General features: G+C 42.7%; 46 protein-coding genes (1 of these 46 only partly in view). 21 read left to right on the forward strand and 25 right to left on the reverse strand.

From position 1 onward, the window contains the following. Positions 1-277 precede the first annotated feature (277 nt). Positions 278-988 (forward strand): hypothetical protein, encoded by a 711-nt coding sequence (locus ACX0G7_RS01955; RefSeq protein ID WP_458921725.1) that lies wholly within the window; start codon positions 278-280, stop codon positions 986-988. Positions 989-1,116: 128 nt separating this feature from the next. Here the strand turns inward: ACX0G7_RS01955 and ACX0G7_RS01960 are convergent, their stop codons facing one another. Continuing rightward, positions 1,117-1,839: a hypothetical protein gene (locus ACX0G7_RS01960; protein ID WP_458921726.1), complete on the reverse strand. Its 723-nt coding sequence runs from the start codon at positions 1,837-1,839 to the stop codon at positions 1,117-1,119. A gap of 676 nt (positions 1,840-2,515) precedes the next feature. Here ACX0G7_RS01960 and ACX0G7_RS01965 point away from each other — a divergent pair. The 4 genes from ACX0G7_RS01965 (at position 2,516) to ACX0G7_RS01980 (ending at position 7,623) form a co-directional block, all read left to right on the forward strand. Beyond that, positions 2,516-3,637: an alpha/beta hydrolase gene (locus ACX0G7_RS01965; protein ID WP_458921727.1), complete on the forward strand. Its 1,122-nt coding sequence runs from the start codon at positions 2,516-2,518 to the stop codon at positions 3,635-3,637. Positions 3,638-3,698: 61 nt separating this feature from the next. Beyond that, a complete protein-coding gene (locus tag ACX0G7_RS01970; protein ID WP_458921728.1) occupies positions 3,699-5,948 on the forward strand; it encodes an outer membrane protein assembly factor BamB family protein in 2,250 nt (749 codons plus the stop codon). Between the two features lie 51 nt (positions 5,949-5,999). Then, positions 6,000-7,217 (forward strand): cupin domain-containing protein, encoded by a 1,218-nt coding sequence (locus ACX0G7_RS01975; RefSeq protein WP_458921729.1) that lies wholly within the window; start codon positions 6,000-6,002, stop codon positions 7,215-7,217. Positions 7,218-7,284: 67 nt separating this feature from the next. Continuing rightward, the gene (locus ACX0G7_RS01980; protein WP_458921730.1) at positions 7,285-7,623 is read left to right on the forward strand and encodes a hypothetical protein; all 339 of its coding nucleotides are present in this window, start codon (positions 7,285-7,287) and stop codon (positions 7,621-7,623) included. A 7-nt stretch (positions 7,624-7,630) separates the two neighbouring features. Here ACX0G7_RS01980 and ACX0G7_RS01985 read toward each other — a convergent pair whose 3' ends face one another. From ACX0G7_RS01985 to ACX0G7_RS02000, 4 genes are read right to left on the reverse strand one after another with little or no spacing between them, the layout of a single operon-like run. Next, positions 7,631-8,623: an SMP-30/gluconolactonase/LRE family protein gene (locus ACX0G7_RS01985; RefSeq protein WP_458921731.1), complete on the reverse strand. Its 993-nt coding sequence runs from the start codon at positions 8,621-8,623 to the stop codon at positions 7,631-7,633. 59 nt (positions 8,624-8,682) lie between these two features. Next, on the reverse strand, positions 8,683-9,606 hold the full coding sequence (locus tag ACX0G7_RS01990) for an RraA family protein (protein WP_458921732.1): 924 nt from the start codon (positions 9,604-9,606) through the stop codon (positions 8,683-8,685). A gap of 38 nt (positions 9,607-9,644) precedes the next feature. Next, entirely contained in the window at positions 9,645-11,168 is a 1,524-nt protein-coding gene (locus tag ACX0G7_RS01995; protein ID WP_458921733.1) for a gluconokinase, read from the reverse strand. A 13-nt stretch (positions 11,169-11,181) separates the two neighbouring features. Beyond that, a complete protein-coding gene (locus ACX0G7_RS02000; RefSeq protein WP_458921734.1) occupies positions 11,182-12,063 on the reverse strand; it encodes a helix-turn-helix domain-containing protein in 882 nt (293 codons plus the stop codon). Positions 12,064-12,405: 342 nt separating this feature from the next. Between ACX0G7_RS02000 and ACX0G7_RS02005 the strand changes: the two genes are divergently transcribed. The 5 genes from ACX0G7_RS02005 to ACX0G7_RS02025 all read left to right on the forward strand — a co-directional run bounded on the left by ACX0G7_RS02005 (position 12,406) and on the right by ACX0G7_RS02025 (position 20,440). After that, positions 12,406-14,121: an IlvD/Edd family dehydratase gene (locus ACX0G7_RS02005; RefSeq protein WP_458921735.1), complete on the forward strand. Its 1,716-nt coding sequence runs from the start codon at positions 12,406-12,408 to the stop codon at positions 14,119-14,121. A gap of 75 nt (positions 14,122-14,196) precedes the next feature. Beyond that, a complete protein-coding gene (locus tag ACX0G7_RS02010) occupies positions 14,197-15,030 on the forward strand; it encodes a fumarylacetoacetate hydrolase family protein (protein ID WP_458921736.1) in 834 nt (277 codons plus the stop codon). Between the two features lie 100 nt (positions 15,031-15,130). After that, positions 15,131-16,441, forward strand: a complete 1,311-nt coding sequence (locus ACX0G7_RS02015) for a gluconate:H+ symporter (RefSeq protein ID WP_458921737.1) — start codon at positions 15,131-15,133, stop codon at positions 16,439-16,441. Positions 16,442-16,571: 130 nt separating this feature from the next. Next, the gene (locus tag ACX0G7_RS02020; RefSeq protein ID WP_458921738.1) at positions 16,572-19,187 is read left to right on the forward strand and encodes a glycoside hydrolase family 3 C-terminal domain-containing protein; all 2,616 of its coding nucleotides are present in this window, start codon (positions 16,572-16,574) and stop codon (positions 19,185-19,187) included. Positions 19,188-19,402: 215 nt separating this feature from the next. Further along, positions 19,403-20,440 (forward strand): LacI family DNA-binding transcriptional regulator, encoded by a 1,038-nt coding sequence (locus tag ACX0G7_RS02025; protein ID WP_458921739.1) that lies wholly within the window; start codon positions 19,403-19,405, stop codon positions 20,438-20,440. Between the two features lie 11 nt (positions 20,441-20,451). Here the strand turns inward: ACX0G7_RS02025 and ACX0G7_RS02030 are convergent, their stop codons facing one another. From ACX0G7_RS02030 to ACX0G7_RS02040, 3 genes are all read right to left on the reverse strand, one after another. Further along, on the reverse strand, positions 20,452-23,823 hold the full coding sequence (locus ACX0G7_RS02030) for an FG-GAP-like repeat-containing protein (protein ID WP_458921740.1): 3,372 nt from the start codon (positions 23,821-23,823) through the stop codon (positions 20,452-20,454). Positions 23,824-23,962: 139 nt separating this feature from the next. Beyond that, positions 23,963-25,492: a RagB/SusD family nutrient uptake outer membrane protein gene (locus ACX0G7_RS02035; protein WP_458921741.1), complete on the reverse strand. Its 1,530-nt coding sequence runs from the start codon at positions 25,490-25,492 to the stop codon at positions 23,963-23,965. 34 nt (positions 25,493-25,526) lie between these two features. After that, positions 25,527-28,655: a SusC/RagA family TonB-linked outer membrane protein gene (locus tag ACX0G7_RS02040; protein WP_458921742.1), complete on the reverse strand. Its 3,129-nt coding sequence runs from the start codon at positions 28,653-28,655 to the stop codon at positions 25,527-25,529. Positions 28,656-29,666: 1,011 nt separating this feature from the next. Here ACX0G7_RS02040 and ACX0G7_RS02045 point away from each other — a divergent pair. The 7 genes from ACX0G7_RS02045 (at position 29,667) to ACX0G7_RS02075 (ending at position 37,520) form a co-directional block, all read left to right on the forward strand. Beyond that, entirely contained in the window at positions 29,667-30,752 is a 1,086-nt protein-coding gene (locus ACX0G7_RS02045) for a thiamine-phosphate kinase (RefSeq protein ID WP_458921743.1), read from the forward strand. Next, the gene (locus ACX0G7_RS02050; protein WP_458921744.1) at positions 30,746-31,993 is read left to right on the forward strand and encodes an aminotransferase class I/II-fold pyridoxal phosphate-dependent enzyme; all 1,248 of its coding nucleotides are present in this window, start codon (positions 30,746-30,748) and stop codon (positions 31,991-31,993) included. Before ACX0G7_RS02045 ends, ACX0G7_RS02050 begins: the two co-directional genes overlap by 7 nt. Before the next feature lie 2 nt (positions 31,994-31,995). Next, positions 31,996-33,063, forward strand: a complete 1,068-nt coding sequence (locus ACX0G7_RS02055; RefSeq protein ID WP_458921745.1) for a DUF3419 family protein — start codon at positions 31,996-31,998, stop codon at positions 33,061-33,063. Continuing rightward, on the forward strand, positions 33,053-33,985 hold the full coding sequence (locus ACX0G7_RS02060; protein ID WP_458921746.1) for a GNAT family N-acetyltransferase: 933 nt from the start codon (positions 33,053-33,055) through the stop codon (positions 33,983-33,985). Before ACX0G7_RS02055 ends, ACX0G7_RS02060 begins: the two co-directional genes overlap by 11 nt. A gap of 246 nt (positions 33,986-34,231) precedes the next feature. Next, positions 34,232-35,302 carry a fatty acid desaturase family protein gene (locus ACX0G7_RS02065; RefSeq protein WP_458921747.1) on the forward strand — a complete coding sequence of 357 codons (1,071 nt, stop codon included), beginning with the start codon at positions 34,232-34,234 and terminating at the stop codon, positions 35,300-35,302. Positions 35,303-35,515: 213 nt separating this feature from the next. Continuing rightward, on the forward strand, positions 35,516-36,487 hold the full coding sequence (locus ACX0G7_RS02070; RefSeq protein ID WP_458921748.1) for a diacylglycerol/lipid kinase family protein: 972 nt from the start codon (positions 35,516-35,518) through the stop codon (positions 36,485-36,487). 64 nt (positions 36,488-36,551) lie between these two features. Next, positions 36,552-37,520: a UbiA family prenyltransferase gene (locus ACX0G7_RS02075; RefSeq protein WP_458921749.1), complete on the forward strand. Its 969-nt coding sequence runs from the start codon at positions 36,552-36,554 to the stop codon at positions 37,518-37,520. Positions 37,521-37,527: 7 nt separating this feature from the next. Here the strand turns inward: ACX0G7_RS02075 and tsaA are convergent, their stop codons facing one another. The 3 genes from tsaA to ACX0G7_RS02090 all read right to left on the reverse strand — a co-directional run bounded on the left by tsaA (position 37,528) and on the right by ACX0G7_RS02090 (position 38,706). Further along, positions 37,528-37,944, reverse strand: coding sequence for a tRNA (N6-threonylcarbamoyladenosine(37)-N6)-methyltransferase TrmO (gene tsaA / locus ACX0G7_RS02080; protein ID WP_458921750.1), 417 nt, complete (start codon positions 37,942-37,944; stop codon positions 37,528-37,530). Between the two features lie 43 nt (positions 37,945-37,987). Next, entirely contained in the window at positions 37,988-38,155 is a 168-nt protein-coding gene (locus tag ACX0G7_RS02085) for a hypothetical protein (protein WP_458921751.1), read from the reverse strand. A gap of 86 nt (positions 38,156-38,241) precedes the next feature. Then, positions 38,242-38,706 carry a DUF3995 domain-containing protein gene (locus tag ACX0G7_RS02090; protein ID WP_458921752.1) on the reverse strand — a complete coding sequence of 155 codons (465 nt, stop codon included), beginning with the start codon at positions 38,704-38,706 and terminating at the stop codon, positions 38,242-38,244. Between the two features lie 399 nt (positions 38,707-39,105). Here ACX0G7_RS02090 and ACX0G7_RS02095 point away from each other — a divergent pair, with 399 nt between their 5' ends. Continuing rightward, positions 39,106-41,100 (forward strand): SBBP repeat-containing protein, encoded by a 1,995-nt coding sequence (locus ACX0G7_RS02095; RefSeq protein ID WP_458921753.1) that lies wholly within the window; start codon positions 39,106-39,108, stop codon positions 41,098-41,100. Positions 41,101-41,102: 2 nt separating this feature from the next. On the opposite strand, the gene ACX0G7_RS02100 is transcribed toward ACX0G7_RS02095, so the two are convergent. The 5 genes from ACX0G7_RS02100 to hppD form a co-directional block, all read right to left on the reverse strand. After that, positions 41,103-41,660, reverse strand: coding sequence for a dihydrofolate reductase family protein (locus ACX0G7_RS02100; RefSeq protein WP_458921754.1), 558 nt, complete (start codon positions 41,658-41,660; stop codon positions 41,103-41,105). 10 nt (positions 41,661-41,670) lie between these two features. Next, entirely contained in the window at positions 41,671-42,291 is a 621-nt protein-coding gene (locus ACX0G7_RS02105) for a dihydrofolate reductase family protein (RefSeq protein ID WP_458921755.1), read from the reverse strand. Between the two features lie 206 nt (positions 42,292-42,497). Beyond that, positions 42,498-43,520, reverse strand: a complete 1,023-nt coding sequence (locus ACX0G7_RS02110) for a fumarylacetoacetate hydrolase family protein (RefSeq protein ID WP_458921756.1) — start codon at positions 43,518-43,520, stop codon at positions 42,498-42,500. A gap of 42 nt (positions 43,521-43,562) precedes the next feature. Beyond that, on the reverse strand, positions 43,563-44,720 hold the full coding sequence (locus tag ACX0G7_RS02115) for a homogentisate 1,2-dioxygenase (RefSeq protein ID WP_458921757.1): 1,158 nt from the start codon (positions 44,718-44,720) through the stop codon (positions 43,563-43,565). Between the two features lie 60 nt (positions 44,721-44,780). After that, entirely contained in the window at positions 44,781-45,908 is a 1,128-nt protein-coding gene (hppD, locus tag ACX0G7_RS02120; protein ID WP_458921758.1) for a 4-hydroxyphenylpyruvate dioxygenase, read from the reverse strand. A 528-nt stretch (positions 45,909-46,436) separates the two neighbouring features. Between hppD and ACX0G7_RS02125 the strand changes: the two genes are divergently transcribed. From ACX0G7_RS02125 to ACX0G7_RS02135, 3 genes are all read left to right on the forward strand, one after another. Continuing rightward, positions 46,437-46,811, forward strand: a complete 375-nt coding sequence (locus ACX0G7_RS02125) for an ATP-binding protein (protein ID WP_458921759.1) — start codon at positions 46,437-46,439, stop codon at positions 46,809-46,811. Between the two features lie 1,043 nt (positions 46,812-47,854). Beyond that, entirely contained in the window at positions 47,855-48,604 is a 750-nt protein-coding gene (locus ACX0G7_RS02130; protein WP_458921760.1) for a DUF2092 domain-containing protein, read from the forward strand. A 47-nt stretch (positions 48,605-48,651) separates the two neighbouring features. Further along, a complete protein-coding gene (locus ACX0G7_RS02135) occupies positions 48,652-49,533 on the forward strand; it encodes a DUF6515 family protein (RefSeq protein WP_458921761.1) in 882 nt (293 codons plus the stop codon). A 69-nt stretch (positions 49,534-49,602) separates the two neighbouring features. Here ACX0G7_RS02135 and ACX0G7_RS02140 read toward each other — a convergent pair whose 3' ends face one another. From ACX0G7_RS02140 to ACX0G7_RS02180, 9 genes are all read right to left on the reverse strand, one after another. Beyond that, a complete protein-coding gene (locus ACX0G7_RS02140) occupies positions 49,603-49,842 on the reverse strand; it encodes a hypothetical protein (protein ID WP_458921762.1) in 240 nt (79 codons plus the stop codon). A 119-nt stretch (positions 49,843-49,961) separates the two neighbouring features. Next, positions 49,962-51,389, reverse strand: coding sequence for a family 43 glycosylhydrolase (locus ACX0G7_RS02145; RefSeq protein WP_458921763.1), 1,428 nt, complete (start codon positions 51,387-51,389; stop codon positions 49,962-49,964). A 54-nt stretch (positions 51,390-51,443) separates the two neighbouring features. Further along, positions 51,444-52,202 carry a hypothetical protein gene (locus ACX0G7_RS02150; protein WP_458921764.1) on the reverse strand — a complete coding sequence of 253 codons (759 nt, stop codon included), beginning with the start codon at positions 52,200-52,202 and terminating at the stop codon, positions 51,444-51,446. Positions 52,203-52,576: 374 nt separating this feature from the next. Further along, positions 52,577-53,071 (reverse strand): ribose 5-phosphate isomerase B, encoded by a 495-nt coding sequence (rpiB, locus tag ACX0G7_RS02155; protein ID WP_458921765.1) that lies wholly within the window; start codon positions 53,069-53,071, stop codon positions 52,577-52,579. 38 nt (positions 53,072-53,109) lie between these two features. Then, entirely contained in the window at positions 53,110-53,958 is an 849-nt protein-coding gene (locus tag ACX0G7_RS02160) for a TIM barrel protein (protein ID WP_458921766.1), read from the reverse strand. Beyond that, positions 53,955-55,250, reverse strand: a complete 1,296-nt coding sequence (locus tag ACX0G7_RS02165; RefSeq protein ID WP_458921767.1) for an MFS transporter — start codon at positions 55,248-55,250, stop codon at positions 53,955-53,957. Before ACX0G7_RS02165 ends, ACX0G7_RS02160 begins: the two co-directional genes overlap by 4 nt. A gap of 17 nt (positions 55,251-55,267) precedes the next feature. After that, positions 55,268-56,047, reverse strand: coding sequence for an SDR family oxidoreductase (locus ACX0G7_RS02170; protein ID WP_458921768.1), 780 nt, complete (start codon positions 56,045-56,047; stop codon positions 55,268-55,270). A gap of 132 nt (positions 56,048-56,179) precedes the next feature. Beyond that, positions 56,180-57,070, reverse strand: coding sequence for an AraC family transcriptional regulator (locus ACX0G7_RS02175; protein ID WP_458921769.1), 891 nt, complete (start codon positions 57,068-57,070; stop codon positions 56,180-56,182). 13 nt (positions 57,071-57,083) lie between these two features. Next, a protein-coding gene (locus tag ACX0G7_RS02180; RefSeq protein WP_458921770.1) for an ADP-ribosylglycohydrolase family protein crosses the window boundary here: on the reverse strand, positions 57,084-57,671 show its final stretch. Its footprint extends 1,056 nt past the window's final position; the window shows 588 of its 1,644 coding nt (coding positions 1,057-1,644); the start codon falls outside the window, past its right edge; it ends in the stop codon at positions 57,084-57,086.

Here is a 57,671-nt window from a genome sequence, read left to right on the forward strand (position 1 = left end):
GCATCTAAAAAGGAGTGAACGGGCAAATTCGTGGAGTGAGCGGTTGGAGCGAATCGAATAACCCCGGTTAACCTCATCCCTCCTAAAGCAAATCAATTTCTGTTTAACCTTGCCCGAACATCTGGTATGGAAACTTAAACAAACATAACCGGGCCATGATTTTATTGCTTGGGACCAATCTGAGGTTATTAATAACATACTGTTGTGAAATTATGAGATTTTCACTTACTTTGTAGTCCAGAGTACTTTTATATAGATAGCACTCGACCGTTATGTTATGAGCCTGTCAAACAGAATTAAACATACATACCTTGAAGCAAAGGGGAATGAATGGTTTCACTATTTTGCCGTTTTCTGCCGGATCGCATTGGCCGCGGGATTTATTCCATCAGGATTTGTAAAGATTATGGGCGAAAGATTTGCCAGCGGATTATCAGCTAATCATCCTATGGGCCACTATTTGCAGGCACTTTACGAAACAGGCTACTACTACTCATTTATCGGAATTTCACAGTTAATAATTGCTTTTTTATTACTGATTCCAAGAACAGCACTTCTGGGTGCTCTGCTGTATTTTCCTATTATCCTGAATATTTGTATCCTGGCTTATGCGGTAAGATTCGAAGGCACCCGCATCACCACATTAATGGTGCTGGCCAATATATACTTATTGGTTTGGGATTATGACAGGATAAAACATATTTTACCATTTAAGCGATCCGAACAAGATAGTTACCCAGCCAGGAAAAAAGTGTCGGGTAAGAAATTTCCGCTCCGATTTTTCAGTTGTGCCCTTGCAACAATAGCTGGAGTAATAATTATAAACCATTTTCTGTATGACATCCGACCTGGTAATTCGCTGATTGAGTGCACAAATGGATGTGCTGACAAAAACGATCCAAAGTCCTGTTTAGATTTTTGCGATTGCATTCACAATCAGGGTAAACAGCTTCAAGACTGCCTGACCGAGTATAACAAGGCAAAATAAAAGGAATGGATCAGCAGGCTTCTTGCCGGTTTTCTAAATTCCTCTTTTCAAATAGTTTTTCAAATAATCACATAATTATTCCAATAGTCGCGTGTGTCAATCCGGGTGCAGCAACGTTGAAGTTATGATTAGCGGATGGTTTTGTCAGTGAATTGAATGTAGCTTTCATCAGCAAACTCTTTGAAGTAGAAAATTTCAAAAACGATTTTTAATAAAATAATTTGCAGTCTATTTAATATGTCCTCTTTATCGCCTGTAAGTGTCAAAACAAGCTTTGTTTCATTTTCACTTAAATTAAAACCTAAGTTTTTAAAAGACGTCATTTTGTCGTCATGAAGGATCCATCTTTTTGTATGCTGTTTAACATTTGGCAACGTAACTTTTAGTACATTGTTTGAATAACTAAACCCCAAAAAGAAATTATCGGTTTTTTTGAGAATCAGCTTTAGGTTTTTAATTTTCTTGTCTACTAACTTTTTAAGAATGTTGTCAAGGAAGCTTTCGTTTCCTGCAAGTCTGGTCCGGCCGGTAATTTGATTTAGATTTTCTAACTCTTCCTTTTCCCTTTGAAGCTTTCTTTCTAAGTATTCCTTCACATAGTCAGACCATTCAGCTTCTATTCGTTTTTGTATGCCTGCAATTCGTCTTTGTGTAAAATCTTTCTTATCATATAGTGTATCATAAATGTTATGCAGAGTATGGAGCCTACGATTTAATTGGTACAAGGCTTTTGAATGGTAGTGTGCCATTAAATATTCCGTCTCTGCTAAGCATTCGTCAATAAGTCTTTGAAGTCGATTTTTTTCTTCTTCACATAATGAAATTAAAAGTTCAAGTTGATTGTCTACCATAGTGATTCAAGCTAGATGCTGACGATGAAATTTTTGCTATTGCGTAATATCTTTCGTTTCAATATATAAAAATTCCTGCTTGTTTAAACCCATATTACTACCCGTAAACTAACATATGTTATGGCATACGCATTGCAACGATTTTCTGGCGAAATTTTTCAGATTCTTTATCGGATTTCGCAAAAAATCACGCCTTTTATAAATTTCAACACCGAAGGTTTATGCACAATTATGTGGCATTTTATAATTAATTTCATCCCGAAAAAAATACTAAAACGATAGTTTAACGTAATCCATTTTCGATTTATTTCCCCGTGCCATTTGAAATTAATAAACCGATTGCTTTTTGTTAAAGAGTATCACTTAGTACTGTTCATATTGTGTCTTTACTTGGAGGAAGGCACCATATCAACCGTCAGCTTCTCAGTAGTTTGAAGGCAATAATATAAACAGGCATCATTCAATTTACCGCGAATGAAAAGTACTGCTTCTTGTTTCTTATCAATATTCCATTCTTACTTCATTGATGAATTTGGACAGAAGTGTATTAATCTGGAGCACCGAAATTGTATATAACAACACGGCATTATCTGCTCTTATTCACTGATTATAACCAGAGATTACTAACCACCTTATATTAATTATTTAATAAACTATTAAATCATAAATCTTAAGAATGCATACTCACGCGCTAACAATTGCTTTATCGTTAACACTCGCAAGTTTCACCAGTTATTCTCAAACAACACAACCCACTATTATAGAAGATTTCAAACCTTCCGCATTAAATCAGCCAGGGCAGGAATATCCACAAGTAAATTCACAGGGATATGCGCGTTTCAGAATTCTGGCACCTTCCGCAGATAGCGTAAGAGTGAGCCTTGGCCTGGGTGGACGAGGGGGCACTAAACTCAAACAATTACCAGATACCTCCTGGATGGGTACTACCGAAGGACCATTGGATGAGGGTTTTCACTATTATAATGTAAGGATTGATGGTGGAAAATTTAATGATCCCGGCGCAATGAATTACTATGGTTCGGTACGGTGGGAAAGCGGTATCGAAATACCGGCACATGATCAGGATTTCTATGCGCTTAAAAATGTTCCTCATGGTAATGTTATTCAAGTGCTTTTCCCTTCACCAAGCACAAATACTTCCCGGCGTGCTTTTGTTTACACTCCTCCCGGTTATAATACGAGTTCAAAGAAAAATTATCCCGTATTATACCTCCAGCATGGATGGGGCGAGGACGAAACCGCCTGGAGTAACCAGGGACGAGCCAATTTAATTATGGACAACATGATTGCCGAAGGAAAAATTGAGCCCTTTATCATCGTGATGACATATGGAATGACCAACGAAGTGAAATTTGGTGGAATCAGAAATTTTAAAATAGAGCCCTTTCAAACCGTGTTGATCGATGAATTGATTCCCTACATAGATGCGAATTTCCGCACTATTGCCAAACAATCGCATCGTGCAATGGCCGGGCTATCAATGGGTGGCATGGAAACTCACACCATTACGCTTAATAAGCCCGATGTATTTTCCTACTTTGCCCTGCTCAGCGGCGGCACTTACAACCCGGCTGAAATAAAGGATAAGTCGAAAGTGAAACTTATTTTCCTGAGCTGCGGTAGCAAAGAAAGACCTGATGCAGTTAACAACGCTGCTGTCGCACTTAAAGAAGCTGGTATAAATGCTGTGTCGTATATATCTCCGAATACCGCTCACGAATTTCTTACCTGGCGCCGCAGCCTCCATGTATTAGCACCACTATTATTTAAAAAATAATGATTTATTCAAGAGAAAAAATTGCGGGATTTTGTACCGCCCTGAAATTTAGTCTTGCCACATGATTATTAAAGCAACGCCAATCAAAACGACCGGTGTCTTTGTTATATTCCTATGCCTGATTGCTTATTTAAGCTGTAATACAGGTACTTCCGGGCACAATTATACCACCTGGTCGCAGTATGGCGGCGGGCCGGACCAGTCAAGATATTTCGCCGCCGAAGAAATCACAAAGGTAAACGTTAACCAGTTGCAGGTTGCCTGGACCTACCCAACTGAGGATAATATTCCGTATATGTTTCAACCTATTGTTGTAGACACTATAATGTATGTATACGGGAAAAATTCATCGCTTATTGCCTTGAGTATTATAACCGGAAAGGAAATCTGGATTCATACAAACCTGCAAGGGCTTTCAAGAAGAGGGATCAATTATTGGGAAAGCAAGGACGGAAAAGACAAACGCCTGGTATTTACATTGAATAATTCTATCCAGGAAATCGACGCTATCACCGGGAAATCCATCAAGGCTTTTGGAGATAGCGGAGCCGTGGATATGAGGGTTGGGCTTGGTCGTGACCCGACTTCGATCCGGAGGATGCAGGCCATGATGCCGGGAGTAATATACCAGGATCTGATAATTATGGGTTCAGCCCCGGGGGAAGGCTACTTTTCGCCACCGGGTTATATCAGGGCATATAATGTTATCACCGGTAAACTTGAATGGACCTTTCATACCATACCTCAACCGGGTGAGTTCGGATATGACACCTGGCCAAAAGATGCGTATAAATATGTTGGCGGGGTAAATGTCTGGAGTGAGATGTCAGTTGATGTAGACAGAGGCATAGTCTTTCTGCCGCTTGGATCTCCAACTTATGATTATTATGGAGCTGATCGTTTAGGTAGCAACTTGTTTGGTAATTCGTTGGTAGCACTGAACGCCGTCACCGGCAAACGCATCTGGCATTTTCAGACCGTACACCACGACATATGGGACTATGACCTTTCCGCTGCTCCGCAGTTAATAACTGTGAACCGGGATGGAAAGAAGATTGATGCAGTGGCCGTTGCTACTAAACATGGTTTTGTGTTTGTGTTCAACCGTGAAACCGGGGAGCCGGTATTTCCTATTAACGAAACATCATTTCCGGCAAGTGATATGCCCGGTGAAAAAGCCTCGCCAACACAGCCGGTTTCATCTTTGCCATCTTTTACCCGGCATGAAGTAACAAAGGAAACATTAAATCCTTTTTTTCCAGATAGCGTAAGAAACAGATGGCTAAAACGATTAGATGCTGCTAAATCCGGACTGTACCAGCCCTTATCTGATAAACACGAAACAATCGCAATGCCCGGTGCATTGGGTGGAGCTAACTTTGGAAACACTGCCGCAGATCCAAAAAACGGAATGTTATATATCCTGACCCAGGAGCATGCCTCCATATACAAGCTTCAAAAAGTGGAACCTCCGAAAATTGAACTATCGGATAATGACCTGAAAAAAATCAAAACTTTTTACAACTCGAATTGTCAAAGTTGTCACGGCGATAAAATGCAGGGATTAGTGGGCCCGTCGCTGATCAACATTGGCCAGCGTATTTTTTATGATGAATTCAAAAATATTGTTCAGAATGGCCGCGGCAGGATGCCGGGGATTACCCACGTAGATGAACAAACGCTAAACGCCTTGTTTCGTTATATGGGCGGTATTCCTCGTAGTTTCAATTTTCCCGGAAGAAGGAGTGATTCAAAAACAGTAACCGGGCCTATAGTTGATTCAGGCGGGGCGCGTTTAAAACAGGATGCCAGCACCGGAACTCCCATGTCGGATTACCCAGAAGGGGTAGATCATCCAGTCGATCGCTATACAACAGACTATGGAACAGAGTGGATGGGCCTGGCCGCACCACCCTGGTCATCTATCCTTGCTTATGATTTAAACAAGGGGACCATTAAATGGAAAACTCCGGTTGGTGAAGACTCAGCTTATGTTAAGGGAGATAAATCGAAAGGGGCACCTGGCGGGGTGTTGAGAAAGGGCATGGTGGTTACCTCTGCCGGGATTGTTTTTGCAACCGCTAAAGGCGGCAAACTTTATGCGTTTGACGCTGATGATGGCAAAGTATTGTGGGAAACTACATTAAGCAACGAAGTGCTGGGGCAGCCGACCATGTACAGCTACAATGGAAAAGAATACCTGGTGGTTAATGCGAGCGGAAACTTTAGTCCTGATAGTTATAACCATTCAGTAAAACCCGGCGCAAATAAAAAAGGTTATATAGTATACGCACTTCCCCGTAAAAAATAACAAACACAAAATATATAATAATTTTTCAAATTTCTAACTTATCACATCATTATGAAACAATTGACTGCAATAATACTCATGGTACTTTCAGCAGGTGCTTCTACGGCGCAAATTGTTAATGAACGTATTATCCACAATGATCCATCTAAGTATAAAACGTTAACTGCTGTGCATGCAGGCGCAGGGCAAATGGCATTTACCCAATTAATTGGCCGAAGTGAACTGGCCACTAATTTTCTTTACCTGCATTCGGGTATTATTAATGCAAAATCAGGAATTGGTCATCACTTCCATCATACGATCGAAGAAATGTATGTTCTGCTAAATGGTGAAGCTGAGTTTACCATAAACGGAAGAACTTCAACAATAAAGGCACCGGCAGTTGTTCCCTGCAAAATGGGTGATGCCCATGCAATTTATAATTCCTCTAAGGAACCAGTCCGGTGGTTGAACTTTGCCGTGAGTGAAACAAAAAGCAAGTCAGATAATTTTGACCTACTGGATACGCGGGCTGGTGCAGCTTTAGACCGGGTTCCGGTGTTTGTATCGGGCAGGCTGGAAGTTGATAAATTAAAACCAGCCAAACCAACCACCGATGGAAATGTTCTGGCTTATCGCCGTGTTTTTGGCCCTGATATTTTTAGTACAGATTGGCATCATGTGGATCATCTGTCTATAGCACCTGATAGCACAAGCGGGCTGCGTACTCTTGATGGTATTGAGGAAGTCTATTATGTAGTTAAAGGTACCGGCACCGTCTCAATAAATAATCAAAAGTTCAGCCTTAAAGCAAATGATGCTTTTTATGGAAAGCTTGGCGAGAAAATATTTTTGGTTGGCAACAGTAAAGAAACACTCGAATTGCTGGTCATAGGTATTGCTGTATCGAAAGATAAGATCCACAATATATCAAAGCCATTGTCTAAACCCAAAGCAATGGCCTTACAAATGGATTTCGTCGTTCCGAAAGAAAATGCAGCAGCCTTTGAAAAGATGTATTATTCTGTCTACGTCCCTGCTATGACAGTACAGCAAGGCTATCTCGGTTCAAAATTATTACGTCTTTTTTCTGAAGAGCTTGCAAAAACGATACAAGCCGAGTCAACAACCTACAACTATCAGATCCAGATCTCATTTGATACAGAAGAAAACCGTAGAAAATGGGTTGCCAGCGAACAACATAAAATCGCTTGGCCGGCAGCCTCCGGCCTTGCAAAAGAATTTAAGTGGCGTGGTTACGATGTAATGGGTGATGATGATCAGCAATAAAGGCTGTAAGCAAAAATTTTACTTTGAATTGTTTTCATATATTCGTTATCAACCAAATCACTTTAGCATGAAATATCTTTTTAGCCTTATACTGGTTTTCGCGTGTTTAATTACGTTTGCTCAAAACACTATTGATGGCAAGTGGAAAGGCTCGCGCGAAACACCAAATGGAACTATAGAAATCAATTACACTTTTAAAGTTGAAGGAAAGGAACTGAAAGGAACCTGGAAAAGTCAATTTGGTGAAACTACGATAGACAGTGGAAAGGTTGATGGAAAGAAATTTTCATATAGCATTACGCTGAATGATATGACCATTAAAAGTGCCGGAGAAGTTGTTAATGAAAATGAACTATTGATTAAAAACGAAAGAGGTGAAATGAAACTTACGAGGGTAAAAGAGTAAGGCGCGCTCATCGCATTTTAACCCTGAGCAGATAATTAGAAGCAGTGATATAGATGGTTTTACCATCCTGCGTCAGCACACAATTAGCGGCGACCACTCCATTCACCTTAATTTTTCCAATCAATTTACCAGCTTTGGTAAATATCCATATACCACCGGGTCCTGTGGCAAACACGTTGCCTGCTTTGTCAAATTTAAAGCCATCACATCCACCCATTCCCTTGTCATTACCGGGATCGTAAAACACTCTTGCATTAGTCAGGGATCCGTCTGATGCAATATCGAATGCATACCATTTGTTTTTCCCGGCATCAGAATCAGATACCATCAATGTTTTTCCATCCGGAAAAACACCGATGCCGTTTGGTTGGGAAATTGAGTCAATTAACAGGACTATTTGCCCTGTTTTGTTCATCCTGTAAACTCCCTGGAACGGTATTTCCTTTTTTGGATCCCCGGGTCTCTCAAAACCATATGACGGGTCAGTGAAATAGAGATCTCCACCTGCGGTTAGAAAAAGATCATTTGGACTATTTAGTTTTTTGCCATCGTATGCGCTGGCCACGGTAATATAATTAGGTTTGGGCGAATGCAGCGGGGCATCCATTCGGGCGATTCGCCTGTCACCGTGTTGACAAATCAATAATTCTCCATCATTTGAAAGCAAAAGCCCGTTAGGACCCAGGAATCCACCCCTTGCTACAGCACCTGTATAACCACCGGGTTTTAAATAGATTTCTTTCCCCTTTGATTCGGTCCATTTATAAATGGTATTGGCAGGGACATCGGAAAACAGTAGCATTTTTTCTTTCTCAAACCATAACGGCCCTTCAGTAAACTGAAACCCCTCTGCTATTATTTCAACTTTTGCGTTCTTGTTGATTATCCCTGAGAGTTCTTCTTCTATAAACTCAACAGTTCCGGTTCCTGGCCTGGTTTCCTGCGCAGATGCCGCAAGTAGTATTGCGGACAAAAACAATGAAATGGTAATCTTCTTCATAACCGTTTTTTATAATAATCTTTAGAAAAAAATAGCTCTTCTTACTGTTGGCCGATCGGCTACCAGGTTCTTTTACTCATCATCTTATCAACTTCAGCTCTGGTCATTTTACCTAATTCAGGGTGTTTCTCGAGCCATCGCAGAAATTCGGATTTTATTTCTTCGGTCCACTGACTGTCTATGTCACCAGTACTGTACTTTCCGGCACGCACCATCTCAAAACCAAACTGATCCTTGCGAATCACAAATTCACCGGTATTTACCACCTGCTCGGCTAAATGTGCGGGTACAAAAAGTACTCCTTCCTTTTGTGCAATGACCAGGTCGCCGGGAAGCACCATAACATTACCAATCCGGATTGCAGTATTGAGTCCCATCAACACCATTTCTTCAGTAAAAGAAGGATGGAAATCACGGACAAAGGCATTAAAACCTTTGATGTTTTTTATTTCCTGGAGATCCCTGGCGGCGCCATTAAAAACAACACCATTGCCGGATTTGCTATAGATAGAATTGGCTAAGGTAGCACCCATGATAGAACCACCGCTGATTTTTCCAAATGCATCAGCAATATAAAAATCACCTTTGGTCAGGATATCTATCGGCCAGGAATTGGTATTGCCCTTTCTGCCTTCCGCGGCCCCTCTTTCTTTGATCTTCTTTTCCACATCAGGACGGCTGGGCATATACATAGCGGTAAGCGCACGACCAGTCATCGGCGAGTCATTCAGCGTTTTCCAATTGCCTTCGAATTGATTTAAATACCCTTCGTTTTTTAGCACGGTCCAGGCATCGTCTATCATTATATATTTAGCCCTCATTAACAGGTTGTCGGGAATCTTTGGCCTTCCGTCTGGAAACCGATCTCCTTTCCATTCCGAGGTAAGAAAAATTAATTCCTCTTTAGAAATTGTTTGCGCGGGCAAATAAATGGTAAACAAAGTATTTAAAAGGACACAAAAAATACTACTAATTGCTTTCATGTATATATCAATTTAAATAGCGACTATTTAAATAGCGACTATTGGAGTTTTACGACATTTTCGAAATCATCCTTCAGTTTTATGACAAGCTTTTGAAAAATCTCAAAATGCTTCATATAAATACCATGGAGATTCTTATTGGGCGAATATTGTTCAGGTAAAACAATACTTTTTGCTGCCTCATCAAGGTTTTTGTAGATACCCATCTCGGTTGCACTGAGCAGGTATGCACCAATACCAACACTATAATTATGCTGGCTGATACTGACAGGCATATTAAAAATATCAGCAATAATCTGTGCACAAAGGGGGATCGATGCGAAGCTTCCGTTAATAGACAGACTGCTGAAAGCGCAATGTTCTTCTAACGTTTTTCCAATGCTGTATACCTCGAACAAAATCCCTTCCAATACCGCCCGGATAAAGTGTTGCCTTTCATGTTTTATATTAATTCCAAAGTAGACTCCCCTTGCATTAGCATCCCAGATTGGTGCCCTTTCGCCAAGCAGATAAGGCAGGAAAATAAGACCATCAGCACCTGCGGACACCTTTGACGCAATTGCGATCAGTTCATTCATCGAGTGTTCGAGGCCAAAGGGGTCCTTAAAATCACCAAACTGTTTTGCAAACCACTCTAGAACAATTCCACCATTATTCGTTGGCCCACCGGTCACATAGCAGTCTTCGGTAAGAAGGTAATTAAAAAGCCGTTGTTGCTTATCGTTTACTACTTTTTTTCCGATTACTCGTACTGCCCCACTGTCCTCGATCGTGATTGTAGCCTTCCGCCCGTCCCAAACACCGGCGCCCAGAGTAGCAAGACAGCCATCGCTTGAACCTACGATGATCTTTGTGTCCCCGTTGATACCCAACGAATTTTGATATGCTTTTTTTAATTTTCCTGCAGAAGAAAAAATTGGTACCAGGTCCGCCAGCTTATCGGTATTAATACCAGCATAATTCAATGCCTCAGGTTCCCATTTTACTGTATGTATGTTTAACAATCCGGTCGCTGATGCTAAACTGTAGTCAACCAGGTATTCACCGGTAAGCTGGTGAATGATATATGTTTTTAATGGAATGAATTTACTGGCCTGTTTAAATCTTTCTTTATCGTTATTTCTGAACCATGCGATTTTAAATAAAGGCGACATCGGATGTAAAGGAGTTCCCGTGGCAGTGTAAATAATTTTGCTGGCAGGAGTGTTCTTCATTTTCTGCACTTCTTTTATAGCGCGGTTATCAGCCCAGGTTATTGCATTACCCAGGGGAATTCCGTTCTTATCGATAGCCAATACACTATGCATTGAAGCGCTGAAACAAATTCCCGTCACTTTAATTTTCTCCGGATGAATATGCTCATTAAGGAGGTTTTTCAATACATATAACATCGTGATAAAAATCTGTTCCGGATCCTGTTCACTATAATCAGGTTGAGAATGAAATGTCGGATAAGATCCTTTCATTGAAGCCAGGGTATTTCCTTCAAGATCAAATGCAACTACTCTAACAGCATTTGTTCCGATCTCAATAGTAATTATGCAAGTTTTTTTTGATGACATAAAAATCATGAATTTAGATATTATTCTTCCTGAACTCACTTGGAGTATATCCGGTCAGTTTTTTAAATGTGGTGGCAAAATGCTGTGATGAATAAAAGCCTGTGTCAAGAGCAATAGATGTCACCCGCGCCCGCGGTTTCTTTAAAAGTCTGATGGCCTCCGAAATCCTGATATTAATGAGGTAGGTCATTGGTGAGAATCCAGTAAAACTTTTCACTTTATCACTGAATGCAGTGGTACCCAAACCCACCAATGCGGCCATTTCTTCCACGGTCCAGGGATGCGAAAGGTCTTTACGCAAAGATTCCTCCAATTTTAAAAAGGTTTGTGGAAAGTCCCGCTGAGAGTTGATTTGCTGTGTAAGCTTCCTGGTAGTCAGTATGAGTAATTCATCAATCAATTGATTTACCCTGGTTACATAACCGATTTCCTGGCTGAATAATTCATTACGTATGCGGGAAAAAATTGATCCTGCATCCGGCAATCGTGAAAGAACCGGTGCATGGTTGCAAAACAATATCTTTTTGATGGAAACAAATTCGGAAGCGGATATGTTACTCCATTTACCCAGGGAATTTTTACTTCCGGCACTCTGAATATTTATTCGAAGATTTAACCAGTAAAGTGTGCCGATATCGAGATAACCTTTGTCGGCAAACAGGTCTTGCCCTGGGAGTATCATCGCAAGATCGGTGGGATATAAGGTGTAGTTATCCCTGTTAACGACCCAATCAAATTTCCCATCAACAATATAATAAAAGCGCAGATACTCTGAGCATGGAGCATTAAAGGAGTTTAAACTTATCGAACTATTCTTTTTTAATGCAAATTCATTGATATGCACAAATTTTTGTAATTCATGAGAATCTTCATGTCGCAATACAAATTGACTCATCAAGCAATCGTTAGCAGATAAATATGTAAATAATGTTAATGGTAAATATCAGTGAAATCGTTTGGTATTCTGTACAAAATCCAACATTGGGATTTTGTGGAAGTTTCTTTCTGCAACAAATACGAATCTTGTACATGTAGTTCTCGCTTCTGTCATTTAATTTACAAAAACAACCTGGTCATAGGAAAAAAAGATTGCAAGCGGCATTTTTGCGTGGCTGTTTCCACAGGAGCTGAAGTCACTTATTCAACTTAACATTTCCAGATCAATGCTACCGGTGCGGATGCCTGGCGAGACATAAGTCATTAAATAACTGAAAAACCACGTTATATATAATTTCAGATGAGCAGAAAATTCAGAAGTCATGATTGGTTTGGCAAAGATGATAAGATGGGGTTCGTCCATCGTTCGTGGATGAGAAACCAGGGTTATCCCGACGATTACTTCCGTGGCCGGCCGGTAATTGGCATTTGTAACACCTGGAGTGAGTTTACCCCTTGTAATGGGCACCTTCGCGATTTCGCAGAAATTGTAAAACGCGGAGTGTTGGACGCGGGTGGCTTTCCACTGGAGTTTCCGGTTATGTCGTTAGGCGAAACAATAATGAAACCCACCACGATGCTGTTCAGAAACCTTGCAAGCATGGATACGGAGGAAAGTATCCGCGCAAATCCCATGGACGGAGTGGTATTACTGACTGGTTGTGACAAAACAACTCCCAGTACGTTAATGGGTGCATGCAGTGTTGACTTACCAACCATAGTTGTTCCCGGCGGACCTATGCTCAATGGAAGGTTCAAAGGAGAATGCCTGGGTTCAGGGTCATTCAACTGGATGATAAAAGAGAAAAAGTTAAACGAAAGTTATTCGGCTGAAGATGTACTGGAGGCAGAAATTGGAACGGCCCGGAGCCAGGGCCATTGCATGACGATGGGGACTGCTTCCACCATGGCCTGTATGGTAGAAGCGTTGGGGGTAACGTTACCCGGAGCCGCTACTATACCAGCAGTAGATTCCAGGAAAAAAGTAATGGCGCAATTGAGTGGCAGAAGGATTGTAGAAATGGTAAAAGAAGATCTGAAGCTTTCTAAAATCCTTACCCGGAAAGCCTTCGAAAATGCAATTGTAGTTAATGCCGCAATAGGTGGATCCACCAATTTCGTGCTGCACCTACAGGCGATTGCCGGGAGATTAGGCGTAGAACTAAATCTTGAAGACTTTGACAAAATAGGCAGCAGAATTCCTCTACTGGTCAACCTGAAACCTTCCGGCAAGTACTTAATGGAAGATTTTTTTTATGCCGGTGGTTTACCCGTTGTAATAAAGGCCCTGGAAAAATACCTGCATACTGAGATGATATCGGTAAATGGAAAGTCTATCAAAGAAAATTATAATAACCAGGTCTGTTATAACAAAGAAGTAATTGCTTCAGTTGAAGAACCCCTTCAGCACAACGCCGGAATCGCCGTTCTTAAAGGGAATCTATGTGTAGATGGCGCAATCATCAAGCCCTCTGCTGCATCACAACAGCTTATGAAACACCGGGGCCGTGCCGTAGTTTTTGAAACCATGGAAGATTATCACGCGCGGATTGACGAACCAGACCTGGATATCGATGAAACCTGTGTAATTGTTCTAAAAACAGTTGGACCGGTGGGTTACCCGGGAATGCCGGAGGTAGGAAATGTCGACCTTCCTGAAAAACTCTTAGCCAGGGGAGTAAAAGATATGATACGGATATCCGATGGTAGAATGAGCGGAACAGCCGCTGGTACCGTAATTCTTCATGTATCACCTGAGTCTGCTGTCGGGGGTACGCTGGCCCTGGTAAAAAATGGCGATATGATCGAGCTCGATGTAGAAAATCGGAGACTACATCTCGATGTCAGTGATGAGGAATTGAAAATAAGGAGAGCTGCCTGGGTGGCCCCGCCCGCCATGGCTACCAGGGGCTATGTTAAATTTTATCTTAATCATGTACAACAGGCACATCTTGGTGCTGACCTTGACCTTTTACAAGGTGGTTCAGGAGATATTGTGACAAGGGATTTGCATTAAGTAAATCATCTGACAGACCCTATAATTTTAACCTGGCCTGCGGATTTTTAAAAATCAAGAAGTAAAAGCTTAAAAATGAAGTTGTACAAAACCCAAAACGGAATCATTATAGAGAGCAAAGATGATTTTTATATCACTGAAAATGTGAGCTGGGATGACTTTATCAATGATGATAACCTACTGGAAAAAATAAACGCCCTTTTAATTTCAGGAAAAGCCAAAAAAACTGATTCAATAAACGATTCACAAATAATGGCTCCCGTGGGCAGGCAGGAATTGTGGGCCTGTGGTGTTACTTATCTGCGAAGCAAAATCGGGCGCCAGGAAGAATCAAAAGAAGCAGGCGGCGGGGACTTTTATGCAAAAGTTTATGAAGCGGAAAGACCAGAAGTTTTTTTTAAAGCCACGCCCAATCGTATTGTCGGAAACAATGATAAGGTCAGGATCCGTAAGGATTCCACCTGGGATGTACCTGAACCGGAATTGACTTTAGTAGTTACTTCGTCTGGAAAAATTGTTGGTTATACAATTGGTAATGACATGAGTAGCCGGAGTATTGAGGGAGAAAACCCATTGTATCTTCCACAGGCGAAAACATATGATGGGTGTGCTGCGCTTGGACCATGTATATATGTTACTGACAAGCCGCTAAACAGCAACACCACAATCCAGCTTTCGATCAGCCGAAACAATGTCAATGTTTTTGAGGATAAAATCGAGATTAATCAAATGAAACGCACTCTACAGGAACTCGTTTCTTTTGTTTTCAGGGAATGTAGTTTTCCTTACGGATGTTTAATTATGACGGGCACCGGCATTGTACCAGGAAATGATGTTACCTTAAAGAGCGGCGATCAGATTGTTATTACTATTGACAATATTGGCAAACTGATCAACACGGTAGCCTAAGAAAAGGTAAGGAATAAAAGCATCAACAAAGCAGGCATCCAACTCTATGCTGCAAATTCCAGACAGAATTTTGTAATATAGTAGCAGCATAAACAGTCATATGGAATTATTTATTATTCTTTTTGCCATTTGTTTACAAATATTTTTAACACTAAAAAAAGTAAGTCCTTTTCTATCATTACTTGTTGTGGCAATACTTTCCGGCCTTTTTCTAGGTATGGAGCCAATGCAAATCGCCAGGTCAGTTGAGAAAGGTGTTGGAAATACATTGGGTGGGCTGGCATTGATTATTTGCCTTGGGGCAATCCTTGGGAAAGTGCTCGAAACGGGCGGCGGAGCAGAAAAAATATCTGTTACACTTATCAATGGGTTTGGGCAAAAAAATATTCAGTGGGCGGTATTGATTACAGGTTTTTTAATTGGCCTCCCTTTATATTATAATGCAGGCTTTGTAATCCTGGTGCCATTGGTTTTCTCGATTGCCAGTAAAGCAAAACTACCTTTATTATATGTTGCCATCCCAATGGCTGCATCATTATCTACAACGCACTGTTTTTTACCCCCTCACCCAAGCCCTGTTTTTCTTGTTAATTCTTTTAAAGCTGACATGGGAAAGACTTTGATCTATGGATTAATTATTACTATTCCCGCTGTAATCATCGCAGGTCCTATATTAGGCCGGTTTTTAAAACGGGTCGAGGTTAATATAAAATCCTTTTTTTTATCCACGGAAGAAAATACGCATAAACAACTACCGGCTGCATTCCCGAGTTTTCTTATAGGCCTGTTACCCGTTATCTTAATAACATTAGCTGTAATAGCCAGCACATTTATGGCTGATACTGCTTTAAAAACATTGTTGATATTTATTGGAGAACCAACAATTGCAATTTTATTATCTGTTATTCTTGCTATCTGGTATTTTGGCTTAAGAGCAGGTAACTCAATGGAAGTATGTATGAAATGGCTGAACGATGCAATTTCAGGGATCGCCGTCATTCTGTTGATCATTACTGCAGGAGGTATTTTCAAACAGGTACTGCAGGATAGCGGGACAGACAAGTACATCGCGTCGTTCAGTGAAAAATGGCAGATGCCCCCCTTGGTATTTGCCTGGATCATAACTGCCCTGTTAAGAGTTGCGATTGGCTCTGCGACTGTAGCCGGCATCACTGCAGCCGGGGTCGTTACACCATTGGTCACATCAGGCGTTGTGACGCCGGAGTTGATGGTCCTCGCAGTAGGTGCGGGCAGTGTGTTTGGTTCACATATAAATGATTCCGGTTTCTGGATGTTTAAGGAATTTTTCAACCTGTCTCTTAAACAAACATTTTTGTCATGGACGGTTATGGAAACAACCATATCTGTTGTCGGGTTTCTCGGGGTATTGCTTTTGAACGCAATACTTTAGAGGCCCTATGGTATGCCCTGAATATGCAGCTTCATAACGCAGCTGCTCATGATACGGCTCTTCCTTATGCAGCAGCTCATGATGCAGCTGTAATTATCTGAGCTACCAAACCAATAAATAATATTTCGGAATGAAACGAATTCTTCTGATTATTCTCACAACTGTTTCTATAAAGTTGTTTGCGCAGGATTATAAAAGTTTCCCTATGTGGAATACTTCTTTGCCAATGGAGTTACGCGTTAACGATGTGGTAAGCCGCCTGACTTTAGATGAAAAAGTCAGGCAAATGGTTAATGCAACACCAGCGATTCCACGATTGGGCATCCTGGCATTTGACTGGTGGAATGAAACATTGCATGGAGTTGCAAGAACGCCTTTCAGAGTTACTTCTTACCCGCAGGCAATTGCAATGGCAGCCACATGGGACACCCTCTCCCTCTACCGGATGGCTGATTACAGTGCGATGGAAGGAAGGGCCATCCAGAATATTGCCATTGAGCAGGGAAAAACAAAGGAGAGATATCTTGGCCTGACTTACTGGACACCGAATATTAATATTTTTCGCGACCCGCGTTGGGGTCGGGGCCAGGAAACATACGGCGAGGATCCTTTTTTAACAGCAATGCTTGGCCGCGCCTTCGTAAGAGGGCTGCAGGGTGAGGATTCGAAATATTTAAAAGCTGCAGCCTGTGCCAAACATTATGCCGTACACAGTGGCCCCGAACCATCCAGGCACTTAGACAATTTCGATCCCTCCCCTTACGATTTATGGGACACTTATCTACCAGCTTTCAAAGAGCTGGTTACGAAAGCAAACGTAGAAGGTGTGATGTGTGCTTATAATGCAGTATACAAACAACCATGTTGTGCTAATGACCTCCTGATGAATGATATTTTACGAAAACAATGGAAATTTACCGGATATGTCACCAGTGACTGCTGGGCAATAGAAGACTTCTTCAAATATCATAAAACACATAAAGATTCTGTTTCTTCTGCAGTGGATGGTGTACTGCACGGTACAGATATCGAATGCGGAACCTCCGTTTATTATACGTTATCAGATGCAGTAAAACGAGGCATGATCAGTGAAGAACAAATAAATGTTTCACTGCGCAGGTTATTTACCACCCGCTATAAACTTGGAATGTTCGACCCGCCCACTATGGTAAAGTACGCTAATGCACCCGTTTCTACATTGGAGGCGCCAGAACACCAGGCACTCGCGTTGAAAATGGCGCAACAATCTATCGTGTTGCTCAAAAATGACAATAACACATTACCCCTAAAAAGAACGATAAAAAAAATTGCCGTGATCGGGCCCAATGCAGATAACCGGGTAGCTGTTCTGGGAAATTATAACGGCATACCTTCCAGGATCTCAACAGTACTGGACGGGATTAAACAAAAGCTGGGAGAAGGTGTTGAGGTTGTCTTCGAAAAAGGAACCACATTTGTTCACGACACGTTACTCGTTTATGCTGATATCAATAAACAGTTTACATGGAACGGCCGCCAGGGTTTCAAAGCAGAGTACTTCAATAACCGTGAACTAACAGGAGATGCCACAGCAACGGTAACAGAGAATGAAATCGACCATTCCTGGCAGGAAGGACAAACAGTTATCGGGAATATCATGGCAACCAATTTTTCAGCCAGGTACACGAGCAATTATACCGCAAATGTGAACGGCAGCATTACATTTGAAGTTGATGGGGATGATGGATATAAACTATTCGTCAACGGAACCGAAGTTCTTAACACCTGGTTGCGCAACAGGATGGGTGCCAGAACATACAAACTGGACATTCAAAAAGATTCAGTATATAAGATTGTGCTGGAATATTTTCAGGGCGCCGGCAAAGCCAACATCGCTTTAAGAGCCGGTCATTTTGTTCGCACGGACTATAATGCTTTGATCAATCGCGTAAAAGATGCAGATGTGATTATCTATGTTGGTGGCATTTCACCTCAACTGGAAGGTGAAGAAATGCCGGTAAACGCTCCCGGGTTTAATGGTGGAGACCGAACAACTATCCAGCTGCCAACCGTGCAAACATCCATGATGAAGTCTTTACATGAAACCGGTAAACCGGTGGTGTTTATTATGATGACCGGAAGCGCCATTGCCACACCCTGGGAAAGCGATCATCTTCCGGCCATCGTAAATGCATGGTATGGGGGACAAAGCGCAGGTACAGCTGTAGCCGATGTATTGTTTGGCGACTACAACCCTGCGGGAAGATTACCCGTGACCTTTTACAGGACAGAAAAAGACCTCCCTGATTTCAGTAACTATTCAATGGAAGGCAGAACTTATCGCTACTTTAAAGGGGAAGTATTATATCCTTTTGGTTTTGGGTTGAGTTATTCCACATTTTTGTATAGCACATTAAAACTGCCTTCTGCGAGCTCAAAGAACACAAGTATCACTGTAAATGCGGTGGTTAATAATACAGGCAAAATAGCAGGTGATGAGGTGGTTCAGTTGTATGTTTCCCATCATGATATAAAAGGAAAAGTGCCTTTGAAAGCTTTGAAGGGTTTTAAAAGAATTCATTTAAACCCCGGTGAAAGTAAACCTATACAATTTACGCTTACACCTGAACAACTAAGCCTGGTGAGTGAAGATGGCAAAACATACCAGCCAACCGGCAAAATAACGATTAGTGTGGGTGGTGGCCAGCCAGGAGTAAATCATGCAATGACCAGCAATGTAATCAGCAAACTCATAACCATTTACTAGGATCTGCACCTTCAATGATCATCCCACTGAAAGAAGAAACAAGCCACTACCCTGTCGTCCTTTCTTATCATTCATCTTCACCCAGACCCGGACCTCCACTTCAGCGTTGATTCATCCCGGAACGCTATGTAATTATTACAATTAAGATGTTTTTGAACTTCGGTTGACTGTAATCTGTTATATAATTCCGTAGTTTTAATTAATCTTATAATTTGATGACCAGTCGCAAAGAAGTAACAATCTACGATATTGCAGATAAGCTTAAACTTTCAGCCGCAACGGTTAGTCGCGCACTTCAGAATCACCCGGCAGTTAACAAAAAAACAAAGAAACGAATCCTGGATCTGGCAGTCGACCTTGGTTACAGAACTAACCATTTTGCCAGGAACCTCCGGAGCCAGCGATCTAAAACCATCGGGGTGCTGGTTCATGAGCTGAGAAGTAACTTCATAACTTCTGTTCTTGCAGGAATTGAAAAAGTTGCTACGGCAGAAGGATATGATCTCATTATTACCCACTCGTCTGAAAGCTTGTCGCAGGAAATTGCCAATGTCAGAAACCTGTTTGATAAACGGGTTGATGGGCTGATAGCGTCATTATCTTTTGAGACAGTAAACCTTGATCACTTTAATGCTTTTTACGAAAAAGGTGTGCCAGTGGTTTTTTTTGATCGGGTGGAACAGGATGGTAGCCGGACAGTGGTTGTGATTGATAATGAAAACTGTGGGTTTATTGCAACGCGGCACCTGATGGAACAGGGCTGTAAGAGGATTGCACATGTAACTTCAACATTAAGGAGGAACGTTTATTCACAACGTTTTAATGGCTATAAGCGCGCACTCGCTTCTGGTAAGTTGCCTTTTAAAAAGGAGCTTTTGATCCTCGAAGATCTGACCCAACATGCCGGGATTGATGCAGCGCAGCAAATTCTTAAATTAAAACCATTACCTGACGGAATTTTTGTCACAAATGATTTCCTTGCGGCAGTGGTAATAAAAACGCTTAAGGCCAGTGGAGTCTCAGTTCCAGGCGATATTGCTGTTGTGGGCTTTAATAATGATGCAATAGGAGAACTGATAGACCCAACTTTGACAACCATTAATTATCCAGGCCAAACTATGGGCGAAATTACGGCAAGGAACCTTATTGATCATCTTAAGGGTAATAGCACACTTGCCCAGACCAGCACTATCACTGTATATTCAAACCTTGTAATCAGGGAATCGTCGCTGAAAATACCTCCTAAAAAATAACCGGATAATGTTCACGGAATATTCACCTTGAACACACGCATCGAATCATTATTTATCGCGGCGATAACTATGCGGCTCCCGTCTGCATGCCGAACGACGGCCAGGTCCTTCACATCACCGGTCAATATAAAGCCGGTCCTTTGAGGCGGCAAAGGCCTGAAAACTTTATTATTACTGCCCTGGAGAAAGCAGCCATATGAAGCATCGTATGGACCCGTCATCACTTCCGCCTGGTATTCATTTCCCGCAAGCAAGAGATCGCGATTTCCGTCACCGTCAAAGTCTTCGCAATTGATGGCATTCACAGGTGAATACTGTGCCGCCAATGGTAAGATGTGTTTCCTGAACTTTCCCTCACCTACGTTTTCTAACCAGCATGTCCTGGTTTCGTCGCAATGGAATTTATGAATTGCTCCCTCAGGTATATCCTTAAAAATTTCATCATAACCTGCATTTGCGAAATTTTTATGTAAAAGAAATTTTTTTTTCAGGCCCGGAACCTGCTCCGACAGTCTTCCCCGGGTATAGCCTGGTACCGGCTCCGCCCTGCCCTTACTGTTCCTGATGTAATAAAAGAAGAAGGGGTCTATACTCCCATTATTATCAAGGTCTGTAGCAAATAACTGCATTGGTCTATCGGGACTAACGCCATATTCACAATTCAAACCCAGGTTTCCTGCGACCAGATCGGTGTCGCCATCATTATCTACATCTGCTGCCAGGAGACTTCTCCACATTCCGTTCATCTGCTGAAGCTCAGTGCTGTCCGTAGCCTCCGCCAGATGACCTGGGAAGTTTTTAAAGAACCGGATGGGCATCCATTCCCCTGCCACAACAAGATCAATCCGACCATCAGCGTTAAAATCTGTCCATAAGGCGGCAGTCAACATTCCGGGAGTCTGTAAAGCAGGGCAAACGATCTTCGTGACATCTTTAAAAATGCCATTATTATTTTGTAATAAAAAACTTCGTGGGGAGAGAGGATAATTCAGGGATATCCGGCCGCCGATAAATAAATCCAAATCCCCGTCATTGTCGTAGTCTCCAACAGTGGCACAACCAGCCATCGTCCTGACATCGGTTGGGATGGCCGAATCACTCAAAGAAAACTTTCCTTTTCCATTGTTCAGATAAAGCTTTGGCTGATAATAGGGAGATTCACTCTCGTATTGCATTCCCCCGCTGGTCACAAGCAGATCATTATCACCGTCACGATCAACATCAAAAAACAAGCAGTCATGATCCTCTGCATATTTGATACTATCGACCAGGTTTAAGCCGTCAAACTCCCGTTGATTATTTTGGGTAAAAAGTTTTCCCGAAAAATTGAAAGCTCCGCCGATGAAGAAATCGGCTATCTTATCTCCATTTATATCACTGACATCAATGAAAGGGCCCAATTGGGAATATTTTTGCGGCAGTAAGCGCTGGGCCACATAATCATTGAAAGAACTTTCCTGGTGCAGGTAAGACAATCCACCTGAACCGGTAATATCAGTAAAAATAGTATGGTGCGGCGTTTCACCTTGTTGGACTACAGGCAATGAGCTACTCCATACCACAGTTACCACTGTGTCGCTTTTTATGTTGGTTAGTAACTGCTGTCTCCCGTCGGGCCAGACAACGCGAACGGAATCTACTTTTCCTGACACACCAAGTCCAAAAAACAGGTCCTGATCTACCGATGAAAAATATCCACGCACCGGGTTTTGCTCGAGTTGCTGGATATTCCCGGGTTGATAAAGAGTTAATTTTGATCCAAATCCCTGCCTGTTGGACGATTCCCCTTTAAGTTTGATTTTAAGAAAATGTGAGCTGGCAGCCTTTGCGGGGCGGTTTGTGTTATTTATAAAAAGAAAGGCTGCCTTATTGATATTGTTTGTAACCAGGTCAAGATCGCCATCGTTATCAAGATCGGCAAAGGCGGCTCCATTAGACATGGATAATTCGTCAATGCCACCTTCATGAGAGAAATCTGTGAACTGGAGATTTTTGTTATTCAGAAACAAATAATTTGATAGATTAACATTGTCCAAAGATGCCAGCTCCTTTTGGATGGCTTTCTGTTTATCTTCCTTATTCAGGCTGTTGGTATATAGGTTATTACTGAATTCAAGAAAATCTGCATTGATAAAATCCCTTCCTATGCCATTGGTGATATGCATATCTTTCCACCCATCATTGTTAAGATCTGCCAGAAGTACGCTCCAGCTCCAGTCCGTTGCATGAATATTTGCAAGTCGGCCAATCTCACTGAAGAATGGTGTACCTGTATTGCCGGCTGTACTATTTCCATTATTCAGTTGCAGCATATTACGCATAAATTCAGGCTCATAGCCCATACGTCTTTCAGCCTCGTATCGCTCATAATTCATGAGCGAATAGGTGGTTTTTTTTCGCTCATTGGTTTCCGGAAGCATGTCAAGTGTTACGAGGTCGGTAAGCATATCATTATTGAGATCCGCTGCATCGGTTCCCATGCTTGAGTATGACTGGTGACGCATTGAACCGGCAATCACATTTGTGAATGTACCATCTTTGTTATTCTGCCATAAAAGGTCATTTGAAATGAAATCATTTCCAACATATACATCTGGCCAGCCATCGTTATTGAAGTCACTGACTGATATTCCAAGACCATAACCGTCTTCTTTTATATTTGCCTGAAGCGTTTGGTCAGAAAAAATGGGATGGCCACTCCCTGCACTATCACCATCATTCCGGTAGAGCCGGTCATTTGCCGGCGAATATCCCGAACGGTCCCTGGGAAATACAGTATTGGAGTTAGAGGGACTTAACAAGTAATTGGTCAGATACATATCAAGGTCGCCATCGCGGTCGTAATCAAAGAAAGCAGCCTGGGTTGAAAAGCTTGTGTCTGCCAGGCCGTAGTCATCAGCAGATTCACGAAAACCCAGATTATGGTCGTTAATATAAAGAAGGTTTTTAGACCGGCGTTTCAGATCTTTTCCAAATACACAGATATATATGTCATCGAATCCGTCCTGGTTCAGGTCCACTATACTCACACCGGTGCACCACGCCCTGGTAATCAATCCCGCGTTTTCAGTGATATCCTTGAAACGATTCTCTCCCTGGTTTATGTATAATCTGCAGGTTACCTGGTTGCCTGTAAAAAATATATCCTTCAACCCGTCATTGTTAAAATCGCCGATACCTACACCCCCACCCATGTAGCCAAATTCATTTATGAAAGAATACGATGAATCATCATCATGCAACTCATTGCTGAAGTCAATACCGGACTGGTGACTTTCTATTTTAGTAAATAAATGTTTAGCCTCATCGCTCTTGCAGGAAGACAAACACAGCGCGATGAAAAAAAATGTGACGGGCTGTATTAACGGAGCGATAATTTTCAAGCAGACATTTTTGTCGGGTTTATGAATCGGACCCAGGATTTAAATTAATAAAAAGGGACCACAAATGCCGGGTCCGCTTTTCTTTTGATACAATAATCACTTCCTGGCTTAATCCTCCATATGGTTCGGTTAAGTAATGTTATTTCAGTTTAGGGTTTGCCGAGATCTCACTGGCGGGGACTGGTAACATGTCCACCTGGCCAGGCATTGGATCTGTCATTATTGATGGGAAATATCCTTTCTTTCTCCATCGCAGAATATCAATATTAATAATTTCTTCCGCTGCCAGCTCTACCCAACGCTCATGCATAACCGCTTTAAGTGCCTCCTGTTTTGAGCCCAGCGTCACGGGTGGCATATTTACGCTTGGCCTTGCTCTCACTTCATTTATATAAGAGGCAGCCGGTGCCGGGGAACCCGTTTCTGCTTCGCATTCAGCCAGCATCAGCAGGACATCGGCATACCGGAGCAGGCGCTGGTTAAGGCCACCATAGTGATTTCCTGAATTCACCCAGTCATAAATATTGTATTTTCTAAAAAACCGTTTTTTTGTCACTCCGTTTTTAGTCGATGTGGTAGTATTTATATCAGCCGCTAGGAGTACTTTCGGCGCCTGGGTGGCAGATTGTGTAAGAATCATATCCCCCTCTTCCCAAATTGTAAATTTGAAACGTGGATCATTCGCTTCGTATTCATTCAACAATCGATCTGATGGTATCACATTGCCCCATGTCTTACCCCAGTCCTGCGTCCTGGCGTTAGCCAATGGGCTGGTTGACCCTTCCCCGGTATAACCCCAGTTAAAACTTCCGTCTCCCCTGTCAACAAAGACTACCTCGAATATAGATTCACTATTAAATTCATGACCGGCAAATGCAGCGGTTCCGTCATCATTTCTGACATCCCCGTCAAAATTCCACTGATAGTTACTTACCAGGCTGTATTTTCCGACGAGGGTCAACAATGAAGCTTTCGCACCTGCGTAATCGCCCTTTTGTAACAAAACACGACCCAGCAGTGCAGCAGCAGCGCCTGAAGTAGCGCGTCCATTGTCTGCCGGTCCGTAAGTAGCGGGTAAACCTTTCACGGCATCGGTGAGGTCCTTGACTATCAGGTTGTATACTTCTGCAGCCGCCGTCTTACCCTGGAAGTCGGTTACACCAGTGACTGGTTCCGTATAAACAGGAACATCGCCCCATTGAGAGACCAGTTCGAAATATGCCCAGGCACGGAGAAATTTTGCTTCGTTTACTGTCCGGTCACGTAATGGCGCATTATCCGTAACGTCGGGGGCCTTAGCCAATACCTGGTTCGCGCGATTGATCATATGGTAACTACCTATCCAGATACTTGTCATTACAGAATTAGTTGCTGCAGGAGTAGGTTGCCTGAGCAACTCCGCCCTTGGGGCCTCGAGTTGTGGACCACCCGCAGCATATTCACCTCCGCGCATATCATGCAAAGTGTACCATTCCCGCGCAAGCATGTTCCCCGACCTCAGAATGGAATACACTGCATTTACGCCATTTTGCAATTCTGCGGCAGTTTTAAAATAGCTCTCGCTGGTCGGGTTATTCTGATCGAGCACATCCAATCGCTGGGTACAGGCAATAACAAGCGCCATAGCCAGCAGAAACAAGAGGTGCGTTTTTTTTATAGTTGATCTCATATTTTTATCATTTAAAGATTATTGGTTTTGATCATCAAAATCCCACCTGCAGACCAAATAATACTGATTTTGGTTGTGGATAAACGGCAAAGTCGATTCCGTTTGTCAACGATGAGTTTGGAGTGCGGTTGCCTACTTCAGGATCATATCCCGAGTAGTTTGTAAATGTCAGCAGATTCTGGGCTGAAATATAAAGTCGCAGGTTCTTGACTGTTCCATGTGTAAGAGAGTTTAAAGCTGGCGCGGGAATGCTGTAGCTCAGCATAACATTTTTTAAACGCAGGTAAGAACCGTCTTCCAGGAAACGGGTGGATGGACGGGAATTCTGATTGGGGTCGGCAGAAATGGCACGCGGTATATCCGTGTTAGTGTTTGTGGGTGTCCACGCGTTCAGCACCTGAGTGCCGGCGTTAAAGAAACGTACCATTCCCTCTGTAACCACGCGCGTAGCATTATAGATCTTATTTCCCTGTACGCCCTGGAGAAACAGCGTTAAATCAAAATGATGATAGCTGGCGCCGAGGTTAAGGCCATAACTGACTTTAGGAATAAAACTTCCCATAAAGACCCGGTCTTTTAAATCAATAATTCCGTTTTTATCCTGGTCTTTAAATTTCAGGTCACCGGGTGCAGTACCTGCTGTTTGCACGGCATGCCCCGACACTTCACCGGCATTCTGGAAAATACCCTCAACCTCCCATCCATAAAAAGACTGGATTGCCTGGCCAACACTGGTATTGGTGATCGCCGACGCACCGAAATCATTATCTGCTCCTGCTTCAATGTTTGTTACACCCTCTGCGAGCCTGGTCACTTCATTTGTTACAAAACTCAGGTTGGCAGATGCATTCCAGGTAAAATCTCCCTGGCGCTTATTGTATCCTACAAGAAACTCGAAACCGGAGTTGTTCATCGCCCCAACATTCTGATTTACCGTAGTAGTAAGAAACCCAAATGAAGGGGGCAGCGGGACACTAAGTATAAGATTATCCGTTTTGCGGTTGTAATATTCAGCAGAGAAAGTAAGTGCATTATTAAACAAACCAAGGTCTAGCCCGATATTAAGTTGTTCCGTTTTCTCCCATTCAAGTTCCTTGTTCCCCAGACCCTGTATGGAGGAGTTTGCACCAGCCGTTTGCACATTATTGAATGGATAATAGGCACTGTTCGCGGCTACACTCACAAGCCAGGGTGTATTTCCAAGAATCGTTCCGTTCAAACCCGTCAGTCCGTATCCGGCACGCAATTTCAGTTCTGAAATAATATTCTGGTTCTTCATAAATTCCTCCTGATCCATTCTCCAACCGATAGACCCTGATGGAAAGGTGGCCCATTTTTTTCCTGGAGCCCATACCGAAAGGCCATCGCGCCGCACTGCCACGCTTACAATATATTTATTCTTAAAATCGTAGTTTACCCGGCCAAGGTATGAGATCAGCGAATTTTCACCCACCAGTGTTTGCACAAATGGATTGGTGGCATTATTAAGTGTTTTTAAGTCGTTGGACGCCTGGCGACCGTTTGCATTTTCAGTCTTCGTGTCCTGGTTTTGTTGCTCGTAAACGGCTATTGCATTTATATGATGGTCACCAAACGTTTTATCGAAAGTAAGCTGTTCTGTAAAAAGCATTACTGTCGAAATATTCCGGTTATTCGTTATTGTTGCGAGCGTTGCACTTGAACCTGCAACAGTCCCATTATCACTGAATATTGGTGAAAATCGATAATCCAGGGTATTGGCGTAATCAACACCAAACGTTGAACGGAATTTCAGCCATTTTGTAAAATTGATATCGAGGTAAGCCGTACCAAATACTTTTACTCTTTTGCGGTTACCGGGGTTTTTTAGTTCTGCATCTTCAACAGGATTGGTTGGATCACCGCCATCCCGTGGGGCATCAACCCCGCGATAGCCGCCGTTTGATGTAGGATCATAAACAGGGATATGCGGCATCATCTTAATCACATTTACAATATTCGTCCGTGACTGGGTTTCGTTATTGTCGTATGCCTGATCACTATGTGCGACATACAGATTTTCGCCGAATGTGAATACTTTGCTTATGACATGGTCTGAATTAATGCGAAAATTATAACGACGATATCCTACTGCAGGTCCGGTACCTTCCTGGTCGGTAAATCCGGCCGAAGTGTAAAACCTCGAAGCTTCATTGCCGCCGCCGAGGCTGAGGTTGTGTTGTGTCATAAAGCCAGTTCTGAAATAGGCATCCTGCCAGTCTGTATCAGTCTGACCATAGGTTTGTTTGGCGCCCGGGTAAACCGGCTCATTAATCTGGGGATCCGATAATCTCGGGATCTGACTTCCCCGGTATGCAAGCGCATACTGCATAAACTGTTTGGTGTTGAGAAGGTCAAGCCTTGAGGTCACTTCCTGGAAACCTACAAAGGATTCCAGGTTAATGGCCAGTTTGCCGTCACGTCTTCCCTTCTTGGTAGTTACCATAACAACACCGCTCGATGCACGCGAACCGTAAATTGCAGCTGCGGATGCATCTTTTAATATATCTACAGATTCGATATCCCTGGTGTCAATAGAAGCAAGATCACCCGTGGGGAAGCCGTCCACAACATACAAAGGATCTGAAGCAAAACTGATCGAACTGATCCCGCGGATCCTGACGATTGGCTCTGTTCCCGGGCTACCATTATTGGTTACCGTTACGCCAGGTGCACGACCCTGTAGTGCCTGCGAGATTGAAATCGCTGGCAACTCATTTAAAATTCTGCCGTTGACACTGGAAACCGCGCCGGTTACCAACGCGCGACGCTGAGTTCCGTAACCAACAACGATCACATCTTCAAGGGAGCTATCTGATGCCTCCATCGTTACAGATATTGAGCTTTTACCTGCGATATCTACATCCTGGCTAACCATCCCTACAAAGGAAAATCTCAGGGTTGTGGCATTATCATCAACCACGATGGAAAAAAAGCCTTTTGAGTCGGTGGTGGTGGCAGTCTGGGCACCCGGCACCTGCACGGAAACTCCGGAAAGTGGTTCCCCTTTTGAAGAAATAACTGTACCGGTAATTGTTCGGACAATCGTTCCGTTAAAATCCTTTCCCGGGCTCGCCTGCGAAACGGTGATAAATGCAAAGAGTATAATGAATACAAAGCTGGTTACCGTAAGCAGCTTAGTCATTAATGGCTTGAGCGCGGCGCATATGCAAGTTTGGTTTGGTGTCATACCTGAATTTTGGTGTAGTTAATAAAAGACTATTAGAGAGGATGGTCTAATAAAAGAGTAGTAGAGAGGGTGGTCAGCACAGAAGGGTAAATGGCACGCACAGTTTCACTCGATTGCAATAAGATTGCTGATCCGGTAAAATTAACTGGCGGGTAAGCGAAACAGATTCATCTGGCCCGAACTAAAATGGGGCATAGTAATCAAAGATACCTTTGTGACGGATTTATATGAGCGAATAGAAGGAAAGGGCCGCAACGCCATGCCTGGAAGCCAATACCAGCAGCCACTTTTACTTATGGGATGATATAAATGACATATCATCTGCAGACAGGTATGATTTTTTTCCATATCGCAATTTTTCAGAATCGTATACAACTTGACCGCAATCGCAATACAACTTACGACTTTTTGCAATCGATTGCATAAATTCTCAAAAAAATATTTGGTGATGACTTGCTCGCTGACATTTTTGTTTCCGGAAGTCTTTTTGCAGTAGTTGAGACATCAGGGTTAGTGGGAACAACGGAGCGCCACCTGTGAAGTTTACCAATTGAATTATTGTTCAAAATGAATATATTTAGGATAGACTTATTACTCAGATGATTCATCCCGATCACTCTTTTCCTTTAAACAGATAACCTCCAACACATATCCTATCAAAAAAGCCAGCTGATTAAAAAGTAATGCCTGCTAAGGGAAGACAGGTGTATTCAATTTCAGTTGCGTCCACCTGGTATGGTCCCTGCTCCCACCAGGCATTTGCAAATGGAGGGAATATTGATAAAAAGGCAGGAGCACTATGAAAGTAACACCAGATAAAAAAAACCTGTATTAGTAAACCCTGCATCAGAAGTTACCCGATATGAAAACCGTGGTAAAAGACAATCAGGATATGTAAACTCCCTGGATAAGATAAACTCTGCATAAGATAAACCCTGAATTAGTTAACGCTGGATAATTTAACCCTTGGCTACAGAAACCGTAGATAAAGAAATTGCGCGGATAAAGAAGATTGCGGGAACATTTCTCCGCCATCCGCGGCAGCTCAACAAAATGTTTGAGTCGGATAGCGAGGTTATCTCCATCGAGGGCTTACACGAGCCTTACCTGGTTGCCAAGACCGATGGCATTTATGAAGAGATCTCCACAGGCCTCTACAAAGACCCCTACCTGATTGGCTGGATGGCCATTACCGTAACTGTTAGTGACCTTGCAGCCACGGGGGCAAACCTCACGGGAATCCTGCTCTCGCTCCAGGTGCCAGGTTCACATGAGGAAAGCTGGATGAAGGCATTTCAACAGGGCATTAATGAAGCCTGCGCAGTATATGACACCTACATACTGGGAGGTGATACCAATTTCACTCAACATGTTTCTGTTAATACTACCGGTCTTGGTTTCGTCTCGAAACCAATGTCCCGCACCGGAGTACATCCTGGTGACCTGCTTTATGCAACTTCGACGCTGGGATCAGGGAACATGTTTGCCTACTCAGTGTTTTTTGATAACTCCGTTCAACACTTTTACAAGCCAACAGCACGTCTGCAGGAAAGCAAGCTGATACGATCGTTTGCCACAGCCTGTATTGACACAAGTGACGGCCTATTCCCCGCCCTTTCTGTGCTCGCTGAAATAAACAGTACTGGTGTGCAATTTTATGAACCGCTGCAGGCCTTTTTGTCATCCGAAACCGGGGTTACCTGTGAGAAAGCCGGCATACCGTCCTGGTTATTCCTGGCCGGTCCTCATGGCGAATATGAACTGTTGTTTACAATTTCTCCCGCGCAACAGTCAGCATTTGAGAAAGCCTGTATCGCAGCCAACTGGCTGCCCCTGCTACTAGGTGAAGCAACTCAGGATAAAGAACTAACATTTGTCTCTGAACAACTTGAGATAACCTGCCATCCATCGGAAATAGCCAATCTCTATCACGAATCCGGGGGAGACATTAACACCTATTTCGATATGCTGATGCGAAAGCACCGTCATTGGTGTGATTGTAAAGAGAATGCTAACAAGAATGCTGACCCGAAAACCTACTCATCATGTTAACAAAAAATGCCGACCTGAAATCCGTTCAAAAACTTTCTCAACATCAGAAACTCTCCAGGAGGATCGAACTTTTCAAAAAGATGATCCCTACCAGGGAAACAACCTATCTGCGGACTGTAGTTTCTGCTGCTGACAGAGAGGTTGTAGTGGAGGACCCGTCTTCAGGCGAACTTCAGAAGATGACGATGTTTGCATCAAACAATTACCTTGGCCTTGCCAATCATCCGATTGTCAAACAGCGCGTAATCGAAGCCGTTAATAAATACGGTTCCGGCATTGGCGGGCCGCCGCTTCTGAATGGCTATAACAAACTCATAGCCCAAACAGAAGAACGCCTTGCTGCACTGAAAGGGCAAGAGGCAACAATTCTTTTTTCATCTGGCTTTATGGCCAACCTGGGTATTATAAGCACATTGGCAGGAGTAAATGATGTGATACTTTATGATGAGCTCAGCCATGCTTCATTTTGTGATGGCATGAAACTGACGCATGCAAAAGCCTTTTCGTTTCCCCATAATAATCTCCAAAAGTTGAAAGATCTGTTAGCAGCATTTGGCGATACTGCAGGAACGGTCTTTGTTTGTGTAGAAGGCGTTTACTCCATGGATGGCGATCTCGCGCCGTTGCCCCTGATCAGTGATCTATGCAAAAGCTACGGTGCAGTGCTGATAGTAGATGATGCACATGGAACCGGTGTGATGGGCGAAGGTGGCAGCGGAACTGCTACACACCTGGGCTGCGCGGAGAACATCGACTTAACTCTGGGTACGTTCAGCAAAGTATTTGCAGTATGCGGGGGTTTTTTATCCGGCAGCGCAGACCTCATCAACTACCTCCGCTTTAATACCAGGTCGTATATTTTTTCAGCATCGATTCCCCCCCCGGTGACAGCCGCGGTTCTAGGTGGACTGGAAGTAATCGAAAGAGAACCGTGGTTAAGAACACAGTTGATGGATAACGCTTCTTATGCCATACAAAGACTGGAACGATTTAACTTCTGCGCTAAACCGGAAGCGGCAATCATAGCGTTGAAGATCCCGGAAGGAATGAATATCCGTGCAGCCTCCTTCCTGTTTCACTACAAAGGCATATTTATCAACGCCATTGAGTATCCGGCCGTGCCTGTAGACGGACAACGTTTTCGAATCAGCCTGATGGCGCAGCATACAAAAAATGACATAGATCGTCTAGCCGAAGCTGTTGAAGAGGTATGGAACGATCCACAAGCATATTTTGAATAAAGATGATCTACTATTCACATGTCAACGAAGACAATCGCGTGGAAAGTAGCCTGCTCAGGTCCGGCAGCTTTTCAAGTGTTGTTGCGATTTGCGGCAGCGGTGAACGCGTACTGTCACTAATGGACAACAATGACTGCAAAAAACTTGCTGTTGTTGATAGTAATGAGGAAGCCATTTTTCTTCAACAATTAAAAATCGCGGCACTCACAAAACTTTCCGTAGATGAGTATCTGCTTTTTATTGGACATGTTGACAGCTCAGGTGATGAAAGACTTTTGCTTTTTGAATTGTTTGTTAACGAGCTGTCATTGAAAGCGCAGACATTCTGGCGAACCAATCTCTCGTTAGTAAAGAGAGGCATCCTTCACATCGGGCACTATGAACGATTTCTGCAACGGGCACGACCTGTCACAAACTTCTGGCTTGGAAAGAGCTTTAAGAACATCTTTAAACCATCGGGACAGCACCTGAATTTTTCTGCCGAAAGATGGAAACTTCTTCAACAACTCTTCTCGTTTAAAATCGTTTACCTGGTCTTTGGGAACAGGGATGTAGCCTTTACCGGCAGCAGCTCAGAACTGCGACGCATTCCGGCTGCGATGGACAAGATCATCCAAAACGGGAAAGCTTCTTCCTGTTTCATGACGCATCTTGTATTTAAAGGACATCTTTTGGACATGTGCCAGGAAGAACTCCCACCCTCCCTGCAAAAAAATGTCCTCGCGGATATCAGGGAACGTTTGCTGAACCGGGAGATAACCATCACATACCATGTAGAAGATCTGCTTGAATTTTTAAGAAGAAAAGAACACGAAACAGAGGGTCCCGTTTTCTATTCAATTTCAGACATCCTCAGTTTTGCTGACTTTGATTACCTCCATGAAATTGTTAAGACCACAGCCGCGAATGAAAACCTCGTAGTTGGCCGAAGTTTCTTAAGACACCGTTTGAGCCAGGATCAGCTGGACATGTTAGATCAGTACGGCACTGTTTCGATGCATGATGAAGAAGAGTCAACAGGGATGTACCAGGTTTTTTCACTAAGACACAAAAGACTGCATGCGGATTGAGTTAACACCATATCAACCCTCTTATGACGGGGCCATTGCCAGCCTGGAAGATTCGAGTGTGCAGGGCAAAGGAATCCAGCTAAAGATCATAAAGAATCATTTCCTGGATCGTTCCGCTGTGTTTCAACATAGTTTTCCCTGTATTGCTTTAACTGATGATGATAAAGTGATCGCCACTGCAGTGGGCGCTCAGACAACATTGGTTATCAATAAAGAACCCATTAAAGCAGGTTTTGTGTTTGATGCGAAAGTGCATTTGTCCTATCGCAGAAACGGCGTTGGGATGCGATTGGCCAGGCATCAAAAAGACTGGTTTAGCAAACAAGGCTTTGAAAAGAACTTTACCACCCTCAAATTATCTAATGCCCCGGTCATAAAGGTATCGGCAAAAGCTATAGGCAATATCTGGCTTACGCCATTTGTGTATCTCACGATCCCTACCCGCGCGAGGGTTTCTTCCACATTGCATCCGGCGACTGCAAGCGATTTCTCCGTCAGGCTTTTTGATGAAGAGCTGATGCCGGCGGGTTTTCATACGAACTTTGGATCTGGCCTGGGTGTACTGCATACCTGGAAACTTTACCGGCTCAAAATTGAAAGGATATCCTGGTTATACAAACAAGGATTGAAATGCTTAAAAAAGATTTACCCGACGCAATACCATCTTCTCCCAAAAGAAAAAGAAGTAATGGAGTTTGGTACGCTTTTCAACCATTCAGAACAAAATATTGACAAGATTAATGAAGTGCTTCAACACCTGGACAAAAATGACAAGAGATTTCTTATTGTGTGTTGCCGCAAAGGTGACAGCATCTACAACTATCTCAAACCTTATTCAATCAATACCTACCATTATTACATGCTGACTGATTTTGCCTTATCAATCAAAGATCATCTTGAAATTGACGTGCGATGCTTATAGTCATCGTATCACAAGTTCGCGGGGACATTCATAAAGCACCAGGGCTGGAATCAACAAAGGCCAATCGCGATAATAAACAAATACCCTTGGTGAAAACTAACAAGTACTTAACCTGGAAACAAATAAATACTTCTGCTGATCGCAAACGAATACTTCTGCCGATAACAAACCAATACCTATGCTGATAACAACCAATACCTATGCTTATAACAATCAAATACCAGTCCTGACAATAAACAAATAGTTATGGTAATAGTGACCCCATCTTCCGGCTTTGTTGATACCTTATACCGCCGTGCTGACGTCTATTTTAAAACGCAGCGCAATCATCGTTTTGCCAGCCCTCTCAGCCATGTCAAGAGCAGTTTGCTAATCTTATTGTACGTATTTGCATACTCGTGTTTTCTATTCAGGAGCGACCAGTTTTTGACGTTGCTCGGATGGGCGGCTTTACTTGGAATTTGTCACGTACTCATACCCGTGAACATAGCGCACGACGCTATTCATGAAACGCTTTCAGCCCGCCAATGGGTCAACAGGCTTGGGCTTCTTGGGTTTGAAATCACCGGGGCCAACGCTTTTATGTATCGTAGTAAACACCTCGAAGCGCATGCCAATAAAGAGAAAGGAAACAAAATTAATACCATCGAGGGCCAGGGCCTTTTGCTACAAAAAGGAAAAAATGGTAACACAGTAAACCTACCCTATTTCTTATACCTGTTTTATGCCATATACATGATCTTCGTCAGGGACTTCCAGCTTTTTTATAGCGAGACCGCCTATGTCCCAAAATCGGAATTGCTAAAACTCTATGTCGCAAAGCTGTTGTACGCCATTGCCTTCCTGGTTTTACCATTTGCTTTGATCGAACTCCCACCCTGGCAGATTTTGTGTGCGCTGCTGCTACTCTATGTTATCATCAGCATCTTGTTAGTGATCATCCTGCTAATGCCTACTGAAAAGATGGAGCACAGTAAGTTTTCCGATAACAATAACTACAACGATAAATGGGCGATGGAAATACTGGCACATAACGTTGATTTCTCACCGGGCAACCGGTTTCTAAACAACCTGGCAGGCGGTTCCAATCTAAACGTAGTGCATTACCTTTTTCCGGCCACGCATCATGTGCACTATAACAGGCTCGCTAAGATCGTTGAAGAAACCACGAAAGCCTTTGGGTTGCTGTATAGAAAGCAAAAAGTCAGCAGTGTTTTGGGTATACACTTCAAATACATCAAAGATATCCAGCAACAGGAACAACCGATCCCTCCGGCCGGGGATGTTAATCTTAAACAATTCAAAAATGAATTCTAATCACCCCAAACAATTTTAGGTACTCAAGAAATCAATGTAAACATGTCAACATAGCTTTTAAGCACTCAAACGCGAAATTGGAAAAAATTCAATCATCGGATTAGGCGCAACCACAGAGGGTTTCACCAATGAAAAAGCAATGATAACCATTGCGAAAACAATTATAGCCACCCAAAAATTAATTACAACTGTTTTGAAAATCAACCGGAGCCATTGAGAAAAGCTGTTATCATTATTAATGCATCATGTCACCAGGGAAAAGGCTGGAAGCGTTGGCTATCCATACGGCAAGAAGTACTGCGACGCCTGCCGACAGATTGCAAAGAAGTGATACTTGAGCATGGTGCTACGTTATCAGATCTGCTGTCACCCCATTTACAACAGGACGAACGGGGACCAGACCCCCGCCCGCCGGGCAAAGGGGTTCTTATTGTCTCAGCCGGCGGAGATGGAACTGTTCATTACCTGGTAAATCACTTGTTGGCAGAAGGAAAAGAATATGCCGGGCACGTAATCCTCGGCGCCATCGGACTCGGTTCCAGTAATGATTTCCTGAAGCCTTTCCATGAAAAAATAAAAGGTGTTCCGGTTCGTATTAATTACACTAACGGTACAATGCAGCACGACATTGGAATGGCCACCTACCTGGATGATGCAAATGTTGAACACAGGAGGTTTTTTATTGTCAACGCCAGTGTAGGTGTCACTGCACAAGCGAACTGGAACTTTAATAACCCTGATTTTTTGTTACGATTGCTGAAAAAGCATGCTACCGGTGGAGCTATTTTGTATACGGCTGTATCAACCATCCTGGGCCATCGAAATCAAAATCTGTCTCTTAGATTCAATGAACGGATGATAAATACATCGGTTTCCAATATTAATATTTTGAAAGTACCTTTTGTTTCGGGAAGTTTTTTTTACAGGCAGCCTGTGTTGCGCGACGATGGAAAGCTCGCCTTGAATATTTGCATAAATATGTCGAAACGCGAATTGCTATCGGTTTTAAGTCACCTTCAGAAAGGAAATTTCGAACCCGGTAAACACAAAATCACTCAGTTTACCACAGGCGTTGATATTACTGCTGATAACGCATTCGTATTTGAATGTGATGGAGAAACAGCAAAAACCAGGTCGCTGCACATAACGCTTCTGCCCAATGCTATTACAATCCTGAAAAATTAATTATACCGACCCCGAAAATTGACGTGTTGATTTCGCTACAACAATCCTGACTAAATAATTTTCCATGCTTATTGCACACAAAAAATATCCGATGTACTCGCCCCTGTTCTGGAGTGCATATATAGTCCAGATGCGCCCTTACCTGCTTTTTGTGTCCGGGATTGCCGGGGTTGCGGGCATGGCCATGAGTAAGACCGAAACTACAGAGACCTGGAAGCTGATTCTTGGTTTTTTTCCTTTTTTCCTGGGGTATGGATTTGGCCAGGCATTTACTGACTGTTTCCAAACCGATACTGACAAGCTATCTGCACCTTACCGTCCGCTTTCAAAAGAGATTGTTTCCATAAAAGCTGTCTTAAGCGTCAGTCTGACCGGGTTGATCTTTTGTGCGGTCGTGTTTTTTTTACTAAACCGAGCGAGCTTTTTATTAAGTCTCCTCGCTGTTTTCGGCATCGCCACCTATTCTTATGTCAAAAGGAACATCACCTTTGCGGGCCCCCTGTACAATGCCTGGATCATCGCCCTGCTACCGCTCATGGGTTATTATGCGGTACATGATTCAGGCTCAAACAGTTTTCCGCCCGGTTATGTTCCATTTCTTTTTGTGACTCTTTTCTCTTATGCGAGCTTTGTGCTTATTGGTTATCTTAAGGATATTGACGCCGACCGGGCGACAGGCTACAAAACATTTCCTGTTGTGTTTGGGTGGAACAAAACCATGGTCCTGGGTGATTTGTTTGCTTTGGCAACATTTGTTCTTTTCTGGTTAAGCCCAAACCATAACTGGCATGACACTATCGCAGGTATCTTAGCCTCATTGGTTAGTATTTATGGACAGTACAGAGGACATATCGCCACCAATCATGATGAAAAATCGGCGTTACATCCAATCCTCGCAACGGTGCGAAGTTTCGTTCTTTTTCACATTGCCGTAGTTCTTCATTTCCAGTGGATGTGGTGGCCCGGCACACTGATCTTTTATATTTTGTTTGAAATATTCCTGTACTATCGCCCTTCACGCTACCAGGTATGAGGCCCGGTCAGAGAACGGGTTTGATATCAATCACCGGAGTGGCATTCAGGGCTTCCATGGGAAAGATTTTTATCCTGCTTTGGTTCACACATTCTATAACGGTTGCGATGTGCAAACCGATCGGATTCGGACGATCCGGTGAACGGGTAGAAAAGACGCCGGATTCTTTTGAACCCACATCATTTCTCCTATAACACCTCACTATTTCCCGGTTGGCCGGGTGCAACCAGGTTAATATAATTATTTTGTCACCGGCCTGGATGTCCCTTATGCCGTCAATGTAAGGCTTTTCAAATTCGATATATACTTCGGGTCCACCTTCATTTTCTTGCAGGGGACAATCTTTCAGATCGTTAAGTGTAGAGTGGATGAAGCCAACTGGCCGGATATTGAAGGTTTCTATAGAATGCATATCTTTCCTCATTGTATTAATACAAATTAATTTATAACCTGCATAAGCAACCCACTCATCGTAATGGTTCGTTGTGGCGACCGGACGCAATACTGCTGACTACAGCCAGTGAAAGCCCGGCTATTTTTTGCTTCTCCATCATCTGCCTCACAATAATGTCTGTACTATCAATCTGTGCAAACAAAAGGGAGGGCAGAAAGAGGTCCCATAGCAATTTCTTCATTTGAAACAGGTATTATTGTAATAGAAACAAAATTCTATCTACTACTCTGAATCAGAAGTTTGACTACACCGTAATGATACTTCAACCTATTTTAACGTTCTGTTCAACACAAAGATCAATAAGCTGATTACAGCAATAAACACACAGAGTGGTGAAAAAAGCTGCGTATCATTCACACCGAACCTTGTTGCCCTTACGGTCTTAAAGAATCCGAAAAATTTAAAATCACCAAGTGCACGTGCAAAAAAGGCAACTGAGATCAACAAAGCACCATATCTGAAATATCTCCGTTTTACCAATTTGTCCCAAACGCCGGAATTGCCAATGGTGATCAACGCCAATAACTGCAATGCAAAGGCCACAACGAAGGTTGCCACAGTACCTGGATTTAGTCTTTCGGAGCCTGTAGAGTTTGTCGGTAAAACTTCGTCATACCAAAGAGTTCCTCCGAAACCCCAGTAAAAATGCAGGCAGGACAACAACAAAAGAATGATTGTATTGACAGCAATCAAAACAGTAAGCGTAACAAATTTGTGACCAGGCACCTTCATTAATTCCGCTTCTTTAGTAATGATTTTGCGTTAGAAACAACATAAGTTTTATCATTCTTCAACCGCAATATATACACATAATACACCATACAAAGCGAACCAGGACTAATTTTTGCGAAATCTTCGAAGTGCAGCCCGGAAGGCGACCACCGGCAGCGATTATAATCATTGATGCCGGTTCCTACTCCCGCTTATCCATACCCAGCTCAGCTCAAATGGATTTATAGGAGTTTGGAATAAAATTACGGTGTCAAATTGCCTGACAGTAATCATCAAAACAAGTGATGGCGGTCAGGTCTTCTTGCGATGCAGATGATTATTTTTAGTACAGACTATTCACTCTTACTATCCGTGCTATCAGGGACGGCACACCATTCTTCACTAATACAACGGTTGTTTATGCGGAAAATGTATACCCTCAAACTTAGCTTTCTATTAGTTAACTTCTTGCTCTTTACTGCAGCGGCACTTGCGCAACCTACCCAGGAGTGGGTTGCCAGGTATGGGGGTACTCAGAAGGGCCAGCATGTGGCTGTGGCTGTGACAGCCGATGTGAATGGAAATGTGTATGTAATCGGGCAAACACCTGGCGAAATGTTAATTCCTGTTGTAACAGGAAAAGCGTTTGTCACCATCAAATATGACAAGGCTGGCACTCAGTTATGGGCAAAACAGTTTAAAAGCGCTCCGAATCGCGACGCCGCGCCTACAGGGATAGCAGTTGATTCCTCTGGCAATGTTTATGTTACGGGTTGGAACTATATCAGCCCTAGTTCTATTTGGTTTGCCACAATAAAATATGACTCTATCGGGACACTATTATGGGCAAAACCGTATTGGGGTCTTCCTTCAACCAACAATGTAGCTACATCAATTGGTATTGACCCTTATGGTGATGTCGTGGTAATCGGAGTAAGTGGAGATATTGGAGGAGGGACTAACGACTATGTTACCATCAAATATGATACGAAAGGAAACGAAAAATGGGTCAGGAGATATAACAGTCCGGAACACGTTTCGGATTATCCATATTCGTTAGCCATTGGCAAAACAGGGAGTGTGTACATAACCGGGGAGAGCAACCACGCTATCGGCACAATAAAGTACGATAAGGACGGGAACTTTTTGTGGTCAAGAAGATATAACAGGGCCGGCGATGGTTTCGGCGCGGGCAAAAAAGTGTTGCTTGACAAAGACGAAAATGTGTTTGTAGCCGGCGAAAGTTATAACCCGGCAACAAATTATGATTTCGTAACTATCAAATATAATGCTGAAGGCACCGAACTGTGGGCACAACGTTATAATGGACCGCAAAATCTGCGCGACCAGGGAATTTCGGCTGGTGTTGATGCTTCGGGGGGTGTATATGTAGCCGGCTTCTCCTATGATACTACTAATCAATCTAATTATGCAACAGTAAAATATGATGCTGCAGGAAATCAGCAATGGGCAAAGATATATTCCGGTACAACATCCCTTAGCAGTGAAACACCCCGGGGCCTTGCTACTGATTCTGCAGGCAACACGTTTGTGACCGGAACCTCTTTTCCCCAGGGTGGTGACGCTGATTATGCGACAGTAGCCTACGATTCGTCAGGGAATGAATTATGGACAGCAAAATTTAATGATGCACCCGGTTCCACAGATGAATCTTCGGCCCTTGCTATTGATAACAATGGAAACGTGTATGTCACCGGTATTATTCGCCCGCAGGCAATTGCCACGATAAAATATACTCCTCCTCTTAGGCTAACCTTGAAGTCAGCAGATAAGGTCCTTTACCCTGGCTATCAACCAACATGTACCCGTTTGGTGGCTTCTGTTTCAGGGGGCCATCCACCCTATCGATATCAATGGACTTCATCTTCCTCTCAAGACCGGGAAATTGAAGTCTGTCCTGTCGCCACTACCACATACAACGTCATTGTTACCGATGCCAGTGGGACCACTGTATCAGGGAGCCTAACCGTTGACGTCATTGATGTAACCTGCCAGCGGAACAAAGTTATCGTATGTCACAACGGCCTTATATTATGTGTACCGAAAGAAGCCGTTCAGGAACACCTGGCACATGGCGACGTGTTAGGAACCGGAAACTGCAAGGAGGAAGAACATCCCGTAAAATCGTTCAGGATAAAGGTTGCGCCAAATCCTTTCGTAAGTACGACAGTTCTCCAATACCAGGTTCCGGAATATGGAAGAGTATTGATACTTCTATTTGATGGGAACGGAAGATTGCTTTCAATACCAGTAAACGGTGAAAGAAAGCCAGGCATTTACAATTTCAGTGTCAACGCAACACACCTGAAGCCGGGCACCTATTATTATTATGGAACTTTCATCTCTAAAAAAGGCGTACAAATTGAAACCGGAAAGATGATTAAAATCAGATAGCCTTAACTTTTTACTGGTTCATAGTAACAGTTTACAGAACCGCAGCCAAAGGTTTTTGTTTTCACCAACCGGAGCATAATCTTATCATTGATTTCCCTGAATAATGGCAAACCCTTACCAAGAATAACCGGCATTATATTGATCTGGTATTCATCAACCAGGTCAAGCTTTCCAAGCGCAACAATTAAACCCGGGCTGCCAACTAATATGTCGCCGCCATTGCCAGATTGTTTCAATGCCAGGATCTCATCCCTGTCAATTTCATTTTTCAGGGTTGTATTTTTCCAACCGACACTTTTGAGTGTGCGTGAATAAACAATTTTCGGGACCTCATCTATAGCCACCGCGAATTCATCTGTTGACTTTTCGCCAGTAGGATTCGCTGCTATACCTGGCCAATAATCCTCCATAAGCTGGTAAGTGATCCTCCCATAGATAAGGATCGAAGCATTTTTTACCAGGTCGGCAAAATGTTGATGAATCTCTTCATCTACGTTCATAGCGGTATGATCACAATAGCCATCCAATGTCATATTTATTCCGGCAATCAATCTTCTCATAAAAATATTATTAATTGTTTGTCTGAGCTCCGAGATTACCTGTCTTCACCTCGCCCCCACGCTTCAGGTTAAGAACGGTAACACCGGTTGGCGTGATAATATGTTTGGTTAATGTAAAGGCTGCCGGAATCGTCCCATTCCCAAAAAGCTTTTTACCCTTACCCAAAGTAAGTGGATGAATTTTCAGCTTCAACTCATCAACGAGGTCATGTTCCAGCAATAGCTGAACAAGCTCACTGCTACCCCAAACCTGGATTTCAGGACCTTCTGAATCTTTCAATTTCCTGATATCCCCCACCGAATTTATTACTAAGGAGTTTGCCCAACCGGTAACCATCGGATCAGACTGATCCAGTTTTTTCGAGAAAACATATTTCATTCCATCATTGATACCGGGCCAGAATTCCGCATGATGCGGCCAATAACCGGCCCATATGGTGTAGGTCGTTCTCCCTAAAAGATAATCTGCGGGTTTTAGTTCTTCGCGGACCACCTCGTCATAACTTTCATCTGAATAGGGCGCCACCCATCCGCCATACTCAAATCCACCCGATGTGTCTTCTTCCGGTCCACCTGGCGCCTGCATTACTCCATCAAGAGTGATCATCGATAAGACAATAATTTTTCTCATGATATTTTATTTTGTCAGGTACAAATGTCGGTCGCTATTGAAGACCCCAGGTAGTGCGAATACGACAATCATAGTGGCAAAACGCGACTATTGTTGAATCAAATCAGTCATTTCAAGTAATTATGTCAAGTTGCAAAAACGTATCTTGTTTTTTGGGTTGCCACCTGGAAATGGCTACATAATTACCTTGAAATAGGTTATACAGTTTAGTTGTCTGTTTTTTGATCTTTGTTTCTCTGTAGAATACTCCATGATGTATCTTCCGCTACTATAGTATTAGTTAAAACACCTAACCCATCTATTTCCAACTCTACAAGATCGCCATCCTGCAACCACTGTTCGGGATAATCAGCATTATTGAATTTCCCTGTGCCATTCAGTTCGAGGAAACACCCCGTACCAACTGTACCGCTGCCAATGATATCACCCGGGTAAAGGTCCACCCCGTATGATGCTCTTTCTATAATTTCAGCAAAGGTCCATTGCATGTCAGACAGGTTGCCCCTGCTGACCTGCACACCATTCACCCTGCAAATCATCGTAAGGTTCCAGTTCTTTCCTACGTGCCCGTTTTTCGGCGACGTCTCGTATCGTTTGAACTCATCAAAAGTTACGAGAAAGGGCCCGGTCGCTGTGGCAAAATCTTTTCCCTTAGCCGGGCCCAGGTTCAGCAACATTTCTTCCATCTGCAACCGTCGGGCACTGAAATCATTCATGATCATGAGGCCGCCCATATATCCATCAGCATCTTCTGCCCTGATATTGCGGCCCCGCCTGGAAATTACAATAGCTGCCTCGAGCTCAAAGTCGAGCTTTTCGAAATGGTCAGGCATGCATACCACTTTGCCGGGACCCGTTAAACTATTGTGATTGGTAAAATAGAAAATAGGAAATTTGTCAAACTCCGGGATCATGCCCAATTTCCTGTTGCGACGGGCCGTTTCTACATGCTGACGGAATGCGTAACCATCGCGGCAGGAAGGCGGAAAAGGGACCGGCGCCAGTAATTCAACATCGTCGGTTTGCTTATAAATGGGTTCCGTCCTGGTACCATCACCGATCCTCTTTTCTTCATGCAGCAACGCCTGGTAATAGCGGTTCCAATCGGCCAGCAAATCTTTCATCGTTTTCGGCGCATCGTTTACCAGGATGTCGGTATCGTATAAATAACCATTGATCAGCACGGCGGCCTGCGCTAAATCCCCATTCTGATAACTTGCGAGTTTCATTTTAATTTCCTGTTTGTAAACTATATCCGGCCTTACAAAAATTTACTCCGCCCAACTCATAACATAATTGTCGTTCTCGATCTCCAGTGCCTGTTTTGTTGGCATGAGGGGATGAAAAGTATCGACCATAACTGCAAGTTCCTGGGTTTCCTTTTTACCGATACTTTTTTCAACAGCGCCGGGATGCGGTCCATGAGGTATACCTGCAGGGTGCAGGGTCATCATTCCACGCGTAACATGTTTGCGGCTCATGAAATCTCCATCCACATAATACAGTAATTCATCGCTATCGATATTACTATGATTGTAAGGTGCTGGAACGGCCTGGGGATGATAATCATACAGGCGCGGACAGAAAGAACAAACAACAAAGTTGTTAGCTTCAAAAGTTTGATGCACCGGCGGGGGTTGGTGCACCCGGCCGGTGATCGGTTCAAAATCATGAATGGAGAAAGCAAAAGGATAACAACAGCCGTCCCATCCAACAACATCAAAGGGATGATTTCCATAATGAATATTATAGAGCATGCCTTTCTTTTTTGTTTTGATCGTGAAGTCACCCTTTTCGTTGTATGATTGGAGATTTAATGGGGGTCTGAGATCGCGTTCGCAAAATGGCGAATGTTCTAAGAGTTGGCCATACTTACTGAGATAACGTTTGGGAAAACGAATCGGGCTGAATGATTCGACAATAAAGAGGCGATTACTTTCATTGTTGAAAAAAATCTGGTAAATCGTGCCCCTGGGAACTACCAGGTAATCACCGGGGTTGAAAGTCAGTTCACCGTATTGGGTTTTTAAAACACCGGACCCTTCATGAACAAAAATCAATTCATCAGCATCGGCATTTTTATAAAAATAATCATCAGTATTCTGCCGGGGAGCCGCTAAAACAATATGCACGTCGTTATTCACAAGCACCGGCACACGGCTTTCGAGGTAATCTTTTGCGGGCTTAATTTTAAATCCTTCAAAACTGCGGTGGGCCAGCATTTTTTCCTCGGCTACCTGGGGCGCAACACTGACCGGGGGCTCCGTTTTTATGATCTGGGTTGGCGGATGAATATGATACAGCAGCGAATAATCATTTGAAAAACCTTCGGTGGAAAAAAGCTGCTCGGAGTACAGGCCGCCATCCCCATTACGAAACTGTGTATGACGTTTCGGTGGTATTTGCCCGGTTCGATAATAATATGGCATAAATCGTTTTTAATGTTTTGCAATCTGCCTGAGTAATACTATCGGTTCCCTGTTGAATATTTACAGGTTTCCTCTTGCTGCCTGTTCTCTTTCAATAGCTTCAAACAGTGCCCTGAAGTTTCCTTTGCCAAAACTTTTGGCACCTTTGCGCTGAATAATTTCGAAGAAAAGTGTGGGTCGGTCCTGTACTGGTTTAGTAAACAACTGTAGTAAATAACCTTCATCGTCCCTGTCAACAAGAATACCCAATTCTTTCAAAGCATTAAGGTCCTCATCAATGGCTCCCACCCGCGCAGATAAATCATCATAGTAACTTGTTGGTACCTGGAGAAATTCAACGCCCCGGCTCATAATGTCTTTAATGGTAAGCACGATATCGTTTGTCGCCAGAGCCACATGCTGGACCCCCTCGCCTTCATAGAATTCAAGGTACTCCTCTACCTGGGATTTCTTTTTTCCCTGGGCAGGTTCATTGATGGGAAATTTAACATACCCATTTCCGTTACTCATTACCTTACTCATCAGCGCTGAGTATTCTGTAGATATGTCGTTATCGTCGAACGTGAGAATATTATGAAAACCCAGTACTTCTTCATAAAATTTAACCCAGGTATCCATCCGGTTCCAGCCTACATTACCAACACAATGGTCAACATATAAAAGACCTGTGTCCTTAGGTGCGAAATGAGGATTATGCCAGGCACGAAATCCGGGCATGAAAGGACCTGAATAATTTTTTCGTTCTATAAATAGATGTACAGTGTCACCGTAAGTGTCAATGCCACTGACTACCACTTCGCCGTGGCTGTCTTTGAGACGTGTCGGTGGTAAATAACTTCTTCCTCCACGAATTGTTGTTTCGTCCCAGGCAGCGGTCGCATTGTCTACGCGCAAGGCGAGGAATTTAACTCCATCACCGTGTTTATAAACATGGTCTGCAATGGTAGTTTTTGAACGTAATGGAGTAGTTAAGACAAACGTCAATTTATGTTGGCGAACTACGTAACTCACCTTGTCTTTGTCACCCGTTTCAGGACCTGAATAGGCGATGGCCTGGAATCCAAATGCGCTCATATAATAATGCGCCGCCTGTTTTGCATTGCCTACATAAAATTCAACATAGTCTGTTCCTTCTAAAGGCAAAAAATCAGTTTGCTTGGGCCCCGCAGGTTTAACAGATTCGTACATAAAGGACAGTTTAGGTCAGGCTAAATATAAGATTTTTCATGCGGAGAAACGGGAATTTTGCCATCGTTACGTTAAATTCCTACAAGCTGTTAATGGTAGACCTCGCCTTAATGGGATCACCTGTGCAGGCCAGGGAAGTAGTGAACGCTTCCACAAAATTTTTAATCCTACCCCGTGCTGTCGTCTGATGTTTTCGGGTCTTCCTCACCATGAGCGTAAGATCTTTACGAATAACCTGCGAAATATTACAATTTCAGGCAATCGAGGCGCTCAAATGTTTGGACAGAGTGAGATTATAGCAAATATTACACACTGCATTTTGTGATAGCCAATCCAGTTCAGAGAGATGTAATGCAATTGACAGCACTGATATCAACTGCCTTCTTTTTTCCAGTCATCATTCACTTAGGTATTATCATACTCAATTTTATTCACCACTTTTTTGAGGAGCAAGCGAAAATGAACGGAAATAGAATTCGCATCAATTCACCATATAACCTGAGAATAAAATCCGATCGTCAGCTATGATTGATTATCCTCCGAAACCTGGTTGAAAACACAAACAAATACACCAAACATGGTCAGATAGACATTGAAGTTTCAATAGTGGCCAAAAGAGTAACTATTGCCATAGCAGATACCGGAACTGGCTTCCGCCCCGCTATCCTTGAAAAACTTAATAATGTAATAACTCGACCATTGGGAAACTATTCAAGAGAAGAAGAGCTTGGATATGGATATCAATTTATTACTGATTTTTGCAAACTATTAAACCTAAAAATTGAAATCGAGAGCGGGGGCAACGGCACGAAATTATTGTTACAAAATATTTTTGCCAGCGAAGAAAAAGATTCTGATGTGACAAATCCAAATACTTTACCTGTCGACTTACCTTTAACCTGAAGAGATATGCATTATTTTCTATTAGCTGATGATCACACTATAGTCAGGTCTGGTGTGAAGGCCCTGGCCTGTTTAATCTGGAGCCGGGGCAATACTGGATTCGATCCTAAAATAAATAAGGATGAAGAAACAAAATAATTGGCCTTAGGAAAGTAAAGGGTGATCTGCTGACTTCAAGTGACAACCGATACGATAAGATCAAGCGCGACCTGGAAAGCGCTTTTTCAATCCAAAGAAATTCCTTAAGAAAATATCAATACAGGAAGAGTAAAAAAATAAAGCAGGCCATCATTACAAAAGACTGTATTTATTGGAGGATAATCACCAGCTGTGGATAAATTGACATACTACACATTGAAATTTTACTGATTTCGGTACTAGTTTCAATAAATCTCCGTAAAGATTAGAAAATTGTTTGTGTAGGTGGCGGACTTTGCGCGGGGGAAGTGTCTTACTGATCAACAGCGATCGAAAAAATCTCTTTCATAAAAGCTTTTAAGTTGAATCATAACTGCACAAACAGATTAAGGAGCAACAGGCATTGTTGAGATGAAAAAACTTAGATTTTTAAAATTGAGACTCCCCGGCGAGATAGAACCAATAGAAATGGCGGAAGTAGACAAAGAGGATTGCCTGATAATGAGCAATATCGATCTAGCTTTTGAGCGAACCCTTTTGGCAGAGACTCGAACATTGCAATAATATCTCGAAGTGTTTAAGTCTGATTTATCCACTAATCATGAGCAGGTATCATTCCCAAGGCTGAATGAACTACAAAAATGATTGATTTAATTGAAACTATCAGATCAAGCCTTGATAGCATTGGCGAATTGACAGAAATTATAGTTAACGGACTGTCATTAACGTGTATCATAGCCGGCGTTGGACTCGCCCTTTCCGGCAGCTTGCGCGAACGCCGGCGAATTCCCGGAACACATCCTCTGCATACAAACTTTAGAATGTTATTCGGAGGCTGGCTGGTACTGATAAACTAATAGTTCAAAAACGCAACCCAATTCTTAAATGACAACAATTGTAATTATATGAAAAAGCTCGTCCTTATTTCTTTTGTTGGATTGATATCACAATTATCGGTAGCACAACCTAAAACTTTCGATTCATTAGCTGTCCTTATTATTGACCGGATGGCAGATGTGATCGGCGACCTCGAGTCCTGCAGTTATGCTTTAACTACTGCCACTGATGTAGAAGTTACTAATCATATGCAAACGGAAAAAAGTGTCTATATTAAATATTTTACAGACTACACGGTATATATGGGCGGGTCAAACAAAATGCTTATCAATGCCTATGGTTATAAGGGTCATAGACAATACATGTATAATGGGAAGCAGTTTGCCTATTACTCATTTGATGAAAATAATTATGGCTTGATACCTGCACCCGCCACTGTGATTAAAACATTTGACAGCCTCAGCGATAACTATGGAATTGAATTTCCCGCGGCAGACTTTTTTTATCCTGCGCTCACTGACGACATATTAGCTCATTCCGATTCTTTGCGCTATCTGGGAATTGAAAAAATAAATGCTAAAGAATATTTTCACATCATTGCTTTTAATCCGGAGGAAATCATACAATTCTGGATTAACAATGATGCCTATAACCTGCCCGCAAGATTTTCGATAACCTATAAAAAGCAACCGGGGAATCCGCAGTATCTTGCAATCTTTTCTGAATGGCAGATCAATCCCAGGTTTCCGGAGGCTATGTTTGAATTTGTACCGCCACCTGGCGCAGGAAGGTTGCGTATCCAATCGAAAAACGAATAGCTAAAATTACACGAACCAGATTGATAAAACATTAAAAAAACAGGGAAATGCGTAAGATGAATAGAAATCTCAAATGGGTATTGATTTCAGCCTTTTCTCTTTACTTCAGTATTCAGCAGGGAAACGCCCAAAGGATGAAACATGCGCCTTCCCGATCAGTTGGGCACGGTGGCATGCAACGGTCTGCCGGCGGTGGCAACAGCCGGTCCATCAATGGCGGTAGTGTTAAATCAGCCAATCGACCCATTGCACACAATTCCTCGTCATCCAGGATTAATAATAACAATACAAGGAATAGCAACAACACCAATATAAGCGGTAATACCATAAATGTAAACGTCGATCGCAGTAAAGATATTAATGTAGTGAACAACCGCAATACTGTAGTAAGGCGAAACAATGTAGCCGTTTATCGAAGACCTCCGTATATATACGGAGGAAGAAGATATTACGCATTTCATCCCTATTTTTATCATCCGTATCGCCCTTTTGTATGGGGACCTGTATGGCATCCCTGGGGATTTTTTGTTGCGACGCTCGCTGCTACCGCAATAATTGTGGCAGTGGAAAATGAAAAATACCACTATGATCAAGGAGTGTGGTATATCCAAAGTACAAATGGATATACAGTTGTACAAGCGCCAGTAGGCGGTACCGTAACAACCTTGCCACCGAATAATCAGCCCGTAGTAGTTAACAATGTTACTAACTATTATTATGGTGGGGCCTACTATGAGAAAACAGGGAAGTCGTATAAAGTTGTTCCACCGCCTGCCGGGGCAGTTGTAGACAATTTACCTGAAGGCGGTGAAGAAGTAAAAATCGGGGATCAGACTTATGTAAAAGTCGGCGAAACCTATTATCAACCTATACAGGCTGATGGAAAGAATAAATATGAAGTGGCCCAGGTAGAATCGAATGAGAAATGAACCGGGATTATTTAAATCTGAAGTGAAAGATTTTCTGGCTTATTATGGGATTCGTATGATACATCTGAATCAAACGACAAAGCAAACCCGTATTGGTCGACGGGTGTGAACAAACATTGCAATTGGTCTTAGTTTCCCCGTTTGCGCTACCTGTTTCAAGCCCCAAAATAGTATCATCTGTCCGGGCATTACGAGGTCTGTAGGCTGCCGGTCCAGCAGGTGTACTCCGGATGACATTTTTCCCTTTGTATAGATAGCCACTCGGTTAAGATATGGATCTATCAGTGCCGGGAGGACCTTTGATTCCATTCAGTTCGAAATTACTCTCCCGCTTAGGAGGACCAACCCGACAGGATTAACAACCAATCCTGATCAATGAAAATCTATCCCTCCCAGGTTTTTTATTAACCCTTTTGTTGAATAGATAGTTAATGTAGTCTTAAGTTCCATTTAGAATTGTCACTATTAAAATCAAATTCTGCCAATGTCGGTGTGCTATCCCCCGAAGAGGCCAGTGCTAACTTCTTTCCTGAGTTAGGAACGATCTTAGGCATTATTCTGTAGGTGCCATCAGTTAATTGATCGATTCGCCAGAGTTGTTCGGGGCCGCCGGTAAATGCCGGGAGCGTTATTACCTCTGCATTATCAGTTGCTGCTAATGCCCGATCTGTTCCTGCCAGCACAATTTTATAATAAGGGCCACCTAAATACCCTGTGGAGTCAGGGGCATCGGTAATTGTCCATTTCTGATGCGGACGGGACATGTAATCACCAATGCGTGCTGCAATGGTGCCCAACGGCCAGTTTTTAACTACCTCAGCTAATTCCTGGGGTGCGACGGGTTTTATGGGTTCATTGCTGGCCGGGCCAAATCCCCGTGGTCCACCTGGCATCCTTGTAAAATCGACAGCCAGCTCCAAGGCATATCCTCTTCTCACCGATTCAATTTCATAATTGCCCTCTTTAAATTTATCCCCTGCAACAGGCCATCCATCTTTCCACAGCAACGGCAATATGCCAAGGACGCTACGACCACCCTGTTCCAGATCTGCTTCATAATGGATAGACATTTTCTCGACTCCTTTCTCAAGAATCATATGTCCAAAATGCCCGGGACCTATTAATCCACCGCGGGTTTTAGCAACCATTTTCCCGCCACCTTCCAACATGTTTCGTCCCACGTTATCGAGGTACGGACCTGTTACCTGTTTTGAGCGGCCGACCACTACATTGTAGGTAGAGTTGGCACCATCGCAACAACTGCCATGCGTGGCAAGCAGGTAGTACCAACCTTCGCGATACACTAAAGTGGAGGCTTCACACACAATGGCTACATCCACGGGTTTATTACCCGCTTTGAGTTTTCCGGTCCCAGGATCCAATTCAATGAGGCGGGTGAATCCAAAATACGTACCGTATGTCAGCCAAAGACGTCCGGTCTTGGGATCTAACATAACACCGGGGTCGATGGCGTCATTTTCTTCATAACCATCGGAGGTAGCCACTACAATAGGTGCAGAATATTTAAAGTCAGGAGATTCCGGATCCAAAGTTTTATTCCACATGGTAAGAATCGCACCCTTATGGTCGCCCGCGCCACCAGTGGCTCCATACACTACCAGGTATCGGTCACCAATTTTGATGGCATCTGGAGCTGCTCCACCGCCAGGTCGCACACCACCACCATACCATGTCCAGCCGTCTTTTGATATTAATCCTCCACCCCCTGTACCGAAGGTGAAATATTTTCCATCAGATTCAACAATGGTGGACGGGTCATGAATAAATGGTCTTCCCACCTGTGCTATTGTGAGATGTGTTAATACTGCGAACAAGGCAGTTATGGTTATTTTCATTTTTCGCTTATTAATGATTTCGATATAATTGATATCGTAGACAGACAATCAATTTTATTGGTAACTGATATTGAGGTTCTTTATTGGTGATCCTTTTTCATCAAGGAAACGAATACAGAAATTTGCCATACCCGGTCCATTTATCACTGCCCCACGGATGATGTTCTTTCCCTTTTTGAGCGTCAGGCGGGAAGACGTAACATTATCAGCAATCATATCCCTGTCACCGGAAAGCATAAGCGCTTCCTGGCCATTCAACCACCACATGCATCCGGAGTTACATCCTGCAGCCATCCTCACATTTTTCATTTCTTCCGGGCAATCGATGATGGTGACCAGCCAAACAAGTATGCCGTATCGTGGCTGGTTTATAGCATACGTAAAATGGTATAAATTAAAGTTGAATGTCTTGCTGTCCAGTGCATACCATTTCAGTTCCTGGTTTCCCACTTTTACCACTTCGTCCTTTTTCGGAATTGTGTTGAAATCGTTAGAAAAGTTGTCGGCTGAAAAAGTTGTTCTTAGGTAGTTGTCAGTGAAGATGTTGTTCCTGGCAATGTCTTTCTTCACGGGTTCCAGCACCAGCCAACGTTGGATAAATCCTTTGGGATTCGGTGCCTTTTTTACGTTAGTGGCGGGCGTAAAGTGTTTCGCCAGGGTATGTGTTGTATCGCCCTTTATTGGTATGGGAGGCAGCGGCGGTCTCTGTCCCTGCCCCGGCGGCTGTCCCAAAGCATTAATTGCGGCTAACTGTATTGCTGATAGAACGACAAAGGCTATAGCAGACAATAAAGACCTGCGTCTACTATTCATAACTGATTTCATTTGTAACGATTATTGCTTCTCAAAATGAGCATAATGTAATACAAACCTGCCAAAGAAGGTTTAAAAGCCTTTTCTATTTTGAGCTAAGGTTTGAACTGAAGAGAACCTGCCCTTTCAGGAATCCGCCAGCAGATGTTGCCTGGGTAGTGATTTAGACCGGATGAATCAGCGGCAATCAAACATGATTATCAGGGATTTGTGGGATGGAAAGGGAATGGCCATCAACGAAAACCTCACAATGCCGGCTATTCCGGGTGTATACGGGAGTAAAAAAAGGCAAGATAAAAAAGTCTTTTAGAAGAGGTAACAGATGTGGGTTCATAAACATTGATCCTGAAATTCAGGAACTCAGAATGGGCAGGCTATTGATCAAGGGGAATTTCCGGATCCCATCTGGAATCAGAAAAATTAATTGACTCAGCTTTATTTATTAAACCCAGGGAAATTTCATGCCTTCCCCCTTCATACTCCGACTGTAGCCAGGTGTCAACAATGTCAATTGCCTCATCACTTCCAATACATTTTCCACCGAGGCAGATAATATTTGAATTATTATGCGCGCAAGTCATTTTTCCCTGGTATGTGCTATAACACAATGCGGCTCTTACACCTTTATATTTGTTGGCAATAATACTCATTCCAATGCCGGTGGAACAAATCAATATTCCACGCAATGTTTTGTTGCCGGCAATAGCATTCGCCACTTTTGCTGCATAATAAGGGTACCGAACAATATCATACGATTCTGAACCCATATCTACCACCGCATATCCCTTGCTAATAAAATAATTTTTCAGAATGATCTTCAAATCATAGCCGCCGTGATCATTTCCCATTATAATTGTTGGTTGAGCCATATTTAAGTTATTTTAAGTAGCTGAGTTTTCATTAGTGCTTAATACAGAGTCGTGCTCAATACAGCCATTTGTTTATTATAGTGGTTGATACGTGGTAGTAGAAATAGTGCAGCCTGTTTTGCTGCCATATCTGGATTTGGATATGGGAGAATTTCTGCTGAGATCCAACCATCGAAGCCCGACTTGTATATCGAAGTAAAAATGTGATCAAAATCAATATGACCCTGACCCGGTGCCAGCCTGTTAGAATCGGCAAAGTGAATGTAATTGATGTGATCAATATGCTGAACTAATTCATCAGCAATAGTTTTGTCTTCAATATTCATATGAAAAACATCTGGCATAACCATTAGATTAGGCATCCCCACTTTTTCAATTATAGCTGCGCCTTCCTCAACAGTATTGATAAAATCGGTTTCATAGCGATTAACAGGCTCGATCAGCAAAATCACATTCCTCGATCTTGCATATTCACATAATTCCCTGGTGACCTCGACAAACAATTGTTCCACCTCGATGGCGTTTCTTTTTCCTACCTTCCCCCGCACACGTCCGATATTAATCTGACCACCAAAATTTTCGGCCAGATCAATCAGCTCTTTAAAAATACTGATGATTTCTGCTCTTTTCGCGCGGTTTTCCTGCGTCAACATGAGCCCACCATCCGCATATACCTGGCCTGTTGATATACATGACACCTCAATGTCATGGTCCTTTAAAATTTGTTGCAAACGAGAAGTATTTATTTCACCTGCTCGTTTCAATGCCAGCTCAACACCATGATAACCCAGCTGAGCCGCTTTTGGGATACATTTTTCAAAACCCCTGTAAACAACAAAAGCACTGGGTAAGGCATGGGTGTCAGCTATGACAATAGACAATTTCATGCTTGTACCGTATTTACTTTAGTTAATACCGGCAATATCTTTATCACTTCAATTTTTTTGATGATTACAAAGAGCAGAACATAGCTTAATGGGTGAAGTATTCCTGCAACCATAAATGCAGGATTATATCCAAAATGCTGGATGACAAATCCAATTATCAAACTAAATAACATAGCTCCGTAAGTTGCCGCACAACCCATTAAGCCGGATACTGACCCAACTACTTCAGAGGGAAAGATATCCACAACAACTGTTTGCAGTATAGTAGAATATAACTGATGACCAAACATAGCAATACTAAAATATACAATCGCCATCTGTAGGGAAGCACCGGTAATTAGTAAAGATGCCGGTAACATCGCTGCAGCTATACCCAACGGTATTTTTCGGGCAATATCAAGTGTCACGCTCCTTTTTAACAACAAACTACTTGACCATCCTCCAATAAAACTACCTGCACCGGCAAACGCGTAAGGTATCCAGCCATAAGCACCGACACCCTTGATATCCAGCCCACGAACGTCATTTAAATACTTGGGCAGCCAAAAAATAAAAAAGAACCAACCTGCATCTGCCAAAAATTTCATGACAAGTATCCCCCAGAGTTTGCGGTATGTAAATAACTTTTTCCAGGGTAATTGCAGTACACCCGTCTGTTCATAACTTGTTTCTTTTTGTATTCCATCCATGATATATTGCTTTTCGTCATCTCTAAGATAAACTGAATCGGCAGGTTTGGAATACAATCGAAGCCAGCCAATCACCCAAATCAATCCAATCATCCCCGTGAAAAAAAATGTCCACCTCCAGTTGAAATAAAAAATGATCAATGCAATCAAAGGGGGCGCTATAACGGCTCCCAAACTTGAACCCGTGTTAAAAATCCCAAATGCCAGTGCACGTTCTTTTGATGAAAACCATTCCGCCACTACTTTTGCCGATCCCGGAAAAGCGCCGCCTTCCCCAACACCTAATAAAAATCTGGCAACCCCTAAACCAAATATCCCGGAAACAAATCCATGTAATATATTGGCGATAGACCACCAGATGATCATGACTGCGTATCCTTTCCTGCATCCCCATAAATCTATAAGCCTTCCACCAACGGCATACATCGTACCATAGGCAAAAAGAAATAAGCTATTAATCATCCCGTATTGAGCATCGCCTACCGGAAATGATTTCCTGATCTCACTTAATGCCACCGGAAGATTTTGTCTGTCAAGATAGTTTATAGCAGTTGCAACCGCTATCATTCCTATTATCCACCACCGGAAATTTTTTACTTTCATCGTGTTCACTATGGCATTTAAGCAGAACCTGGCTTCCCAAAAGAAGTAACTAAGCCCCCATCTACATATATGATCTGTCCATTTACAAAATCAGATGCCGCAGAAGCAAGAAAAACAGCTGTTCCCGCCAGATCCTGTGGAGTACCCCATCTTCCTGCAGGCGTTCTGCTAACAATATAATCATTCAAAGGATTTCCTTTGTCACGATAAGGAGTGTTAATTGGTGTAGCAATATAGCCGGGTCCGATACCATTCACCTGGATATTATGAACTGCCCATTCAGTTGCGAGATTTCGGGTCAGCATTTTTAGCCCTCCTTTTGCGGCGGCATAGGCGGCAACGTCATCTCTTCCAAGTTCACTCATCAAAGAGCAAATGTTGATGATCTTTCCTGAACCCCGTTTTATCATATATCTACCTACATACTTGGATAAAACAAAGGGAGCAGTGAGATTCGTATTGATTACGATATTCCAATCTTCTTCATCTATATCCTGTGCCGGTGCACGTTTAATAATACCGGCATTATTCACCAGGATATCTATCGGACCGCTTGTATTTTCTATAGTATCAATGGTATTCTTAACAAGCCTGCTATCTGTAATATCAAAAATCCATCCTTCTGCATTAATATTCCGTTCTGAACATTTCAAGAGACACTCATCCAGTTTTTGACGGTTACGGGCGTTGATTAGTACCGTGGCTCCGGCATTACCAAGCGCGTTTACAATAGCTTCGCCTATGCCCTGCGTACCGCCGGTAACCAATGCGCGTTTTCCTGTTAAATCAAAAGGCAAACTCATAAATGATTTAGATGGAGGCTTTCAGAAGCCGTTAAAAATTATATTAAATCTATATGGTAAATCCATCGACCCTGACATAAGTATTTGCGGTTGTTAATATATACTCACCTAATTCCTTACAACACATTATGCACCTGTTACTCTATGAAGCACTAAATGCTTTTGTTTATACTGGCTTGGTGTAATGCCTACAATTTTCTTAAACTGGCTATTGAAATGGGTAAAATTGTTAAACCCGATTTCAAAACAAACCTGTGAAATACTCACATTGTCTTCGATTAACATTTTACAGGCACTGCCGATTTTAATCTCATTCAGGAATTGGGTGTAGGTTTTATTGGTACGCGATTTGAAATATCTACAAAAAGCCGTCGAACTCATATAAGCGATTTTTGAAACATCGTCCAAAGTTGGATTATCCGCATAATTGTTAATAATATACTGATAAACATTATTCATCCTGCTGCATTCTTCTTCATCTAAGTTGTGAGTAAATCCTCTACTGGACAATATTTCGTAATCTTTAGCATTTGACATTGTTTGTAAAATCGACAACAAGTCGATTACTTTAGCCAAACTATCCTTGCTGTTATCCAGCTTTTTTATCTGGCAAATGAGTTGTTCTTTAACCGCTCCCTTAAACCTGATCCCTCTTCTTGAATTAGACAATAATCTTTTGAAGTTTGCAATATCAGGCATATTCAAAATGGCGTCACCAAAAAAATCCTGTTTAAAATACAAAACGATAGCTTTAGATCTGTTAGTTGTAGTTTTCTGATAATACTCTTCATCACTACGATAAAAATGAGGAATGTCCTGACCGATGAATGCTAAATCTCCGGGTTGAAACCGCTCCATACTATCACCCACAAAGCGTATACCCGTTCCCTGTAGCACTAACATGATTTCATACTCAGGATGAAAATGCCATGAGGGGAAAAAAAAATGATCGTTCACCTTCATCAATTGAAATACTTCCCGGGGTGGAGTATTAATTATTTTAAGCAGTGGTTTCATGATATAAGTGAGCTTATTTAACAACTATATTTTTCCAATAGGCATTGCCGGCTTCCTTACCCGGAATTAATACCCGCTGGTACAATCTGATCTTTGTTGTTTTTCCTTCATTTGAATCGATTGCTACTTTTATTGGTTCCCAGTGTCGTTCTTTTGATTCTCCTGCAATAAGCTTAGTGAGCTTTTTCTGATTGCCTATAAAAACATCAAGCGCCCAAACCCTGCCTGGATCAACTCCTGCATCGAACGAAATTTCTTTCTGACCGTTCACTTTTATTTCTCTGCTTAACAGAAGCCCTCTTATTTCGTCCCTTGGATAAGTAGCTAGTACTTCCCCATCCAAATATGTATTACCCCTGATACCACTCATGCCCCCGCCGGCCCCGCCGAATCCGGCTCTTTCCAGTTGCCAGTCCGGATTCCAATACTGCATGAGATCAGCCAACTTAAATAATTCCGCCGGCTGTGTAACTGGTTCCTGGACTGTGATATTGACGCCCTCTGAGCCCAGTTTTTCACCATTTTTTTGCAGAATCAGTTTCCCAATGACCACAGTTCGATTACTCAAATCGGTTATACTTTCATCGACTGCGGGGGTAAG

Source organism: Flavitalea antarctica (assembly GCF_054461535.1).

Coding starts and splice junctions, on each gene's coding strand:
- hppD (WP_458921758.1), bottom strand. CDS start 45,908: ATGTACGAATCTGTTAAACCTGCGGGGCCCAAGCAAACTGATTTTTTG.
- ACX0G7_RS02000 (WP_458921734.1), bottom strand. CDS start 12,063: ATGAGTCAATTTGTATTGCGACATGAAGATTCTCATGAATTACAAAAA.
- ACX0G7_RS02175 (WP_458921769.1), bottom strand. CDS start 57,070: ATGAAACCACTGCTTAAAATAATTAATACTCCACCCCGGGAAGTATTT.
- ACX0G7_RS02060 (WP_458921746.1), top strand. CDS start 33,053: ATGCGGATTGAGTTAACACCATATCAACCCTCTTATGACGGGGCCATT.
- tsaA (WP_458921750.1), bottom strand. CDS start 37,944: ATGAGGAAAGATATGCATTCTATAGAAACCTTCAATATCCGGCCAGTT.
- ACX0G7_RS02090 (WP_458921752.1), bottom strand. CDS start 38,706: ATGAAGGTGCCTGGTCACAAATTTGTTACGCTTACTGTTTTGATTGCT.
- ACX0G7_RS02135 (WP_458921761.1), top strand. CDS start 48,652: ATGCGTAAGATGAATAGAAATCTCAAATGGGTATTGATTTCAGCCTTT.
- ACX0G7_RS02075 (WP_458921749.1), top strand. CDS start 36,552: ATGCTTATTGCACACAAAAAATATCCGATGTACTCGCCCCTGTTCTGG.
- ACX0G7_RS02165 (WP_458921767.1), bottom strand. CDS start 55,250: ATGAAAGTAAAAAATTTCCGGTGGTGGATAATAGGAATGATAGCGGTT.
- ACX0G7_RS01990 (WP_458921732.1), bottom strand. CDS start 9,606: ATGAAAGCAATTAGTAGTATTTTTTGTGTCCTTTTAAATACTTTGTTT.
- ACX0G7_RS02015 (WP_458921737.1), top strand. CDS start 15,131: ATGGAATTATTTATTATTCTTTTTGCCATTTGTTTACAAATATTTTTA.
- ACX0G7_RS02110 (WP_458921756.1), bottom strand. CDS start 43,520: ATGAAACTCGCAAGTTATCAGAATGGGGATTTAGCGCAGGCCGCCGTG.
- ACX0G7_RS02050 (WP_458921744.1), top strand. CDS start 30,746: ATGTTAACAAAAAATGCCGACCTGAAATCCGTTCAAAAACTTTCTCAA.
- ACX0G7_RS02010 (WP_458921736.1), top strand. CDS start 14,197: ATGAAGTTGTACAAAACCCAAAACGGAATCATTATAGAGAGCAAAGAT.
- ACX0G7_RS02105 (WP_458921755.1), bottom strand. CDS start 42,291: ATGAGAAAAATTATTGTCTTATCGATGATCACTCTTGATGGAGTAATG.
- ACX0G7_RS02140 (WP_458921762.1), bottom strand. CDS start 49,842: ATGGAATCAAAGGTCCTCCCGGCACTGATAGATCCATATCTTAACCGA.
- ACX0G7_RS02150 (WP_458921764.1), bottom strand. CDS start 52,202: ATGAATAGTAGACGCAGGTCTTTATTGTCTGCTATAGCCTTTGTCGTT.
- ACX0G7_RS02115 (WP_458921757.1), bottom strand. CDS start 44,720: ATGCCATATTATTATCGAACCGGGCAAATACCACCGAAACGTCATACA.
- ACX0G7_RS02100 (WP_458921754.1), bottom strand. CDS start 41,660: ATGAGAAGATTGATTGCCGGAATAAATATGACATTGGATGGCTATTGT.
- ACX0G7_RS01975 (WP_458921729.1), top strand. CDS start 6,000: ATGAAACAATTGACTGCAATAATACTCATGGTACTTTCAGCAGGTGCT.
- ACX0G7_RS02145 (WP_458921763.1), bottom strand. CDS start 51,389: ATGAAAATAACCATAACTGCCTTGTTCGCAGTATTAACACATCTCACA.
- ACX0G7_RS01995 (WP_458921733.1), bottom strand. CDS start 11,168: ATGTCATCAAAAAAAACTTGCATAATTACTATTGAGATCGGAACAAAT.
- ACX0G7_RS02025 (WP_458921739.1), top strand. CDS start 19,403: ATGACCAGTCGCAAAGAAGTAACAATCTACGATATTGCAGATAAGCTT.
- ACX0G7_RS01960 (WP_458921726.1), bottom strand. CDS start 1,839: ATGGTAGACAATCAACTTGAACTTTTAATTTCATTATGTGAAGAAGAA.
- ACX0G7_RS02095 (WP_458921753.1), top strand. CDS start 39,106: ATGCGGAAAATGTATACCCTCAAACTTAGCTTTCTATTAGTTAACTTC.
- ACX0G7_RS02020 (WP_458921738.1), top strand. CDS start 16,572: ATGAAACGAATTCTTCTGATTATTCTCACAACTGTTTCTATAAAGTTG.
- ACX0G7_RS02005 (WP_458921735.1), top strand. CDS start 12,406: ATGAGCAGAAAATTCAGAAGTCATGATTGGTTTGGCAAAGATGATAAG.
- ACX0G7_RS02040 (WP_458921742.1), bottom strand. CDS start 28,655: ATGACTAAGCTGCTTACGGTAACCAGCTTTGTATTCATTATACTCTTT.
- ACX0G7_RS02130 (WP_458921760.1), top strand. CDS start 47,855: ATGAAAAAGCTCGTCCTTATTTCTTTTGTTGGATTGATATCACAATTA.
- ACX0G7_RS02055 (WP_458921745.1), top strand. CDS start 31,996: ATGATCTACTATTCACATGTCAACGAAGACAATCGCGTGGAAAGTAGC.
- rpiB (WP_458921765.1), bottom strand. CDS start 53,071: ATGGCTCAACCAACAATTATAATGGGAAATGATCACGGCGGCTATGAT.
- ACX0G7_RS01965 (WP_458921727.1), top strand. CDS start 2,516: ATGCATACTCACGCGCTAACAATTGCTTTATCGTTAACACTCGCAAGT.
- ACX0G7_RS01980 (WP_458921730.1), top strand. CDS start 7,285: ATGAAATATCTTTTTAGCCTTATACTGGTTTTCGCGTGTTTAATTACG.
- ACX0G7_RS02065 (WP_458921747.1), top strand. CDS start 34,232: ATGGTAATAGTGACCCCATCTTCCGGCTTTGTTGATACCTTATACCGC.
- ACX0G7_RS02160 (WP_458921766.1), bottom strand. CDS start 53,958: ATGAAATTGTCTATTGTCATAGCTGACACCCATGCCTTACCCAGTGCT.
- ACX0G7_RS01955 (WP_458921725.1), top strand. CDS start 278: ATGAGCCTGTCAAACAGAATTAAACATACATACCTTGAAGCAAAGGGG.
- ACX0G7_RS02085 (WP_458921751.1), bottom strand. CDS start 38,155: ATGAAGAAATTGCTATGGGACCTCTTTCTGCCCTCCCTTTTGTTTGCA.
- ACX0G7_RS01970 (WP_458921728.1), top strand. CDS start 3,699: ATGATTATTAAAGCAACGCCAATCAAAACGACCGGTGTCTTTGTTATA.
- ACX0G7_RS01985 (WP_458921731.1), bottom strand. CDS start 8,623: ATGAAGAAGATTACCATTTCATTGTTTTTGTCCGCAATACTACTTGCG.
- ACX0G7_RS02035 (WP_458921741.1), bottom strand. CDS start 25,492: ATGAGATCAACTATAAAAAAAACGCACCTCTTGTTTCTGCTGGCTATG.